Genomic DNA, 51,842 nt, shown 5'->3' with positions numbered 1-51,842 from the left:
ACGACAAGTTTGCCGCGACGGGGGTTGTTCTCTTCGGCGGCAATGGCGTGGCGCTGAACCTCGGACAGAAGGCCGAGGCAAAAGGGCTGACGGTAATGCGGGTCACTGATCCGGCGAAGAAGACCGCGGAGATGTAATTGATAGGGTCGCCTAAGGGCGGCCCTTTCTTCGTTTCTCAGAGGTGCGCGAACCTCAGGGGTATCGCAGTGAACTCCAGCAATGGGCATCGAAAGTCTTGGTGATTGCAATCTGGCCAATCTGGTTTTTGGGAATGACTGGATGGTATCTCGATGCAATCACAGCTTAATATGGTCGTGCGGCAGAAGACATTTGTTGCGCAGCTCAACACCCGCCCAGGTTTTTCCTCGATGCCTTTTTCTCCGGAACGCACCAAAGAGATTCAATCGCGCATTGATGCGCGTTTGCGGTCTGGGCAGGCAAACGATTGGGAAGTGTCTTTTCTCACAAACATGGCTGAACGGTTTCAGCGGTATGGGACGGAGACGCGTCTTAGCAAAGCTCAGTATGCCAGCCTGCACAAAGTCCTGAAACTGGAACGGGAAAAACCAGCCCAGACAAGGTCAGCTGCCGACGACGGCACTTTTCAACCAGCACCAAAGCGCAGCTCCAGAGCCGTACAGGCGAGACCCCGTCCGATCTCCGTGACCCGCGCGATCACCGCACCTCGGCGTGCCGTGCGCAAGGCTCAACGCCAAATCATGGTGCCGTTGGTTATTGCTGTCGCGTTTTTCGCGTTGGTTGGATCATTGTTTGAGTCATCAAATTCACGATCCACACCCTACAGTCCGTCAGCATTGCCCACATCGCAAACGGCAAACAGCGCTTACGTCTATGTGACAGGGACACGTGTCAACCAACGTGCTGGGCCGTCTACCTCGAACGCCGTGATGGGCGTCTTGAGCGAAGGGACCCGCGTCGAAAAGCTTCGCGATGAAGGGCAGTGGACCCAAATTCGGTCTAACTTGGGAACGGGCTGGATGTCTTCCGGTTTCCTGTCGTCGGCGGCGCCACCTGCAGAGCGACCCGCCTCCCAGGACCGGTCGCTTCGAGCCAGCGATATACGGATCATTGATGGTGACACGATCGATGTTCGAGGCATGACAGCGAACGTGCGACTCGTCGGGTTTAACGCGCCTGAGACATGGAGACCGTCCTGCACTGCGGAGCGGCAGGTCGGGGAACGCGCAACAGCGCGTCTTGGTCAACTGGTGCGGGGTGCGGCGTCAATTGAATTTGAGCGCGTGGCCTGTTCCTGTCGGCCCGGGACTGAAGGCACGGATCAGTGCAATTTCGGGCGGTTCTGTGGCTCGTTGTTCGTTGACGGTCGGGACGTGGGAAGTACGCTCATCGCTGAAGGTTTGGCCGTGCCATACCGATGTGGCCGCACCAGTTGTCCCTCACGCCCTCAACCCTGGTGCCGATAGCAGGGGCACTCACCCGACATAGACGACGGATCTTCGCTCGCGGCTGAACGCTGACCTGCCATGTCTTGAGCGTGACGGATCATTATCCACGTGCGTTAGATTAGAACGAACCAAGCCATCTCAGATCGGGATCAACGGGACCGATGGCGGGCTCAAAGTGGCGGCACAGATTTGGGTCCCTCCTTTTTGCTCATGGATGTGGATCGCACGGGGTCGGCCCGGCCGTGCCCTCCGCTTGCGCTTAGGCAAGCACAAATACGGCTTCCACGCCTTTGGCGCGGACCCTCCGCATTTGCGCTTGCGACCGGGCCTCTTGCCCCCGTGCTGTGAGATCCCCATCGCAAAAAGGAGATACCCAAATGACCAACCACTACGTCGCCACCGTCCCCGTCAAGTTCACCGACAATGACGGCCAGGAACGCACTCGCTTCCAACGCGTAGGTGCCATGTTCCGCAATACCCGCAACGGGGACGGCTCGGAGTTCTTCAGCCTCAAGCTCGACTTCCCGGTTGCGGTTTCGGAGCTGGTGATGTTCCCGCCGAGCTCGAGGGAACCTCAGGACTAAATCCTCTGACGAGGATGGGCCGCCATCAGGCGGCCCTTTCCCTGTTCCAGGGACGCAGTCACCGGCGGGGTTGATTGCCGGTGGCGACCCCCAGGTGTCGGTCGCTGCTCGTTCGTGGGTCGAACGCCGCCAAGATCAAAGGAATCGCGACAGAGCAGCCAGCCAGCCTCAAGGGGGCCATCCCCAAAAACAGCCAGGCCGGGCCTGGCGGTTTTTGCGGCAGAGATTTGGCCAAGCCAAATCTGGCCCTCCTTGACCCTGCCTGTCCGCCCTGTCGGTGGGGTTTGCGCCTGCCCGCGTTTCCGTCCGAACACATGCGTGTTCGGCCAGACCCTCGGGCGGGGCTGGAGAAGGGGACCCATTGGACAGGTGGGGTTCTTGATGGTGAGGGAGGCAGGGCCTCGCACCTTTGGTGCTCGGCGTGAAGCGGAATACAAGGCTGCGGAGACCAGAAGCAACATAAGTATATTATTGACAGACTGGTATAGTATCGTATGGTGGGGCAGCCTTGTATGAAGGTGGCAGGAAATAGGGGGTCTTTCTTCCGCATGTCCCGAACAAAACGCCTGACAGAGACCGAGAAGATGCAGATCGTCCGCGAGGCAGCGGAGGGTGTCTCGACGACTGATCTGGCAGAGCGTTTTGGGGTCACATCGCGCGCCATTCGCTACGTCGTGAAAGCCGATGTCGAGCGCCAGGCAGATGCCGCTATTCCGGTGGCAGCCATCAGCGTGAAGGTGACGGCAGAGGAGCTTGCGGCACTCGATGAAGTGCTGGCCGCCGCCGGGATCGAGAGCCGTGCCGAGGGGCTGCGGCGGCTCATCCAGGCGGCGGGTGGAGTGTTCGTTCCGGACGCGCAGATGGCAGCAGAGATGGCGCGCTACCGCACCTCTCTGCATGAGGTTGGCAACGGGGTCGTGCAGATCGCCAAGCAGATGACGCGGGCCAACCGGCAGGGGCAGGGGGCTGGCCCGGAGTTCACCGAATTGCGCCTCGCGCAGATGCGCGGGCTGGCGCGGTTCATTCTGGATTCCGCTGACGAGATCGATCTGCTCCTGCGCCGCCGCCGTGACGCCATGCAGCTCGAGGCCACGGCCGCGCTGAGGGAGTTTGCCCATGCGGCTGAATGATGCTGTCGACGCTGTTACCGGGGAGGTGTTCCGGGATGGCTGGAGCCGGATCCGGGGCTCGATGCAGGGCCTGCACGTGGCCAAGCAGAAGCAACTCGTGCGTGCTGCAGCAGGGCACCGGCCGGCGGTCTTCAAGGCGATCCGGGGCGGAGGCACGCATACCAAATCACAGCTCGCAAACCAGCTCGATTACCTCACCACCAAGTCCACGCATATCGTCGACTCGAGCGGGTTCTTGGATGGCAAGGCGAAACTTGAGGCGGGCGACATCAAGGACCTGACCGAACGCTTTGCCAAGCGGTGGGATGCGGGCTTCAAGCCGAAGCTGGGCCAGACGACCCATATGCTCATGTCCTTCCCCATCGGCACGCGCGGCGAGGATGTGCGCGACATCGCGACGGATGTGGCCGAGCGGTTCTTCCAGACCGACGCGGGGCATTTTGATTACATCATCGCGGTGCATGAGGACCGCGATCACCCGCATGCGCATCTGGTGTTGAACCGCCGCTCGCAAGAAGGCGAGTTCTTCTTTCTGGGGCGCAACCACCGCTTCAACTATGACGACTTCCGCCTCGCCATGGTCGAGGAGGCAGAAAAGTATGGCGTGCGGCTGGAAGCCACGCGCCGGGTGGATCGCGGGGTTGTGCATTACCCAGCCCGCACCAGCGAGGTCTATGCCGCGAAAGAAGAGGGTCGCGCGCCCCGCGAGCGCGAACGTGTTGGGCAGGACCTGACCCGGACGCTGGCGGAGATCGCCAACACCAGAACCGTCTACCATTCGCTTGCCGCGGAAGCCTCCCGCGAAACGAGGGAAGACATTGCCGCGGCGCTCTTCCGCGCAGGTGAAGTGCTGGCGCGCGGCGGGCAGGTGGACCGAACAGGAGATGTGTATATGGCCGAGGATCAAAGCTTCGAGGATCTGAGAAGCCTTTATGCGGAGAAGCTCGCGCGGGTGCAGGGCATGATCGCCGAGAAGTCCGACGCGGAACGTCCCGTGCTGGAAAAACGCCTCATCGAGATCCAGACGCAGGTCCAGCATATGCAGCCTCTCGGATTGCGTTCGAGCACGCTGTCTGAGGTGCCTTCGGAGGGCGGGGTCTACTCAGAGGCGAATATCGACACCAACCAGCTAGAACGTCTTGCCGAGCCAGGCCTGCGCTCACGGATCGACGCGGCCCTGCGCGGCACCGGGATCAGCACATCGGAAGTGGTGGCCCGGATCGAGACGGGCGCCTCAAATGCAGCGCTCGAGCATCAATGGATCGCCGATGATCTCTCCAAGGTGGCCGAGGCGCGCGATCTGAACCTCGAGCGCCGCGCTGATCTGGAACAGGCGCGGGACATCCTGAACGATGTGCACGTGGCACTTGGCACGCTGTTGGAACGGGAAAACGTGCTGCGCCGGGATGGGGTCGTGGAGGAGGAAGCAGTCAGCGAGCGGTTCCACTATCAGGAGGACGCAGTGCGGGCGATGGAAGGGACAATCCGTCAGGAGATGCGCGCCGAAGGTCTGACAGTGCAGCAGATCGAGGACCGGGAGCGGGAGGTCGTTTCGCGGGCAGAGCGCCGGATCGAGACCGAGCAGCGCGCGTATCTCGAGGCACACCCGGATCTGCTCGCACGCCCGGGCGATGTTATCGACCGGTCCGAGCCCTACAGGGAGGCCATCACCGATGCTTCCCGCGCCAGCGAGATGACCCGCGAGGTCGACCGGATCATGGAGGGACGCGACCTCCGCACGTCCGTTGCGGATGCTGTCGCAGATGACTTGCGCGCGCGCTATCCGGACATGCCGTCCCACCTCGCCCGTGGGCTCGGCGCGACCTACGCGGCCGTCGTCGAGATACGCGACACGGAGGTTATCAATCAGGTCCGCCGCGAAATCGAGATGCGCGACGGGCTCAGATCTGGCACGCGCGACGAATTCCTCGCAACCGGCGATGAAACGACGGCGCAGTTTGACCGTACCGACCGCCTGGCAGGCGAGATTGCGCGTGTCCTGGACCATGAGCGGGCCGGGGAATTGTCCGCGCCCTTCGAGACCGAGGCGGAGCGGGACGCTTTCCGCGGTGAGATCGCGCGGGTGATGGATGACCGCCAATTGGGCCGGCTCACATCCGGCGATGCCGATGCGCTGGAAAAGGTTCTCGAGGACCGCCTCGACCGGCTCTATGTGGCCAAGGTCTACCTTCAATCCGATGCCGCCACGGCCAATACCGAGGCCCTGCGCCAGGTGGTCGATGATCTCGCCGACGCCGAGTATGAAAAACACCGCGCCACAGACGTGGATGGCGAGACTGAGCGGGGACAGGTCCATTGAGCGCCGCGATGGGCAAAGCGCGGATCGCAACAGGGGTCTTGCTGGTAACGCTGGTGACCGGGGCCATGGGCTATACCATCGCCTCGGCGGTGCTGACCTACCAGGATATCGGCTTCGGGGCCGAGATCGACTTTGCCTATATCGCGCAGAACTATGCGGCGATCCTCGACCGTCGTCCGGAAGATGCCCAGCTTATTCACCTGATCATCGGCAGCTTTGCCGCCGCTGGCCTGATGCTGAGCCTCGCTCTTTCGGGATCGGCCCTCACACGCTTTGGCCAGACCCATTGGCAGAGCGCGCGCGAGATGAAGGCCAACGGGTTTTTTGGCGCACCCGGCACCGGATTCATTCTCGGCAAGCTCGGTACTCCAAAATCCAGCGCGAAGTACATCTGCTCGAAAGTCTTCCCGCACGCGCTGATCGTGGCCCCCACGGGCCGCGGCAAGACCACGGGCTTTGTCATTCCGAACCTGCTGACCTGGCAGGGCTCCGCCGTGACGCTCGATGTAAAGGGCGAGTGTTTCGAGGCAACGGCCCGGCACCGCGCAGCCCAAGGCGACCAAGTCTATCGCTTTGCCCCCACCGATTGGGAGGGCAAGCGCACGCATCGCTACAACCCGCTCCTGCGCATCTTCGAGCTGAAAGATCCCGCGCGCCAGCAGATGGAATTGCAGCTTCTCGCCACGCTCTTCCTACAGAGCGACAACGACCGGGTGCAGGGGCTTCTGAAAGGCGGGATCGATCTCTTCGTGGCGGCGGGGCTCTTGGCCTTCCAGCGCAAGCGCCCGACCTTGGGCGAGATCTATCGCATTGCCGCCTCGGGTGGAAACAAGCAGAAGGAATACTTCGCGCGGGGTCACGAGGTCGACAACCGTGCGGCCAAGCTGATCTTCACCCGGTTGGCTTCGACCAACAATGACACGCTGACCTCTTACGTTTCGCTCCTGATGACCTCGGGGCTCGATCAATGGCAGAACCCGGCCATCGATGAAGCTACGGCGGTCTCGGACTTTGATTTCCGGACGATCCGCAAGAAGCCCTTTTCGGTCTATCTCGTGGTCCAGCCGCTGATGGTGAAGCCGCTCGCGCCGCTGATCCGGCTGTTTTTCTCCGATCTCCTCTCTGCCATGCAGGAAAAGGACCCCGGGCCGGATGAGCCCTGGCCCGTGATGATCATGCTCGACGAGTTTAATCGCTTGGGCAAGATGCCCATCGTGGTCGAAAGCATCGAGACCCTGCGGACCTACCGTGGTCACCTGGCCGTGGTCACCCAAACCATTCCCGCCCTCGATGAAATCTACGGCGAGAACACCCGCCGCGCGCTGCAGGGCAACGCCGGCGTGAAGCTCTACCTTACACCGTCAGATGAAAAAACAGTCGAGGAGCTGAGCAAGGCGGTCGGAAAGACCACCAAGACTGTCGTCTCGCGTTCGCAGTCCATCGGCAAGAACCCCTTCGAGGGCCGTAGCCAATCCACACGGACCGAAGAAAGCTCCTTGCTTCCCGAAGATGAGGCGCGCCGCCTGCCGCTCGACGAGATCGTCATGGTCATCGATGCGCAAATGCCGGTCCGGGCCAAACGGATCCAGTATTTTGACGACCGGCTCTTCAAGGCGATCCACGCGGCACAGACGGGCGAGTTACCGTTTCCGGAGCCGGGGGGAGGGGGGTCGCAAGGCACGCTGCCGCTGAGTGTCCGCGCGATGCCGATGACACCGCCACCGGACGGGTCAGGCGGATCCGAGGCCGACGTTGAGGCCGCACTTCAGGCTGCTGATGGCCTATCATCAGGGCAAACCGATGTCGCCCCAAAGAAGACTGCGCCTGTCGTTCAAGCCGCTATCGCCGAGGAACAGCGACAGATGGAAATGGATTTTGGGGGCGAGGTTGCGGATGCCGAGACAGTGGGCGTGGATGATGAGGCGCAGATGCGCTCTGCCGTCGATGGTCTCGATATGTTGGAGGCAACTATGGAGCGAAGCAAGAACGGCGTACGAGAAGGGATTTAGTTACTCATATTGGCTCGTAGTCCGTTTTCGCGCGCTCAAGCCGTGCGCCTACGGTATCCAACCCCCATCGACGATCAAAAAAGAATTCCAGCGCTTTTCTGGTTTCGATACGAAGCCATTCGCCTTCAAAGCCGAATTCACGTCTGACGACCTTTGCTTGCTCTTCAGAAAGTCCTGTCTTTGGTCGCAGCCAGATGATTGCTCGAGTATTCCAATCCACGTCCACCGGCAGAGGCTTGTCTATGAGTTTCTCCTCGAAAGAGCTGTCAGGATCGATGCGGATCGGGAGGTAGTTCCGATATTCACCGTGCTTGAAACTGTGGGCACGCACGTGCACGCTTTCACCGTCGGACGTGAAGCGGGTCGGTGCGATCCACTGCCCTTCGTCGGCACCGGACGACATTGATGTGTATCGTACGTGGATGGCTTTACCCGATCTGATTGCCTGGTGAAGCAGCGCGATGGTCCTCCGATCTGCCTTGCGTTCCGGTCGTGGTAACGCGGAATGTGGCGTGCTTTCATCATCGCTCGTCAGGATAGCGAAGGCTTCGGTCAGGCCGGATGGTGCTAAAGCCTCGTGATCGCTCGCAGCTATGTAGGTCTTTCGCACCGGATCATAGGTCGGCGGTGAACTGTGCGCGAGACCGAGATAGACACGGAAGTCCAGCGCTGCCTGCGCGGTCGAAATACCGAAGCGGTCGATCAGATCCTTGCGGTTTGCCATACCCCGCCAAGTCAGGCAGCGGTCCAGAAAGATCAGGCGCTCTCTCTGCGCATGTTTGAGGTCGTCGAGCTTCATGTGCGCATCCCTACCTTGACTCTCGCCCACATGTCCATCTAGAAAATATACGATTAAAAAATATACGGACTATTGCCATGAGGATTCTTCACACCGCCGACCTCCATCTCGGGCGTCAGTTCAACGGGATTCCTCTCGATGCCGATCACGCAGCAATACTCGACCAGATCGTTTCGGCGATCACCTCCCGCGACGTTGACGTTCTTGTAATTGCAGGAGATATTTTTGACCGGGCTGCCCCGCCGACGTCAGCCGTGCGTCAGTTCAATGGGTTCTTGGCGCGCGTTGCCTCGGAGACCGACGCGGCCGTGGTGATGATCGCCGGCAATCACGACTCTGGTGATCGAATCGCATCCATGGCGATCATGACAGACACACGACGCGCTTTAATACGTGGGGCTATAAGTGCGGACGAGAAGCCGCTGTTCCTCACGGACGCCCACGGACGTGTGGCGTTCACAGGGTTGCCCTTCGCCTACGAGTATGCCGCCCGTGAATGCTTTTCCGACGAAGCTCTCCACACTCCCGAGGACGTTCTCGCGGCTCAGGTGGCTTGCGGTCGGCGTAACATTCCCGATGGCACGCGTTGGGTCGTCGTTTCGCATGCTTTTGTAGCCGGAGCATCGAGCAGCGAAAGTGAACGACCTCTCACTAGGGTCGGCGGCATCGAGACCGTCAGTTCGGCCGTGTTCGAGGGTGCCCACTATGTGGCTCTTGGCCATCTGCACCGGCCGCAATCGGTTGGTGCCTCTCATATCCGGTACTCGGGATCGCCATTAGCTTTCGGGTTTGATGAATCTGACTGCCAGAAGTCGATGAGCCTCGTCGAGATCGATGCGGTCGGGCAAGCGACGATTGAGAACATTCCTTTCGAACCCGTTCGTCGGGTGCGCGTCTTGAAGGGACGTCACGCAGAACTTCTCCTCGCAGACCGATCTGACGATTTTATCAAAGCTGTTCTTACCGATGATGCGCCTGTGATCGATGGAATGAAGCGCATCCGCGACGTGTTCCCGAACGCCTGTGAACTTGTCTACGATCGGGATGAAAAGGCGCCAGAAGTAAAGTCCCTAGCGGGACGTGCCTTAGCGGTCGCGAACCCAGTCGAAGTCATTGGCGACTTCCTCGAACACGTGCGGGACGAAGGGTTCTCAGAGAACGAACTGGAGGTCGTAGCGTCGGCACTCGGTCGTCTGCGTGAGACGGAGGATGTCCAATGAGACCGGTTCGGCTAACACTTCAGGCGTTCGGTCCTTATCCAGGTCGGGTGGTTATCGACTTTCGGGATGCCGTCGAGGCGGGTCTTTTCGGCATCTACGGACAAACAGGATCAGGTAAATCGACCATCTTCAGCGCGATGACCTTTGCGCTCTTTGGAGAAGCGGCGAAGGCAGAGCAAGACGCTCCTTCGTTGCGCTCGGATCACGCCGATCCGGATGTAGTGACCGAGGCGGAGTTCGTGTTCGACATTGGTGAGCGGCGATATGTTGTGCTTCGCCGACCCGACCAGATGCGACCCAAGGCACGCGGTGAAGGCGAGACACGGAGCGCACACGAAGCTTATCTGTTCGATGCGACCGGAATATCGTTAGACGACATCACAGACGCGGCGCGGGGCAAGATCGTGGCCGAGAAGAAGGTGCGCGACGTCGACGCGGCCGTCGTCGAGATGCTTGGATATGGCTCCGAGCAATTTCGCCAGATCGTCCTCCTGCCGCAAGGGCGCTTCGAGAAGTTCCTTTCGGCCAAGACGAAAGAGCGCCTCGAAATCCTGCGAGAACTCTTCGATGTCTCGCTATACGAGAAGCTCATGGCCGATCTCAAGTCAGCAGCCGATGAGGCTGAACGGCAGGTGCGGGAGGAACGTGCGCTCTGCATCAGGCAACTCGCGGCAGAAGGGTTCGAAAGCACTGATGCACTGATTTCGGGCATCGAAGCCGCAACAGAGAAATGTGCTGAGCTACGCGCGAACGAAGAAACCGGGAAGGCGACGGCGGAAGCTGCCGAGAAAGCAGTGCGTCAGGCGGAGGCCATCGAAGAAAAATTCGCGACGGCCGAAAAGATGAACGAACGGCTTCGCGCACTTGAGGCGCAGAAGGGCGATGTCGAGACGCTTTCTGAGCAGGTCCGACAAGCCGAGCGCGCGCTCGGTCTGATCGATGTCGAGGAACGTGTGAGGGATGCCGAACGCGAAGTTGCTGAAGCCGTGTCCAAGCGAGAAGAGGCACACGAGGCCGCCGAGGTTGCCGCGAACGGAGCAGAGAAGGCGGCACAGGCGCTCAGGCGTGAGGACGAACGTGCCGGTGAGGTCGAAAACCTGCGCCAGAGGAAGGACGAACTGGAGAGGTATGGTCGAATCCTCGAGGTAGCAGCCGATAGCAATCAGGCGGTCGAAATCGCGCTGAAAGAGCAACGGGACGCCGAATGCGCTCTTCAGAAGGCAAAGTCAGACCTGACCGAACTTCAGGAGAAGCGCACCTCGAAAAGCGCCGAGCTGAAAGCTGCGCGCGAAACGGAGGCGAAGCGCACCGAGATCGTGGGTCGGCGCGCAGAGCTCGACAAACGGCATCTGGCCGCCAAGTCCTACGAGGGCGCTTTGCAGGATGTTGCAACGGCTCAGGCCGCTGTCGAAGAACAACTGCGGAAGTCGGAAGCTGCGGCCGGAAAGGCCGAGAAGGCGCGAGATGATTTTGAGACGGCCGAACGGGATCTAGCGGCCGCACAGGCGCTGCACCTTGCGACGAGACTGGAAGCAGGGTCGCCATGTCCGGTCTGCGGCGCAACCGAGCATCCTGCGCCGGCGACTGGCGAGATTGGTAGTGCGGGCCTGGACAAGGCATTCCGAGAGTCACGAGAAGCATGGCTGGCTGCCGATCGCGAAGCCCGGCAAGCCGGCGAAGCACTGGTCGGGGTGCAAGCGACGCTTGAGGAGCGACAGAAACGCTTGTCCACCCTTGAGCCGCCAGAGGAGCGTGCTGCCGTCATCGCGGCGCAGATCGGTCGTGAAGACGACGCACTCGCAGCGCTTGGGCGCCGGGTCGACATTCTTGCCGCGGAGACCGGGATCGAGGAACTGGCACTGCAGATCGAGGAAAAGGAGCGAAAACGCGATGAGTTGCGGGCCTGCTTCGATGAGCGGCGGAACAAGGCAACTGAGGCCAAGGCGGCGCGCGATGGCAGGCTCGCAGAGGTGCCGGAGAACCTCCGCGATGTGCCGGCGCTCGCGGCCACACTTAAGAAAGTGACCGGGTCGCTAGAGTCGCTTCAGGCTGCGCGGACCGCGGCGGAAAAGGCGCTGAACTCCGCGCGCGAAAAGGCACTCGGCGCGGTTAAGGATCTAGAAAGCGCGGATAAGGCGCTCGTGGACTGTAAGGCGCGCCATCAAAAGGCGGTTGAGGTCTTCCGGACGAGACTGGCTGGAGCTGGCCTCACAGCAGAGGCGTTTCAGTCTCTCAAGCCAGCCATCGAAACTCTCGATGAAGATAGAGAAACGGTCGAGACCTACCGGCGTGAGCACAAGAGTGCGTCTGATGCAGTCACAGATTCTGCCTCTGCGATTGAAGGCATGTCCCGGCCTGACATCGAATCGCTGCGGAAAACGCACCAGACCCATGCTGAGACACTCGGCAGGGCTACCGAAGAACGCGTCGCCGCCCAGACCCGTGTCGATCAGTTGGATCGGCTTAGAAAGGGGATGGAAGAGACGCTGCGCAAGCTTGACGAAGCCGAAGCGGCATCAGGCCCGCTGCGCGGACTAGCTGCGCTGGTGAACGGGCAGAACTCGCAAAGACTGACCCTGGAGACATTCGCGATAGGCGCGATGTTCGACCAGATTCTGGAAGCGGCAAACTTACGCTTCGGCCCAATGACAAACTATCAGTATAATCTTGAGCGCGAGATGGAGAATGGAGGGCGAGGTAAACGAGGCCTTGGAACACAGGTGTTTGACGCGCACACCGGGAAATCACGCGCTACAACCACACTCTCAGGCGGCGAGACGTTCATTGCGGCACTCGCTCTCGCACTGGGTCTTGCCGACGTGGTCGAAGCGGCGAGCGGCAAGGTCCGGCTCGACACGATTTTCATCGACGAAGGGTTTGGAAGTCTCGACACCGAAAATGGGTCTGGCACCCTCGAACAGGTCCTACAGGTTCTCAACTCTATCGTCCGGCAGAACCGCGCCGTGGGTCTGATTTCGCATGTACCGCTTGTTCAAGAGGCGATCCCCAACGGCTTCTATGTCAGGAAAGGGATGTCTGGGAGTAGCATAGAGGAAAGGGGGGTGGTCTGATGGTACCTCGTTGGTTTCGACGGCGAGCTCATTCGCGGCGCTTGCCAAACGGTGGCACTACCGACGTTCGAGAAAGCTGGGTCTTACAGTCTTCTTCGAAGGCAAAGCGCCAGCGCAGTTTCCGGCATCAGTGCCCCATATGCGGTGCAGACGTGGTCACGGTCCGTATGCCCAATGGTGGAAGCGCTCATTTTGAGGGCGCGAAGGGATTGTATAGGATCAAGCACCCATGTTTGCATGTTGGCGAAGGTTTGAGCCGAGTGCGTGACACGAACACGCCTGACCTCTTCGAAAACTGCTGAAATGTGCACCCCACTCGGGATTCAATTGCTCTAGCAGAGAAAAATCGCCTAGAGGTTGAGATGCGGGCGGCGTTCTCTTGAGATCGAACTGGCCAGTTTGGAGATTTTATTGATGAGTTTTGTATGGAAGGTTTTTCGTGTAATTATTTCTTTGGCGATTTATTTCTTTGCTGCTTTGGTAGTTGTTGCACTTGCAATGCAGTCATGGTCGGACGGCAGCCAAGTTCTTTTTGCATTGGGTGCGCCCGTCGTTTTGGTTTGGTGGCAAGAAAGGCGGCGATCTAGAAAAATTGCCTCTGCGAATGGCGCCGCAAAGAGTTCGGAAATACCAAAATCGAATTCAGCGCCGGTAGTGCCTCCAAATGCCTATGAAAAACGTGTCGAGCGTGAACGCGAACGAACTCGCGATGCCAATGTTTCCAAAGCATCGGCTGCGACTCAAGCCTATTCCCCACCGAAGCAGGACTACGCCGAGATCGTTCGCGCTGGAAAGTCTGCGGCGCCAGCTCTTGCGGCAGCCGCTGAAAGAAAACAATCTGAGCGAGTTGCATCGAGCAGGTGGTCCCGAACAAAGAAGAGCGGATGGGTGCCGTCAAACGAAACGGCAAGCGTGGCAGGGCGTAACATCGGAGGGATGGTCTACGTTGGCACGCCGCCCTTGCTGAATACCTATGGGTATCGTGACAAATGCCGAGCTTATATCGATCCGTCGCTATCAGTCGCGCGTTCCGGCAATGATAAGGCTGGCGATGGCATGCCCTATTGGCCCGGGTACTCGGATATCTCAGCCCAGTGCCGGGCGACATACCTTGACTGGCTTGCCAGCGGGCGAAAAGATGCCTCCTACAACCCCGGCTACATGTTCCTGTATTTTTATGGGTTGGAGCGTCGCTTCTTCGTCGATCAGTCAAACGAAGATGCAAAGGATATCGTCCAGGAAGTTCGGCGGTTGCAGTCGCTTTACCCTGACAACCACTCCGTCAGGCGCTATTTGGGAGAGTTTCTCGACATCGCGATGCTCGCTGAAACCGATCTCGACGCTATCGAGCCGATATTCGAGAAGCAGGGCTGGGAACTTCCGTTCTCACTCAAATATGCAATCGGAGCTCGGATCGACAAAGGCGAGAACCTGACAGCTGACTGGTTGCTGAGTTGGTTCATCTGCCATCCGGAAACAAATCTGAGAACTCCTGCCACGCGGTGCCGTGACGAGTTCGTCGCTCTTTTCCGCATGCGGTGTAATCAGCGTTTTCCTGACGGACTTAAAGTTACCAAACCCCGAAAATCACTCACGGCATCTTATCGAGCCGCTTCCAGCGAGTTTCAGGGGTCCGCCAACCCGACCGTGGACGGCAAGCCGGTCCCGGATATTTCCGGCCTGCGCAAACCGGTCGAGATTGCCCGGGAGCTGGCTGATGAGGTAATGAACGATCTCGACAAGCTTAGTCGCTTCTTGGGCCGAAATCCTGACGGTCGCGGAAGCGTTGAAGCCCATGCCTTGCTGCCCTCGGAACTGTGGGAGGCCTTTCCATCCGAGGAAATGGACCGCTTGAAATCCTGGGCTGCCGATATCGTAGATCGGGGCGGATTGGTGCCGCTTAAGGAGGTTATCGGATACCTGGAGGGAGAAACGAACGAGAAGATCGGGAAACGGCAGATGACAGGAGCGGCCGACGCGCTCGCGCGCCTCGGTTTTGGTCTCGCGCCCGACCCTCGGTTTGCACTCCGATCACCCAAGGCGGAAGAGCCTGTTGTGCTGTTTAGCCTGGGCAAACCCATCGAAAAACTGGAGGAAGTCTCTGACAGCTATCGAAGCGCCTTGATCGAATTGGCACTTGGGTCGTTCGTCGCCCATGCGGATGGTCGCATCGCGGAGCCTGAACGCAGGGCGCTGGAAGATCAAGTTTCTGCCGCGGCCCTTAGCGATCAGGAATGCCGCAGGCTGCGAGCAAACCTTGATTGGTTCCTGGCCGTGCCGCCGGACATGACGCTTCTGCGGCGCAAATTGAAGGAGGTGGGCCAAGACAGCCAGGCCGCTATGCGGGCAGCACTGGTTGGTGCAGCACATGCCGATGGTATTATTCACTCCGACGAAGTCGCAAGTATCGAGAAAATCTACAAGGCTTTGGGCCTCGATCCTGCGCTTGCCTACTCGGACCTGCATGCTGGCGAAGTTGCGGATGGTCCTCGCACTGTTCGTGCCTCGCAACCGGGTCGCCCGGGCGAAGCGATACCCGATCTTGAAAAAGCCAGCGGACCCAAACTCGACGCGTCGCGGATCGCAGCAATCCGTTCGGACACTGAGCGCGTGTCGTCCGTCCTCGGTCAGATTTTCGATGTCGAAGAGAAAAAAAGCGGTGTCTCCGGACCTGCCTACCAAAGTCAGCTGGCAGGGCTGGACCCGAAACACGGCGCCCTTGTCCTCGAACTTGTCAATCGGGAGCATTGGTCTGAAACCGAGTTCGAGACGATCTGCGCCTCGCATGGCTTGATGGCGTCCGGGGCTTTGGAAGTCGTGAATGAATGGGCCTTTGAGACCTACGATGAAGCGCTTCTCGACGAGTATGATGGATATGACGTGTCTTCGGAGATTGCGGAGGCGGTAAAAGAAAAGATGAGTGCGGAGGGCAGGGATGTCTAAGTTGAAACCACGTGAACGCGATGCAATCGTACAGGCGCTTCGGGCCGGGGTCGTGCCCAAGCTCGGTTTGCGCCATATTCAGGTTGGCCGCGTCCGAGAGATTGAAGAGCTCGTCAAGGACATGGGCCGGATATCCGATGGCGGATCGGCGATCCGGTTCATCATCGGGGAATACGGATCGGGCAAAACATTCTTTATGAACCTGATCCGCCTCGTCGCCCTGGAGAAAGGCCTGGTCGTGATGTTCGCGGATCTGGCGCCAGATCGGCGCATTCACGCGACCGGCGGACAAGCTCGGGGGCTGTATGCCGAGATGGCCCGAAACCTCTCGACGCGGACAAAGCCCGACGGCGGGGCATTGGCCAGCGTGGTGGAGCGGTTTGTTAGCCAGGCTCACCGCGATGCAGAAGAACAGGATTTGCCCACAGGGTCTGTCATTCGTGAACGCCTTGGCCACTTTGAAGAACTTACCGGGGGGTTTGAGTTCGCTGAAGTCATCCGCCGATATTGGGAAGGCCATGAGACCGGCGACGAAGAGCTGAAATCCGCGGCCCTGAGGTGGCTGCGCGGCGAATTCGCGACACGTACCGACGCGCGCAAAGCCCTTGGTGTGCGAACGATCATCGACGACGCCAGTGTCTATGACCATCTGAAGCTGATGTCGGCATTCGTGTGCGAGGCCGGTTACAAAGGATTGCTGGTCGGCCTCGACGAGATGGTGAATCTCTACAAACTCACCTCGTCGCAGGCCCGCAATGCAAACTATGAGCAGATTCTCCGGATCCTCAACGACGTGCTGCAAGGCAGTGCCGAGAACCTGGGATTTCTCATGGGCGGGACCCCGGAGTTTCTGATGAACACCCGTCGAGGGCTATACAGTTACGAAGCCCTCCAATCGCGTTTGGCTGAGAACACCTTCGCGCGAGACGGATTGATCGACCTTTCAGGACCGGTTGTCCGGCTGGCCAGTCTGACCCCTGAAGACCTCTTCGTTCTTTTGGCCAATGTCCGGCGGATCATGCAGGAAGATGCCGGAGCTTTACCGGACGACGCGCTCGAGGCCTTCATGGCGCATTGCTCGGACCGGATCGGTGAAGCTTACTTCCGCACCCCGCGCAATACGGTGACCGCATTCGTGAACTTGCTTTCTGTGCTTGAGCAAAACCCCGGTGTCGAGTGGAGCGATTTGATCGAAAAGATCGAAGTCTCCGAAGACCTCGGTGAAGACATGACCGAGGTAGACGAGTCGACTGGCGCCCAAGACCCCGGTGACGATGACCTGATCAGCTTCAAGCTCTGACGCCGATGAGCAGTGCGTTCGACAAACTGGCGAGGCCTGTGCAGAAATGGATACGCCAGAAAGGATGGCGCGAACTTCGCGACATCCAGGCGCGATCCATCCGGACGATCTGCGAGACCAACGCCGATTTGATCGTTGCGGCTTCCACGGCGGGCGGAAAGACTGAGGCGGCGTTTCTGCCGTTGATTTCACAGGTGCTTGACGAGCCGTCCGACGGCACCGGCTTCGACCTGCTCTACATCGGCCCGCTGAAAGCCTTGATCACGGACCAGGCCATGCGGCTCGAGGGCATCTGCCAGGAAGCAGAGCTTCCGGTTGTTCCCTGGCACGGGGATGTCTCGCAATCGATCAAGACGCGCGCGTTGAAATCTCCAAAAGGGATCCTGCTGATAACCCCAGAGTCCCTTGAGGCACTTTTCATTCGTCGCGGTTTGGAAGTCGTGCGCCTGTTTGGGGCCACGCGGGCGGTCGTGATCGACGAACTACACACGGTTCTGGATAGCGAACGCGGTGTCCAGCTGCGTTCACTGCTCACACGGCTCGAGCTTGCGATAGAGCGCCCAATCCGTCGGATAGGTCTGTCAGCTACGCTGGGCGACATGGACCTCGCCAAGGCCTATCTTCGCCCTGACGCAGCGAGCTCTGTTCAGCTGATCGAAGCAGATGGCGGCGAGGCTGAATTGAGGCTTCAGCTTCGCGGCTACCTCTCAGGCGATGAAGATGAAAATAGCCCATCCGCAACGGACGCCATAGCAGCCCATCTATTCAAACACCTTCGAGGCAGCGACAACCTGGTCTTCGCCGGAGCGCGCCAACGGGTCGAGATTTACGCAGATCGGTTGCGGGAGCTTTGCGAACGGGAGCACCTGCCACAGGAATTCTATCCCCACCACGCGAGCCTCTCCCGAGAACACCGTGACTTCGTTGAGCGGCGCTTGAAGGACCCTGCGAATCCGACGACCGCCGTTTGCACGTCGACGCTCGAGCTTGGAATCGACATCGGTGACGTGACCTGTGTGGCTCAAATCGGCGCACCATTCAGCGTCGCGGCGTTGCGGCAACGGCTCGGGCGATCAGGCCGCCGTGACGGACAACCGGCCATTCTCAGGCAGTACGCTGTCGAAGCCAAGTTGACGCCGGAGAGTAGCTTCGTGGATCGCCTTCGCCTCGGCCTGATCAGGTCCATCGCGATGATAGACCTGCTGCTGGAAGGCTGGTGTGAACCACCAAAACCGCAAGCCCTTCACCTCTCGACGCTCGTCCATCAGATTCTATCAGTCATTGCGCAGCGCGGCGGTGCGTCTGCAGGTGTGGTCTACAACGTGCTCTGCCGCGAAGGTCCCTTTCGGAAGGTCACAACCGAAGTCTTCGCAGATGTATTGCGTGCGATCGGCCATCCAGAAACCGGCTTGATCGAACAGGCCGGCAGCGGGCTGTTACTCTTGGGGCCGACTGGCGAAAGGCTTGTTGAGCATTACAGCTTCTATGCGGTGTTCCAGACACCTGAGGAATTCCGTTTGGTTGCAGAGGGGCGGGATCTTGGAACCCTGCCGATCGACAATGTTCTTGCTCCCGGGATGCTGCTGATTTTTTCTGGGCGGCGTTGGGTAGTTCAAGAAATCCATGATCGTGAAAAGGTCATCGTCGTTAAACCCGCGATGGCTGGTGTGCCTCCCGTCTTCGGCGGCGATGCGGGGGATATTCATGACAAGGTAATTGACCGAATGTTTGCCGTACTCGAGGGGGATTTCAGCCCAGCTTACATGGACACAGTCTCCTTGACGATGCTCGAGGAAGCGCGTGCTCATTATGAACAGCTGGGATTTCGGGCCAATAACATACACAGCATTGGCGAGCATACATCAATCATTGCGACGCGGGTCGGGACGGTGAAGACATCAACCCTCGCGCTAGCACTCAGAAGCGAGGGGCTTTCGGTCGAACAGCATGACGGGTTTCTGCTGGTGGAGGCCGGGGACGAAACCCCCGATCTTCAAACAGTACTAACGCATATTCGATCTGGCGAACCTGTCGATCTGTTCGCGGGCGCAGGGAACTTCATGTCGGAGAAGTTTCATCCGTACCTGTCGAAGCCGCTCTTGGAGTTGGATGCAGCCAGTTCGAAGCTTGTTCCTCAAATTCTTCCAACGTTGGTTGAAAGGATCATTCAGGCATGAGCGGTGGGAAGCAGAGGTTGTTTCCTTGCATGCCCTGAACCGCTAGGGCCAAATGCAATGGCCTTTGGGGGCGCAGAGATCATTTGGAGAATGTCGTGGCCGATAAGCTGAACATAAATCTAAAATATTGCTATGGAATTGGAAAACTTGAGGCAGAGCTGGAGTTTAAGCACAAAGGCTACGCGATCTACGCTCCGAACGGTGTTATGAAAACATCGTTTGCGAAGACAATGATGGACCTTTCGGAAGGCAATGCGCCGAAGGACCTGCACTTCCCGAATCGAGAACCTACTTGTGAGATCACCCTGAATGGCGAAGCCATTAAGAAAGAGGAAATTTTCGTCGTTAAATCCTACGATGACAAATTCTCTTCAAGTCAGGTGTCCACTCTTCTTGCGAACGCCGAACTCAGAACGAAGTATGAAAGAATCCATCAGTCGATTGGCGAAGCAAAAAAGGCTTTGGACAAAGCTCTCAGGAACGCTGCCGGGTTTGGAGAAAGATCACGGGAGAACTTAGACCCGATTATCGAGGATGTGTTTGGCGGCAGCTATTATGAGGCACTTTCTGCGATTGAGGACGAGCTCAACGAACTTCATCAATCGGACCTCGGCAAAGCCGACTACAAAATCCTGTACGACCCAAAAGTTCAGCAATTCCTTGCCAGCGAAGATGTGGCGGCTGCGGTCGAAGACTTTGCGCAAAAGTATGACGAGATAACCGAACAATCGCCAATCCTTCGAAGGGATTTTCAGTATCACCATGTCGCCCAGGTTCAGCAGCAGCTCGAAGCGAACAACTTTTTTGACGCTGGACACAGCATCAGCTTGGCGGATGAAAACACGGATCAGAAGGAAGAGGTTTCATCGGACCAATCGCTTCGCGAGCGCATCGAAGAGGAGAAGTTTCGCGTCTTGAACGATGAGGCGGTGGCGAAGAAATTCGACACATTCAATTCAAAGCTCAAAAACAAGGAGCTGCAGGCTTTCCGAGACTATATCACAGATAATAAACACCTTCTGCCTATGCTAAACGAACCGGAGGGCCTGAAACGTGACCTTTGGATGCAATATCTTCGGGCTGCACTTGATGAGTACAAAGCGCTGGTATCCGAGTATCGAACTGGTCAAAGTGCTCTCGCTGAAATCATCGCAGACGCGGACAGCAGCAGAGGTGATTGGGATGCTGTAGTGGCAGATTTCAATCGTCGCTTTCTCTACCTGCCCTTTGAACTTTCCGTTGACAACAAGGCCGATGCGATCCTCAAAGGAAGTGCTCCTTCGATTGCTTTCATCATCAAAGATGCAGGTGAAGAGAGGCGTTACGCTTCATCCGAAAAGCAAGAGCTGCTCCGAGCGCTAAGCACAGGTGAAAGCCGCGCGCTGTACATCCTTGATATTATGTATGAGGTGTTCGTGCGATGGAAGAACCGCACCAAGACCCTCTTTGTCTTTGACGACATTTCTGACTCGTTTGACTACAAGAACAAGTTCGCGATCATCGACTTCTTGGAGGATGTAACCAAGGTCGAAGACACTAATTTCCTTGCCATCGTCCTGACTCACAACTTCGATTTCCTTCGAACAGTTTCAAGCAGAGATATCTGCCCAGCACATCAGTGTCGGCTGGCGTTTCGATCTGATGATGGGATCAAGCTTGAGCCATTCGAGCGGACGGATATCCAGAGTCCGTTTCGCAAGTGGCAGGGCAGGTTGGCGGAACCGTCCGTTCTAATTGCCTATATCCCGTTCTTACGTAATTTGATCGAGTACACGCTTGGCCCAAAAGATGCCGATGGGAATCCTAATGCTGACTACCTTCAGCTTACCAGGATGCTCCACTTCAAAGATGAAACTGAAGCCCTCACCATCGAGGACTACAAGGCCGTATTCGAACGTCATTTGAGCGGGTGTACCTTCCCTGATGTTGATCTGACGCAGCCAGTTATTGAGCATCTTTTCGCCACGGCCGATGAGTGTGAAAAAGTTGCCGATGGCATCAATCTTGAGCAAAAGATCGCTCTGTCAATCGCGGTCAGAATGCGAGCCGAGCGATACATGGTCGCGAAGATCCGTTCTGCGCAGGAAGAATTTGATGTTTCGAATAAGCAGACGGGGAAGATTTTTCAAAAATTCAAAGACTTGTTCAATAATGAAGCCGAAAAAATAGGCCTTCTACGCCGCGTTAATCTAATCACGCCAGCGAATATACATCTCAATTCCTTTATGTATGAGCCAATCTTAGACATGGGCATGGCCGAGTTGGTGACGTTGTACCAGAACGTAAAGTCAGATTTGAACTAGGCGTGATCGGAATGCGTTTTGCACTTTTAAATGGTCAACGAGTTGAGGCGACGCCTGGTGCCTTGGGCAACTGCCCAGGCTGCAATGCCGCCATGCTAGCTCGATGCGGGACCAAGAAGGTCTGGCATTGGGCGCACAAAGGCCGCCGTCATTGTGATCATTGGTGGGAAAACGAAACCGAGTGGCATCGCGACTGGAAGAACCGGTTTCTCACCGACTGGCAAGAGGTGCCAGCTCGCGATGAAACTGGCGAGCTTCATATTGCGGATATCAAGACACCCTATGGCCTTGTGATCGAGTTCCAGCACTCTGCTATCAAGTCGGATGAGGTAAGAAAGCGCACAGATTTCTACGGTCAAGTGATTTGGATTATCGATGGAACCCGCCGCCCAACTGATCTGATCCAATATGAACGGATGCTGTCAGAAAACTATCCGGAACGGTTCGACGGCGTAGATATCTACACCGTTTATTGCGAGGAAACACGGCTTCTCAAAGAATGGGGATCATTGGGCAAGATCGTCGGATTTGACTTTGGCGGCGAAAATCTATGCTTGCTGACAGCCGCACAAGGCAGAAGCCGTTATCTCTTCGACTTCCCAAAGGTGGAGTTCGCTAGGTTGATTAGTGAAGGGAGGCCGCTACCAGTGGTTCAGTTCGCAGAACCCACCCAGCGTGGCTATCGAAGGCGTAGAAGATTCTAATAAACTTCAGGTTGCAAACAGTCGTTCTTGGCGGCAATCCTGGTCTACTAAAATAAACCCTTTGGATATGAAAACCGCCCGTGGCAGATCACCAACAGTACCTTTGCGGTTTTGGAGGGTTTTTCTCATTTGCCCGTCATCGTCGCCCCAATCTACTCAACCTGGCCAGTTGCGCCAGCATCTGCGACCCGGCCCCCGGTGACCCTGAGCCAATTGCCTGACCGGTTTGTCCCATTCCCTGCCTGACCGGCATCTGTTGAACCCCGAAGAACTGCCGAGCCCTGAGGGCTGCATATTCCGCGCCACTGGCCCCACCGATCAGGTAGCGGTTATAGGCCTGCTGGCTGCCCATGGCGGCGCGGGCGAAGCTGTAGCCGCCACCCAGTCCGCCGGAGAGGGCGGGCATCATGATGTTGCCGGAGATCGCACGGACAATGAAGGGCGTGGCGATGATGAAGCCCTTGGCCATGAGGACCATCATGAAGAAGGGGATGAGCGCGCCGATGTTGGAGGCCCCTTCAGGGTCGCCAAGCTCACCGATCAGGGCGGATGATACCCCTGTGATTGTCGCGAACACGCCGGCCACGACGATGGGGTAGAGCGCGAAGGAGACCAGCGCCGACAGCCAGCGCGCGAAATAATCCTTGGTCACTTCAAAGAGGGTCAGGAAGATCATCACCGGCGCGATGCCGATGAGGAGCGCGATCATCAAGCGCGAAGCCACCAGGATGAAGGCGGCCAGCCCGCCGAGGATCGAGAGCAGGAGGACACCGACGATATCCAGCATGGCACCCGCCATCCAGTTCAGCTCTGACCCGGCGGCGTTCAGGTAGTCTCCGAGTTCCGAGATCAAGCGGTCGAACTCTTCAGCGAAGGTGCCGGACGGGCCGGGGCTGCCCCCACCGACCGAAGCGACGAGTGCGCCCGCGATACTGTCGATGCCGGCCAGGATGGCGGAGGAGAGCGCGTTGAATTGCACCCAGTTGGTCGCGAATATCCCGACCAACCCGACCTTGACCGCGAGCCAAAAGGCCGTGCGCCCGTCCATCGCCTTGTACTGGTAGATCATGTTCAAGAAGACGAGGATCACCACGAGCGTTGTTCCCAGAACCAGAAGCGTGCCCACGGTCGCCGCGACCGACCCAAACTGTGTTTCCGCGGCGGTGTCGAGATAACCCTGGGAGGTTTCAACGAAGTAAGTGACGACGCTCATCGGGGTTGTGCCTTACCAATTGCCCGCGGCGTCGCAGATCGCTTTGGCTGCAAGGCGAACCTCGTTTGCGCGCCGATTGTAGCGATCAGAGGCCTGCAGCATTTCCCATCGCTCGGCGCTGGCGTGGTGTTCACGGAAGGTGGCCTCGGCCTCATCCCATGAGGGGAAGCGGGTTTCGCAGGCGCAACTGGCGGTCTCGACGATGCGTTCGAGGTTCTGCGCGCGATAGATGTCCTGGACCAACACCCGCTGATAGGCATCGCGCAGGGCAATACTCTGCATCCACTCCGGTTCAGCCGGACGGTCCGGGCAGACATCAAAACTGCGCTCAAGGCTCGGGACCAGGTTGCGCTCCGCTGAAGCGGGTACTGCGGAAAATCCCAAGGCCAGTGCGATGAGAGCGACATTGACCCCGAGACGCATCATGAGGCCGCCCCACCATCTGTCGTCTCCCGTTTCAGGAAAACCGTGTAGCCGACATTGGCGAATTCCGAGGAGCTAAATGACACGACTTCCCAACCCTTTGCACCTCTGGCGTTCAGAATGTTCTTCATCTCTGCTTCGCCAGTCTTGCGACTCATAGGAAAAGACAGAACATCGTATTCAAAAGTTCTCATGGGGAGGCTCCGATCTGATTTGCGCCGGGGAGGTAGAATTCGGTGATGCCGCGCCGTCCGTCATGGCGACCGGCCTGAATGATCACATCGATGGAATTCTCGATGTATTGGATCATGTCCGCATAGGTCATCGGGATCTCGGTCTTGAGCGCGGCAATGGCCAGACGCTGCACGGCCAATTGCGGGGTTTCGGCATGGAGGGTTGTCATGGATCCGCCGTGGCCGGTGTTGATCGCCTCGAGGAAGGTCATGGCCTCCTTGCCGCGCACCTCGCCGAGGATGATCCGGTCGGGGCGCATCCGCAGCGTTGCGGTGAGCAGCACATCGGCGGTCTGGAACTCCGCATCCCGGTTGGCGATAAGGGTCACGGCATTCGGCTGGGTCGGTAGAAGCTCGGCGGCTTCTTCGATGGTGACGATGCGTTCCTCGGACGGCACATGGGAGAGGATCTTTCGCGCAGCGACGGTCTTGCCGGTCGAGGTGCCGCCCGAGACGATCATGTTGAGCTTGTTCTCCACGCAAAAGGCGAGGGCGTCGTCGATCAAACCGGAGGCCACGACCTCGCGCAGCTCGCGCGTTTTCTCGAGGCGCAGTTCTTCGAGCTTGCGTTCCTTACCGAAGAGAAAGTCGAGTTCGATGCCCTCGAGCGGCAGGCTGGAGAAGAACCGCAAGCTGATCGACATGGCCGAGAGCACGGCGGGCGGGGTGATGACCTGTGCCCGGATTGGGCGATCCCGATAGGTGATCGAGACCGAGACGATGGGGCGGTCCTTGCTCAGGGTGGTATTGGCGGAGGAGGCGATCTGGTTGCCGAGGTCCTTCACGTCCGTCGCTGTTAGCTTCTGGTCCAGCACTCGCATGAAATGATCGCCCTGGAACTCGCCCCAGCAGTTGCCGTCAGGGTTGATACAGATCTCGATGACATCGTCGCGGGCGGCGGCATCGATCCGGTCGAGCGAAGTCTGGAGATAGCTCAGCGACATCGGTTCAGAAAATCTCCAGATCGCGGTCGACCATCACCGTGACGCGCGCGCCCTGGTCGACATAGATGACGGGCCCGATCGAGAGGTAGTCGCCGATCACAGAGTCGGTGGCATCGGCCAGATCGTCGCCCACGTCCTCGAGAACGTCTGCGGTGGTCTCATCCTGCACATTTGCAGCGGCCGCGCTTGGGGCGGCTGAGATCAGCGAAATCAGCGCGGCCGAGCCGAAGCGTTCGTCAAAGCGGGTATCGACAAAGCCGGTGACGCCGGAGCGGCCCAGCTCGTCTCCCCCAAAGGAACTGATCTGAATGGTCTGGTTATCGGGCAGGATGATCCGGTCCCAGGCAATGGTGACACGGCGCTGCGCGATATCGACGCCGGAGCGATAGCGCCCGATGAGACGGGAGCCGCGCGGGATCAGGAGCCGGGTGCCATCGAAGCTGAAGACATCTTCCGAGACCACGGCACGGGTTTGACCGGGCAGGGAGCTGTCGAGGGCGGTTTCTATGACGGCCTGGATCATCGTGCCCTGGATGATGGTGTTGGAGGGGTTCGCAATGACCTCGGCCTGCGTCACCGAGGTGGGCAGCGCGCCGTTCAGCACGAAATCCGTCACCTCACCAAAGGTGCGCTCGGTCAATGCCGTCTCATTCGCTCCGGAGGTACCACCAAAGGCGATGGTCGGTGAGGCGATGCGGCGTTCCTGAAACGCGCGCTCCTCGGCCGCGCGGCGTTCGAGCTCGGCCATGCGCCGGGCCTCTTCCTCACGGCGCATTCGTTCGTCTTCCCGCGCGCGCAGCTCGTCCTCAGACGGCCCCAAGGGCGCGGGAGCAGGGCGGTTGGCTTCGAGCTGGGCCAGCTCGAGATCCATGCGGAGTTGTTCAAGTTCGCGGTCGCGCGCTGTGAGTTCATCCCGGAACTGCTGTTGCGCGGCCTCAGATGCGGCTTGCAAGGCGGCGATCTGTGCGGTCAGCGCGTCGATGGCCTCGGCCGCAGCCGTGTCTTCCTCGACCACGGGTTCCGGCGCATTGCGCAGCTCTTCGATTTGGGCCTGAAGTGCTGCGAGCTGCGCCAGAAGCTCGGTATTGGGCTCGACAGGCTCGGGCGCGACCAGAACCACCTCTGGCTCAGGCGGGGGCAGGGTTTCGATGGCGCCAAACCCGTCTCCTTCGTTCTGGAAGACATCCGGGGTGGCCGTCGGCAGGGCTTCCTCTTCCTCGGGCTGGGAGAGGAGATAGAGCAGCGCCCCGCCAGCGCCGATCAATAGAACAACAACCAAAGCCAGAAGCGGCGAGCGCCGTGGGGCAGGGGACTGACCTCTCCCTCGACCTTGCTCGAGTGCGGCGAGGCGTTTTTCCAACTCAGTATTACTTGTGTCACTCATGATGCAGCCCCTGCAGGCAGGGTCGCCTCGATGCAGACCACCTCGTCACCGATCCGCAGGACCCATTGCCGGTTCACGCCTGAGACCCGGATAACGCCGTCTTCGGTGGCTTGGGTGTTGACCGTCCGCTCACGCCCATTTGTGTAGCGGAAGATCGCGGGCACAGGCGCATTCCGTGGAAACGCGAAATACGTAAACGTTCCATCATCCCAGACGCGTGTCGGCGTGAACTCGGTGCGCGCGCTGGCCCCATAATTGTAGTTGGGGGCTTGGGCCGCGATGGCCCGGGTCGGGCGCGCATCGTCCTCTGGATAGCGGAATTGGACTACATAGAAGGTCGGGCTGCGGGCCTCCTGGACGTTGAAGTAGTAGCTGCGCCGGTTGGTGTAGACCGTCACATTGGTATGGACGCCGCGCGCGATGGGTTTGATCGCGAAGGCCTGACCGCCGGGGACGCCATCGATCTCAAAGCCTTCCGTGTCGCCCGCGATGATCGAGCGGATGCTTTCGCCCTCGCCGAACTCGATGGTGGTGACATGGGTGAGCGAGACGTTGAGGCGATAGACCTGACCCGCCTGGTAGGAGGCCAAGCGCACCCGGCTGTCATTTGGGCCACCACGCGGGATCGCTTCGGCAAAGGCAAGGCCGGGCGGCAAGGCAAGAATGGCGACAAGGAAGAACCTATTGATCAAACTAATTCTCCAATCTGTCGGAGCGGATGGAATACTCGAGCACGGTGAAGCCGAAGGGGTTGGTCCAGACCTCGTCGATGGAGCGGCGGGTCTCCGGGCGGAACTCGAAGAGAAGCGTGGCGGTGAAGAGCCCCGTCTGGACGCCATTGAGCGAGGTCAGCCGCTTGCGCAGGCGCACGGTGGCGCGGTTTGTGCCGATCCGGTTGATGCTGAGGATTTCGACGTCGAGCCGGGCGTTCGGCCCGTAGACTGTTGGCGGGTAATTCTCATTGGCGCTGTTCCAGATCTGGCGCAGGCCGCTTTCAGCGGCCCCGTCCGAACGGCGTAGCACGCTGCGAATGCGCAGATCATTGTCGAGCTGGTTATAGACCTCGCGGTCGGTCACGTAGCGAAACACCTCCGCCTCGATGATAGCCTGGTTCGCGGTAACGGATGTGGCGCCGACGGAAGCTTCGGGCAGGGCAAAGCCGGTGGCGGGATCATAAGGCACGACGACCGGCGGTGGATCGACATCGAGGATCGCAACCGCCGCCGCGCTCAGGCACCCGAGTATGCCGAAGATGAGGCCAATGAGGCCCAAGCGCTGCCAGAGCCGCTCCCGTCGGAGCGCCCCGTAAACCAGTTCCTCTTCAATGATCTCTTGTTCACTCGCCACGCGTCACACTCCGGGGGTCGTTCTGGCGTTTCGAAATAAGCAGAATCGGTTCTTCGCTGCCTCTCGCTTCGCTCGAACGCGAAGACCGATATTTGATATTGTGGAACAATTTCGAAACGCCTTAATCCGCACGCAACTCGGGCAGGGTGAAATCCATGAAGCGCTGCTCTTCGGCGATGGTGGCGGCATCGATCACGCCGCCCGTGCCATCGCCCACGGTCTGCACCGCTTCGAGCTGCCACATGGCGACCAGCGCGATGGCCAGTTCCGCCGTGACGCGGGTGTTGAGATCGACGCTTTCCTTCAGCTCATCCATGTCGTCGATGAGCGCGACGAGCCGGTCGACGCGTTCAAGGGATTGCCCGGCATCCTCATAGCTGTTCTGGGCCGCAGCCGAGACGAGCGCGCCGGTCGTGGCTTGGGTCGCTATGCGGTTGGCACCGGGATTGCCGCTGGTGGCCATTTCCGAGAGCGTGTCATCGTCAAAGCCAAGATCGGCCAGCACCCGGTCCATCTGGGTTTCGATCTCGCCGGCGCCAGAGCCGGTGAGGTGGGAGAAATCGCCCGTCTTGATGGCCTCGATGGTGGCGAGGATGTCGCCGAACTCCTGGTCGAGCAGGCCGTTCAACTCGTCTTCCATCTCGGTGCGGATGATTTCAGGCAGTTCGGCGAGGCGGGTGAGGGCCTCGTAGGTTCTTTGCAGCTCCGCGAGTTGGTCCGTGAGTGTGCCAAGCTGTTCGCGGAGCTGCGTCAGCTGCTCGTTTTGCAGGATCTCGTCTTCGATCATCTGCCGGAGCTGCTGGATGTTTTGCGCGATGTTCTGGGTGTCGACGACGGGCACGCCTTGCGCGAGGGCAGGGGGTAGGGTGCCAAGATGCAGACCGATCCCAAGTGTCGTGACCAAGGCCGTCCTCACGAGCAAATGTCCCATCATTCAATCTCCCTGATTGTGAAGTCCATAAATGCGCCCTCGGCCATGCGGGCGCTGGCCTGCGCCAATTCTTCTGCGCTCAGGACACGGGTCCGCGCCGCCTGAAGCCGGACGCGCGCGGCAACGAGGCGCACGAGTTCGGCCCGGGCATAGGTGTTGAGCGCGATGCTTTCCTGTACGTCTTCCGTTTCGGAAATCCGCTCGACGATATCGCGGATGCGGAGGGCGGTCTGCCGGATCGCGGCAGGTGAGTTGTTGCCGTAGACCGCGGCCCCATGCCCCGTGATCGAGAGGTTTGCATTGACCAAGAGTGCGGGATCGATCGTGCCCAAAGCTTCGATCCCGCCGATCCGGCTGAGATAGAGATTGTAGCGCTCGGGTATGACTTGCACGTAGTGCTGGGTCTCGGCAAAGGGTGGCACGCCCCCATATTCGAAGACCCTGCCGGGTCCGGCGTTATAGGCGGCGAGTGCGTTGATGATGTTTCCATCGAAGGTGTTGAGTTGGGTCGCGAGATAGCGCGCGCCGCCATGCACCTGAAGGTAGGGGCTGTCGTAGTATTCCGGGTTGATGCCGAGATCGCTGGCGGTGCCCGGCATGATCTGGGTGAGGCCGAAGGCGCCAACCGGGGACCGCGCGCCGATGGTGAAGCGGCTTTCTTGCCAGATGAGGGCTTGCATCAGCGCGCGCCACTGGACGGGTGAGAGGCCTGCGCGGCCCACACCCGCAAAGCCGCTGGTTTCCTGTGCGACGCGGATGATGAGTTGTTCTATGTTTTCCGCGGCGTCTCCGAACATCTGTGCGCCGCCGGGATTGGGATCGATATTTGCCGTACCGTAGACGGCTTCCACGGAGCGGTCCGCATCGCCGCTGCCGCTTTCGAGGCCCGAGACCATCGCGGGCAGGCCTTGCCCCCCGAAGCTGGTCTGGGCATCGAGGATGCGCTGCAAGGTGTCCAGCTGTTCGCGCTCGATCTCGGAGATGAGTTCGCGCACGGAAAACTTGTCCGCCTGGATCGCAAGATCGGCCTCGCGATCGCCGGTTTCGACGATGTCACGCGCGGTCAGCCCGCTGTCATTGGTGGGCACGCCTTGAGCAAGGGCAAGACCGGGCAGCAAGCAAAGCGCCAAAATATGGGGCAGGCTAGACGTCAATGCCGCCCTCCGGGGTGCCGAGAGGCGCAAAGGTACAATCGGGCGCGATGGGCGCCGTCGAGGCGAGGAAGGTAAAGCAGTTTGCCTGTGGCTCCTGGTATTGGGCACAGGAGGCCAGAACGCCGAGTGCGGCGAGGAGAATTAGAATACGGGTCATGAAAGCCTCCAGAAGTCCGGGCGGTCGCGGTAATCGGCTCCCACGAGCGCTTCGCCTTTTTCCATGCCGCCGAGGATGGTGAGATTGGGCCCGAGGGCGCTCAGATCGGCGTCAACGACGATCGAGCCCTGGTCGTCGCGAATAAGTGCCAAGCGGCTGTCGCTGCCGGTGTTGAGAAGCACGTCGAGTTCCTTCTCGTAAAGATTCAGCATCGCGTAGTCGGCGGCATGCGCGCGGATATTGGGCAGCAGGATCTGCGTGGGCACCGCCTCAACGATGGTCTTTCCGGTCCGGGTGCGTTCGAGCTGGCTTGCGTATTGCGTCATCATCACCGCGACCGTGTTCTGCTTGCGGGCGGTCACCAGCCAGTTCGAGAGCCGTTCCGCGAAATATGCGTTGTCGAGCGCCTTCCAGGCTTCGTCGATGATTATGATCGTGGGGCGGCGGTCCTCGATCTCGCGCTCGACCCGGCGGAAGAGGTAGGACAAGACCGCCATGCGCTCCTTCTCGGCTTCACTGTCGAGAATGCCGGTGAGATCGAAGCCAACCACATCGCCCTCCAGCGAGAACGTGTCTTCCAACGTCTGCCCGAAGATCCAGCCGTAGCGGCCCTCTTCGGTCCATTCGAGCAGGCGCTGGTGCAGATCGCCGCCATCATCGGTGGAGACAAAGAGTGATGCGAAATCCCGCCAGTTCCGCAGTGCCGGATTGGAAGCCTGCGCGTTCTGGCGCACGACTTCCTGGATGCGGTTGGTCTGGGCAGGCGTCAGCGGTTTGTCGGCACGGTGGAGCAAGGTGGCGAGCCAATCCGAAAGCCAGGCGGTGCCGCGCGCGTCGACCTCAGTCCAGAGGGGATTGAGCCCGGTGGCTTGCCCGGCTTTCAAGGACGCATAGCGCCCGCCATTGGCGCGGACCGCCATCTCCATACCGAGACGGTAGTCGAAGACGAAGACCCGTGCCCCCGCTCGACGGGCCTGCGTCATGAGAAAGGCGGAGAGAACTGACTTGCCAGAGCCCGGCCTGCCCATGATCAAGGTGTGCCCGCTGGTGGGTTCTTTGTCGGGGCTGCCCTGCTCGTGATAGGAAAACCGGTAGGCGCTCTGTTCCGGGGTGGGGAACAGGGTGATGACCTTGCCCCAAGGAACTCTACTGGCGGGCTTGCCGAGCTGCGTCCGGTGAAACGCCGCGAAATCCGCGAAATTGCGATTGGTGATGGCGCTGGCGCGCACGCGCTTGGGCTGGTTGCCGGGATGCTGGCTGAGGTAATGCGCCTTGGCGGCGACCCGTTCGCCGATCATCTTCACGCCCTCGGTGGCCGCGGCGTTGACGATCTCGGCGCTTAGGGTCTGCAGCTCGTCCAGCGTGTCGCAGAAGATCGTCACGACCAAATGGTGTTCACCAAAGCTCTGGCGTTTGGCCTCGAGATCATCGGCCGCGATATCGAGCGCTTCCATCAGCGAGAGGGCCGCATCCTGCGAGGCCTGCATCTGGCGTTTCTGCCGTTTGATCCGGCCCGCCATGAGGTTCGAATTGATCGGCGTGAAGGAGTGCGTGACGATCATGTCGACCGGCAGGTTCAGCATGTCGAAAATGGTGCAGGAGGTGGACTCTGAGTATTCCCCGATGGTGAAGCTCTTGCCGTAGCGATGCCCCACGACGCCTTCGGAAAGTTCGAAATGATCCTCGAGGAAGGTCACGCGGGTGTTAGCGACGTTGAAGGACAGGAAGCCGTATGTATTGGCGGGATAGAGCGGCAGTTCTGTCCCCGTGTTGAGCGCCCCGAGAAAGCCGATGAGCGCGCCGCTCTTCGCGGAAAGGACATGCGGGTTCAGCTCCGTCAGGCCCGAGAGGAAGACATTCACGGCCTCGCCCAGGCGGCGCAGGCGTTTCTGGGTTTCTTCCTTGAAGCGATCCGGCGCGCTGCGGCCCATGAACGGCAGGAAACTCTTCGGGGGAGGGCGGTGGATCACCGTGAGCGTCAAGGTCTTGTCGCGCAACCCGCTGGTCTCAAGCTTCTTGCGCCAAAGCCGGTCCACCTCGCCCGCGAAGCTGTCCTCGCGCACCGGTTCCAGTTCTGGCGCGATCGCCTTGGAGACCTTGTGAACGTAAAAACTGAACTCCGGTCCCAGCTGCGCGATAATCCGGGCAAAGAGCGCCGTCACCTTGTCGAGATAGGCATCGTCCGTCGTGTAGCTGTTGGCCCCGTCGAGGCGGATGCACTGGAAAAGCTCGTTCACCCGCGTCCGCACGGTCCGATCATCGACCAGGCTGACATAGGGAAGCATATGCGCGAGCCGGGTTTCTCGGGCATACCAGTCCGGCGTCAGGGTGCGGGGGTCGAGCGTTTCGTCACGGGGCATAACTGTCCCCACCATGGATGGACCGATTCCGTGTAGGCGGCGTCTCTTGCAGCGCACTCATCATCACGTCGATAAAACGTGGGTCCCAATCCGCAGCCTTCCAAAGCACCGGATAGAGTAGGGCGGCCACGCCCAGCACCGTGATGTGCTGGACCCAGACGAAGAGGAGCACCGAACCGAAGAGCCAGACCATCGCGTACATGATGGGCAGGCCCAGAAGCTTGGGCGGCCGCACGAGGCCCAGGAAGAGGGGTGAGCGCTCAGCCACCGGCAAAGACCGCGGCAACGATGGTGGGGGCGGCGGCAACACCGGCGATGCCGACGAGCACCCAGAGCGCCTGGCGCAGGTCGATGATGTTGAAGAACCAGCTGAGGAAGACGCCAAGAACAGCGAGTGTCGCAATGACCACGCCAAGTGGGCCGGTCAGTGCATCGACGATGCCCTGCAACAGGCTCTGGATCGGGGAGAGGTCGATGCTTTGCGCGAGCGCCGGTTCAGCAATGACCAGAAAGAGGGTCAAACTTGCGATGAATAGGTTTGATATGTGTCTCATGAATTCGATCCTTCCAATCGGGCCACGACGGCCATCACGCGGGCCACGTGGTTCTGGGTTTCTCGGTAGGGGGGAATGCCGCCGTATTGGCGCACGGCATCGGGTCCGGCGTTATAGGCAGCCAGCGCCAGGCGCGGATCGCTGAAACTCTCCAGCATCATCGCGAGGTAGCGGGCGGAGCCATCGAGGTTCTGAAGTGGATCACGAGGGTCAACGCCGAGATCGCTGGCCGTGGCTGGCATCAACTGGCCGAGACCGATGGCCCCGGCGCTGGAGATCGCATCCTGCCGGTAGGCACTTTCAACCTCGATATTGGCGCGGTAGAGGGTCAGCCAGTCTCTGACCGAGAGGTCCGCGCGGCGAAGACCGGGATGGGCAGCATAGCGCAGGGCGCTGGCTTCAATGGCCGAGAGGATATCGGCGCGGGGCAGTGGTGCTGGTCGGGCAAGGGCCGCAAATCGCAGCGCCTCAGGTTCTGCAGGTGTTTCGGCCTCACCGAGGATCGCCAGCCCATCAGCCGCAGACCCTTGACCAATCCCGTCATTGTAGTTGCGGGCAAAACTGCTTTGGGAGCGAGATGGGGTCAGCGAGCCGTCGCTCTCCATAACAAGCACCATCTGTGCCGATGCAGGCGCCGCCAGTGGGCCGAGAAGGAGAAGGCTAGTCGCTACCGCCTTTGTCGCTGGTCGTGAGCTTATGCGCGGTCCGCTGGCCTTCCTCGAGTGGCACATCGGCATGCGAAAACCCGATGCCAATGAGGAAAGAGACCACGCCGGTGATCGTCTTGAACTCGCGGATCTTGATGTCGTTGTAGGTCGTCCGTGTACGGGCAGTAACCAGGAGCTTCTCCACACCGTCGTCAGACACGGCACGCATGATCCAGACCCCGTAATAGCTCGGGCCCTTCTTGTGTGCCGACTCCTGGCACAGGATTTCAGCGCTATAGCCGCTTTCCACGAGTTCGCGGAAACGCGCTTCCGTAACCACATTTGGTGCTTCGATGTCCCAGTTCATGGCCCGGCCCACGCTTTCTCCAAAAACGCAACGCCCGGGCATTCCTACTTGAAGCCCAGAGTTACGATAGTATATTAGTGACCGCAAGATATATTGCGACAGATACGGCTGTATCTCGGTTACTCAAACTCTAGGCACGGCCATTGGCGTCTATCAAGGAAATAAGAGGTTCTAGAAACCTGCGGTTGCGGAGCTTGTTTGCACTGCAAGCCATAGCCGTGCTCATTCTCGTCCCTGGTGCAAGTACTGCGGAATCCTGTCTCGCACCGCCCCGACCTTTCCTGCCCAGCGATTCGCAGGCGGCCCGTGACTACGCCGACATCATCCGTGGCGATTTCGAAGACTACATCCAGGATATCCAGAGCTACTTCCGATGCCTCGACGGTGAGCGCGCCCGTGCGTTTGAGGAAGCGCGGGAGGTCAGCGAGGATTATGGCCGGTTTCTGCAATTGGTAGGGGATTGATGGGCTACCCGGGGTGCATCAGACTTGCAGCCCAAGGAAACCCGACGCCGATAACACCCTCAAATATCTACTTTTTAGATAACAGATTTCATCCGCTAGCGACGTCACAAAAGGTATGTGACGCGTGGCAAAAACAATCAGAAGCAAGGGACATCTGGCACTTTGCCAGGCTTTGGTCGACGCTCGCATCAAAGCGGGCCTCGGTCAGAAAGACTTGGCGGACAGGCTCAGATGCCACCAGTCACTCGTTGCCCGCGTTGAGAGCGGCCAGCGCCGTGTCGACGTTGTCGAGCTGGTCGCCCTGGCGCGCGCCATCGGCTTCGACCCGTTCGAGGTTTTGGCGATCGTTGAAGCCGCCACGGAGCCCGACCACAGGATTTGAACCAAATGAATTGTTGAGAAAACCGGAACCCATTTCACCTGTCTGATGATCATTCCCTCATCGAGGACCAGGTAGCCAGAATCAACGAAGTCCCGCGCGCGGTCGTAGTGAACGCTCTGCAACCCCACGCCGTATTTCGCAGCGCCACAGTGCAGGAAGTCAGTAAACAGTGAACGAAGATGAGGTCGAAGGCGTCGCGATTGCGAATTTGATCGGGACGGATGAGCGTAGTGTTGTCGGTTGGGTATATCGTTGGAATACGGGCGTGTTGGCGGTGATGTGGGATGTCAACGGCCCGCAACGGGTTGCACAATGTCAGCCTGATTTGAAGGACGCGGAGAAGCGCGAAATCGACTTCGATGGCTTGAAGAGAATTCGGCGGCCCGGCAGCGGGTAGGCAAATCCAGCATCAAGATAGAGACCCTCCAGCCGAACGCGCGTGTTGTTCTTCTGCTCTTCCTCGGTAAAAATACATTGAAGGATTAGAGGACGACGGCTTTGAGTGAACTTCCAGATCGTATTGAGATATTTCTGCGCCATGCGTTTGACAATGTGGAAAACTTGGAGTTCGACCAAGACTACCAACAAAGCTTTGCCAACGACGGAGATCGCAAGGCCCAATATATCATTGAGAGGCTGTCGAAGCTCGAAAGAGAAGGACAGGTCCACCTTCCGAGTATGGCTTACATCAGCATAGGAGGTGCAGATGGCTCTGAGCTGCATTCCATTCTCAGCAAAACAACCATTGGAATGGGAATTCTCATTGAAGTGAGCGATGCGGCAATCGCTGCTGCCAAAGAGAAGTTTGAGTTTCTTGAACTGGAAGATCGTCCCCTTCTCATTGTGCAAAACGACGCGGTATCGGCCATTGCTGAGACATTCAGAAAAATCAAGGATCTTGGCTTTAGCCAAATCTGTATATCCGCCCAAGCAATATTGCATGAACTGCCTGATAGAAGCTTTGCCCACAAATCCGACAATAGGTTCTTAGGTAGCCTTTTTGGTCACTTTGAACGAACGTTGTTCGTTTCGCGAGAACCATGCGACCCGGACAACTGGCCCACTGAGGTTGAGGTGTCTCTCCCAGGCGTCGATGCCGCTCGTTTGGCCGAGTTCGTGAAGTACATTGGCAAAGAGTTGAGGATGGACTTCACCGACGTTGCTACCATTGCAAACAGAAGCGTAATCGGTCCGCGTCGACTTATCGTCGAAGCACTTCACAAGCTACTGCGGAGTCGGTCGCCCGTCGAACTGCGGTACGAATTGGGGGAACAGCTCACGAGCTTTGACGCCAATAAGGTCAGAGACCTGCTTGCCGATTATTGCGGCTCTCAACGCGACGTGGAGCTCGAGTATACATCCACAGAAGGCTTTAGAGATACTTATCGTAGATTTGGTGTTCATGCTTGCGACACCGCAAAGAAAGCCCTGCCACTCCCCAACACGCATGCGAGACTTATCGCGTTTCAATCTTTGGCAGAGAGCCAAGGCACAACCCACTCCTCAAAAAAAAAAGAACCTACCCATGGACCACCTGAGGCTCCAGAAATAGTCAAGCGTCTTAGGGCAATTTCTCAAGACACGCTCCTCAGAACAGGACAGATACAGTCCGTTAGTGCAGGAGATCCGTCCACTGGTACAATCGTTCTCAATGACGATCTATACGTCGAGCGAGACATAGAGAACGTAATACTTGATCGATTGAAGCGCAGAGACTTCTTAACGCAGCCGCTTGCCGTTTTGGGTGAGCCAGGAGTTGGCAAATCAAGTCTGCTTTGGTCGATTACGCGCGCTATCATCTCAGATGAGGTCAGCCAATGCGATGCTTGGCTGCTCGACGCCCAAGATCTGTTGGATTTCTTTGGGGACAATGACAACCAATCTCAAAAAAGGTTCTTAGAGCTAAAGACGGCTCTCTCCTTCTTTGCAAATGCAGTTCCTCCCGTCATTCTAATCGACACCGCTGACGCGGTTTTGAACAGGCAGGAAACAAACCTCAACTTCAAGGACCTTCTGTCGCGGCTGCGAGATCTTCCGGTTCAAACCGTCATCACGTCGAGGCCTGGCGAGGCGCATGAACTGTCATTCCTAGAGCCTAACAAATACGACCTGGGAAATTACTCTGACACCGAGTTCCCAAAGGCTGTCAGGGCATACGCAGAGGCATTTGTCAAAGACACTGAAAGCACCAACGCAAGCACGCATGCAAGCAACCTCCAAGAGGCCGCATCTTCTGGCTACCCGATCGACGCCTTGGCACGGAACCCTTTGGCCCTGCAGATGATCTACGCAGTCTATGCACCCCATGAAATCAACTATGCCGAAATAGACGTTGTGTCATTGTACAGGGACTATTGGGAGCGGCGCATAAGTTCTGACTTTCGGCCTGGTGCTAGAAAAGCTAATTCGAAATCTGATCTTTCAGGGAGCGCCGAGCTTTTGGGGCTGGCGATGCTGGCGGAAGGTACCCCCGAACTGCACAAGGAAACAGCGAAGCGCATTCTCCAAAAGCACGCGCTTGACCCCAATTCCATGGACACTCTTGTTGATCGAGGCGTTTTCATTGAGTTTCGTGCAGAGTCTGGTTCAAAGATAACATTTTTTCACCAGACGTTCTTCGAGCATTCGGCAGCCAGAGCCTTTGTGGTTTTGACTGGAGCCGAAGGTTTAAGACAGCTTGCCCGACGGTATATGGAAAGCGGGCAAAACTACTTTCTAGGTTGCGTCCTTGAACGGGCCATCGTTCTCGCGGACTACGAAACCGCCGATGTTTCTCAGGCAGCGCAAGAAATCGCGATCAGTCTCTGTGAAGCCACTGGTGAAGCCGCGACTTGTGCCATCTATGTTTTTGCCCACAAACCCAGAATTAGCAAAAAGCTTCAAGAGCGCATTGTTGAGCTCATTCGCACTAAAGATCCAACGTCGATAGAGCGTTTTCTGGATCTTGCGCCTAACATGACTCCAAGTCGGCAACTTGACGCTCTGCCGGTTCTCGAAATGCTATTGTCTGATGAGGATTTTCGAAGGGCCGAACAAGTCATAAAGGCGCTGGTACGTTTTAGTTTTACGCACTGCCAAGAGGTTGCAAACCTTATTGAAGCTGCAAGTCCGCAGGACGGAATTCTCAAGGATATTACAGGTTCGGCGTTGGTTCGAAAAGCTTACTACTTGCTGCTGGCCCGAATTGCACCGATGGCGCCAACCTTGGTCTGGAAAGAGATGATCAGATTGTATGCGGATGGCCTGAGTAGAACCGCCGGTGAATCTGACGGTCTTTCTTGCGTGGCGATAGCACTCGGAAACTATGATGTTTGGTCATTCGAAAACGTTGCTGAGACCTTTGAGCGTGATGTGCAAACTGCAATTGGACAGAGAAGAGTATATCCCAGTAACGATCTATCGAGGGGCATCGCCAAGATCTACCTTAGGGATTGGGAAAGAGAGTCTGTAACGACGGAAGCCATACTGAACATGTTGCCGGAACAGACGGGGACAAAGAGAGCCTATTTCACGCTACTCTATGCTCTTTCGGGTCAGGTAATCGATCAGTCAAGCGAGTGTATCTGGGATTTCTTGCAGTCGACCGTCGACTATCCGGACCGAGAAATTCGACACTATCTGACTATTATTACGTGGAGCGATTTGTTTGCTCAGATCATGACATCGAACCACGACGAGCAACGAATCTCAGATATTGCAGCCAGAATTGCAGCCTTGGGAGAAGAAAGGCAAACGCAGTACCACGTAGCCCTGATAAAGATGGTCTCGTTCTCTGACCTCGACATCAAGATTGTTCAAAAAATGGGATTGGATAGCGCAAGAGACTCCTTCAAGACGTGGACCGATACAAGAGGTCTCGGTCGTCGATTGTTGGATGCCGCCGCTGCGGAAATTGTTGGGGCGAGGAAAACACTTGATACTTTGATCGCGGCTCCCAGGGACTTCCCAGATCGCCTAAATGCGATCGCCATTCAAGCTCGCAATCGTGAGAAGTCTGAAGTCAGTTTTCGCATATTGGCAAAAGTATCATTGGCTATGCGAGACCCTTTTGCCCTATTTCCGTCTCTGGAGACCCTTCGGGAGGAGGAATCAGAGTGGCTTGAACGATCAGGCGATCTGTTTCAGATCGCTCTCGATGTTGATCCTCAAGGAGACGTATCAATATCCAGATACAAGGCCAGATTCCTATGTGAGTACGAGCGACTTAAGATAGCGACTACACTTTCAATTTCAGACTTGATGAGAGTCGCACTTTCCCAGTCGGATGACATTGCGCGTTCCCACGTCCTACGTGCGCTAAACTATAGAATTCGCTTCTCGGGTTCGGAGATTTCTGTGTCTGTCGAATCCTTGGAAAAAATGAATGAAGCGGGCTTTCAAAAGAGTCGCGCCCAACTCATACAATGCATCGCCACATTGTTTGAAATCTATCCGGAAGTGGCCGAAGAGCGCTTTCTTGATCTCTTAGACCTAGTTTTCTCGGAACCGGCCAACTCAACTCACATCGCGCCGATTGCCCGTCCCATCTACGTGCTACTGGCTCAAAAATCGAATGCTGTGTTTGGAATATGTGAACGATTGTTGGTCGAGCTGTGTGGTGTTTCGAATGCCACTGCAAACGGCGAGTATACTAGGCTAGCCCGCGTATTCATCATTGCTTCCCAACGAGCACAACGTAGTTGGAGCCGACAACTTTTGCTTCAACTGAAATCAGTACCATCTGAGGTTGGGAGATTGCTGGTAGGCATGTTGGTCAGTGCTGACGAAGATCTGTTTGAGGAGATATTTGAGGACTTGGGTAAGTCTGATGGTGTGCCCGACGTTACTCTCAAGCGGGTTGCCGACCTACGGCGAAATCGTCATCGAATGCACGGGGTCGCTGCTTGGACTAGTTTGCTTGATCAGGTTTCAAAAGATAAACTGATTTGAGTAAAGTGGTCCTGCGTTTAAAGACAGCTTTAGAGAGTTCAGCGCAGTGCAGCAAACTCCTGAATGATGCCCAACCTGTAAACGCTGCGCGATGCAGAAAACCGGAAATCTACAGCATGAAAGTCTAACAGGTTACTGTTTTTGCCGTACTGTCACATGGGCCGCCACACCTCGTGGTAAGCAGAAGATGCGCCCGCAGAGCAGACCTTGGTGCTTCCATCAGCGAACGGAAGCTCCGTTGCGCACAGCCAACTATGGTACTCAAAGATATGAATGGCCGCTTGTTGCTCCAAGCCGAAATTTCCCCAGCCTAACGGCGGCGAGCGACTCGCACTGAACTAGTAATTTACCTGCTCGAACCCGTAGTTGCCTTCATAGTCGCGCCAGTCCACGAAGACGGACCTATGATAGATGCTCGGGCAATGATCTCCCCACCGTTCAAGCCCCGTATGGGCCGTGGGCAGAGCGGTTGTGGAAGATCCCTGCCAGGCGAAATCACCTTGAGTCCCGTAGGTGCCAAGGACGACCACCGCGCTGCGGTTGCAGTCGCCATCTCGCCCGGATTCGTGCTGCCGTGCATAGCGAACGTCAAAGACGCGGATGGATCGCACGAAATTGAACTCCGGTCCGCTGATGTCGATGTCTGCTCGATCCTGGACGAGGCGTAGGGCAAGATCTGCCGGGACGAGATCGTCTGAGGTTCCGCCAAAGCGCCAAACGGCCGGTTCTGTCATTGAGTTCGGTGCACGATTTGTCGCGGGAAGGGACTGGCTTGTTTGAAAGTCATCGACTTGGAACAGGACGTCAAAGATCCGGCCTGTTTCGTTCGGCTGCGGTTTGAACTCGTAGGAGGCGCCCATGGGACAGCGCCAAATTTGTAGCGGCGGTTCTACGGGCCAAGGTGTGATCCGCCGGATGAATTCGGAACGCGCACGAGAGCACGGGACAGAAGCAGGCCAGCCACCGGACAGGCACAGCAGAATCGCGCAATCAATGGGATACGTTTGCGCCCTTGAGCTAGAGGGCTGCGAAATGCCCGTCAATGCAAGGGCCAAGACCAAGGGCAAAAGTCGAATTCTAAGGAAGACACGCATGCTAGGGCTCCTTGGCAGGGGACTCCCAGCATACATACAATAATATACTATCGCAACACACAGTATAGATGACGCATAATCTATCTTATGTTAAATAAATATCTCCGTGCACTATGGATGGTCAGCATCTTGGAATCGCTGCACCATTGCGAACGCTACCTTCTGCACGATCTGAAATTGGGTCAGAGAAATCTCCTCACCCGCGCCGTATAGGCCTCAAACGCAGAACCGTACTGTTCTTTCAGCCAAGGCTCCTCCGAGAATGGCGCGGCTATTAGAACAAGGATAGCAGCGGCTCCCATCGCGAATGCCCAAGGTGCTGACGAAAGAACCATCCAACCTACGACAATCGCGATATCAGCCACATACTGAGGGTTGCGTGAGTAGCGATACATGCCATCGGTCCTCAGCGTGCCTTTCGCTCCGCCGGTTTGCGGCACCCCGAAATGGGCAACTTCAGACCAGACTACAACATTGCCGATCACAATGAGCGGTATCCCAATTCCGAAACGCAACCATCCTGGAACTGCCAGATCGCCCCACCCCCAGACGCCAAGCAAAATGAGGATGCCGAATAAGGAGAAGGTCGGCACCCAGACCAGAATGGGCGTGACCGCTGTGTAGTGCTGGGGTGGCCAGATGCGACGCTCTGGGAACGCGATTGACCAAAGGATCGAAGCCAGTGTCGCTGCTGCAAGCCCCAGACCGAGAAAGAGAAGCGTTGATTCCATCATGGTCCGGCCTCTTCATGCCCATAGAGTCGCGCGCCATTGTGCGCATTCTTAAGATCTTCCAATTCAAGCGTGGAATGCCGGATGCCGAACTCCTCGGCTAGGCGCGCCTTTACGGCAGCTTTGATCCCTTCACCGGATGCGCCATCAGCGGTCACGACATGGCAATCCAGCGCCGCTTCATTCTCCTGCATCTGCCAAAGATGAACGTGGTGAACGTCATGGACTCCGTCGACGTCCCTGATTGCAACGACAACCGCGTCATTGTCGACGTCGGGCGGGCTACCGAGCATCAGGATGCGGATTGGGCGGCCAATTTCAGTCAGAGCGAGATAGAGTATGTAAAGCGCGATACCGATGGTGATCGCAGGATCTACCCACCACATGTCATAGAGCAGGATGAGAGAGCCGCCAATAATCACAGCAACAGAGGCCAATGCGTCCGACAGGTTGTGCAGGAAAAGAGCGCGGATGTTTACGCTGCTTTTTTGCATCGAGTAGGTTAGCACGGCGGTCAATGTGTCGACGATCAGCGCCACTGAGCCCAGAATCACCACAGTCCAACCGGCGACCTCGGTCGGTTCAATGAGCCGCATCCCGCCTTCGTAGATCAGATAGACGCCGACGAGGATGAGGGTGGTGTAGTTGATCAATGCAGCGACGACTTCGATCCGGCCATAGCCGAAGGTCATGCGTTCGTCGGCGGGGCGTCTGGCGATCTTTCGCGCAGCAAAGGCGATCACCAAGGATGCCATGTCCGAGAAATTGTGCAGCGCATCCGCAATGAGTGCGAGGCTGCCGGACAAGATTCCTCCGACGATCTGCGCGACGGTCAGAAGTGCGTTGGCCCAGATCGCAATGGAGACACGGCGGTCCCCTGAAGCAGGATCAATATGCGCATGGCCGTTATCATGAGGCATGACGGGATTCTTCGTGTTTATGGTTGGGCAACGCCAAGCCAGGAATTTGCGGTACGCTACCGGACCGAATACGGCGCACGCGGGCATTCATCCAATGGCGGATGATATGACGATACAGCAATTCCTTTACCAAACTAAACGACTGCCGATGGTTGACGTAAAAATCGTCGGGCGCGTTGAAGGTACCGAAGTCCTGAACGATGCCTGTTTCCTGGATATAGGTGTCGCCACCTGTCCACTCCACTGGCGGGGCCTGCAGGGAATCGGTCCCTGCCCCGTATCCGCAAAGACTGAGTGTCCCGGAAAATGTGGATTGGAGAGATGACAGGAACGCAGCGTCGAGAATAAACCCCTCGAGGTTTACCCAACCTGTCTCAGTCTCCACCTCGACCCAGGAATGAATGATCTCTTCCGGTGCGAGGGGATAAACCGGTTCCGGAACGACACCGCGTTGCAGCGCCTTGTGAATAGTGAAGCCGTGAAGACGGCAGCGTACGCCGACCGCGCGCAACAAAGCCATGAGAAGCGTGCCCTTGGTGTTGCATTGACCTAAGCCATCAGCGAGCACCTCGGCGGCCGAGATGTCGTCCGCGCGGTTGTACCCGAAGGGGATATCGTTGCGCACGAAGTCGTACGTCGCCCCGATCCGGTCATGGGTCGGAAGGGAGCGCCATTCCCTATCTTCGACCAATCGCCTGATCGACGGATGGTCGAAATTCAAGATTGGTGTGGCTGCAATAAGTGGGTCACTGGCGGTCAATTTTCATCTCCTCGAATCGTCTCAGAAAAGATGTAATTGCTACAGCGACTGTAGGTTCAAGGCCTTTCTTTAGACGTTGCGTGGACCCAAGAGAATTATAGCGGCACCAAAGAGGCAGACAGCAGTGCCTAAGGTATCCCATCTGTCAGGCCGCTGGCCTTCAACCAACCACATCCACGCGACTGATGCCGCGATGTAAACCCCGCCATAAGCTGCAAATGCGCGACCCGCGACGGAAGTATCGACCTGTGCCAGCAACCAACCAAATGCCAACAAGGCGTATGCTCCTGGCAGGAGCCAAAGAGGGGTTGCCCCGAGACGCCACCAAGCCCAAATCGCAAAGCACCCGGCGATTTCGGCCAGGGCTGCGAGTGGGTAGGCGAAGAATGCCGGCATTGTTACGCGCCAATCTCATCGTGATCAGTCAGGCACTCCGAGTGATCGCGCAAAACCTCGAGAACCTTACAGTCGGCCGTATTGCCCCCGCTGCATTCGTGGATCATGCGCTTCAGCTCGGTGCGCAAGGCCTTCAAGCGGTCCATCCTTAATTCTACCTGCTTGAGTTGCCGGCGCGCGATGGAATCGGCCTCATGGCATGAGCGATCCGGATTGTCGCTGAGATCGAGAAGTTCGCGGATCGCTTCGAGGGGAAACCCCAACTGTCGCGCATGCCGAATAAAGGACAGGCGGTCGACTTCAGCATCGCCGTAGCGCCTCTGTCCCCCCTCTGTCCGACCAGGCTCAGGCATCAACCCGATTTGTTCATAGTACCGGATGGTCTGAACCTTCGTTCCGGTCTTCTTTCCCAGGTTTCCGATAGTCAGCATGCAACCTCCATATCTATAGTTTTGGTAGCTATAGCTATTGGTATGCGCAAGCCAGTCTTGCAATCACGGGTCCGTGACACACCGCCTCTGTGTAAAGAAACAGCTTGAACCTCTAGCTACTAGAACATTTACAAGGCTCAAAAGATGGGTGGAGTCAGGCGCAATTCTAGCAATGAGATTATCTGTATTTCAGAAAGTGCTATGGATCCTCGCCGCGATCGCGATCGTGGGGTTCGTCTGGCTGCAAATTTCTACCAGAAGCGAACAACGCGCCGATGATCCTGCGTTCCGGGCAGATTTCGAACTGACCGATCACCAAGGCATGGTGCAGACGGACGAGGACTTCGCGGGGCGCTGGATGCTCGTCTTCTTCGGGTTCGCCAATTGCCCCGACGTTTGCCCCACCACCCTGGCCGAAGTTGCCGCCGTTATGGATGCGCTCGGCTCCGATGCGGCACAAGTCCAGCCGCTTTTTATCTCGATTGATCCAGAACGTGACACGCCTCAACAACTGGCAGAGCTCGTCCCGCATTTCGATGCTGATATCATTGGGCTGACCGTCACTGCCGATCAGATCAAGCGAACTTCGGAAACCTTCCGCGTGTACTTTGAGAAGATCGAGGTAGCCGCTTCGCCCAACGGATACACGATGGGGCATTCGTCTCAGCTGTTCCTTTTTGATCCGCACGGCAGATATGTCGGAGCGTGGGTCTACGGCACACCGGCAGAGGAGATCCTTTCCGATCTGAAGGCGCGGATGTCGATATGAGCAGCATGATTTCGAAAGATACGGCATTGGCCGGGGCCTGGATCGTCGCTTTGGCAAGCTCATTGGCCGTTCTTTATATCGGGGAAGTTCTTGGGCAAGCTCCCTGCAATCTGTGCTGGTTCCAGCGCGCGTTCATGTTTCCATTGGCCGTCGTGTTGGGCCTCGGTCTTTGGTGGCAAGACTATGGGGTCGGACGCTACGGCGTTGCCCTCGCCCTTGGTGGGGCTGCCATCGCACTCTGGCATCTGGGCCTTTATACTGGAATTCTCCCGGAACGCATCCAACCCTGCACGGCGACCGGCCCGTCCTGCACAGACGACAATCAGGTCTTTCTCGGCCTCCCAATTCCGCTTTTGTCGCTGATCGCCTTCGGACTGATCGCGATCCTGTCAATTTTCTCCCTGAAGGCGCAGCGCACATGAAAAACAAATCTATCGTTCTATCGGTTCTTTTGGTTGGCCTTGCAGTCTTTGCCGCCGCCGCTTGGTATCAGTCACGCCCTGCCCCGGTTGCTCAGGTTGAACCGGTCCAGCCCGAAATCGCGGAAACGCTGATCCGGTCCTACTCTCCGGTCCTCGGCCCGGAAGAGGCCCCTGTCACCATCGTCGAGTTCCTCGATCCGGCTTGCGAAGCGTGCCGCGCCTTCCATCCGATCGTGAAGAGCATATTGGCCGAACATGACGGCGCAGTCCGTGTCGTGCTGAGATACACGCCATTTCACGGAGAGGGCTCGGAAGAAGCTATTCGCGTCCTAGAAGCTGCACGTATGCAGGGCGTTTTCGAACCTGTCCTTGAGGCGCTTCTCGAGTACCAGCCGCGTTGGGCATCCCATGGTGCGCCCGCTCCTGGCCTGATCCTCGGGATTGCAGGGCAGGCTGGCTTGGACGCGGAAGCCGCGAAAACCCAAATGATGGCGCCTCAGACCGTTGGCGTTCTCAATCAAGATCGCGCGGATGTGGAAGCGGTCGGCGTGCGGCAGACGCCCACCTTCTTCGTAAATGGCAAACCCCTCGATCCTTTTGGAGCTGACGAGCTGCGCGCCCTTGTTGCAGCGGAAGTTGCGGCGAGTGGGTCATGACCAGAATACTTTAGGAACAAACTCATGAAATTATCTTCCACCATTGCCATTGTAATCAGCATCTTGATTGGGCTGCCTACAGCTTCATTTGCGGGTTCGGAAGATGTTGTGGTCGAAGACGCATGGGCCCGCGCGTCGATCGGCACCAACCGTCCGGGTGCCGCCTACATGACCCTGCGCAACACAGGCTCCGACCCGGTGACACTGGTTGGGTTGGAAACCTCCCTCGCCATGATGCCGGACATCCATGAGACCAAGACCGACGCAAATGGTGTCAGTTCCATGGCACCAGCCGGCGAGATCACGATTCCTCCGGGCGAAAGTGTCTCGCTTGAGCCGGCTGGCCTGCATGCCATGCTGATGCGCTTGCAGACCAAGATGGTCGAGGGCGAGAGCTTTCCTATGACATTGAACTTTGCCGATGGCGGAACACTGACCATTGATGTGCCCATTCTTGGCATCGCGGCGCGTGGGCCGGAGGGCTGATGAACCGGCGATCGCTCCTTACTTATGGTTCTGCCGCTATTGGCGGACTTGCTGTCACGCTATTTATCGGCTGGTGGCGGGTGGACGGTCCTGGCGCGCCTGAACCTGTAGCTCAGCGACCCTTGCCGCTCACCCAGATGGAATTCCAGATGACCGATCAAGGCGGTGCAACCGTCGGACCCGCGTCGCTTCTGGGCAATCCATCGATGGTGTTTTTTGGCTTCACATACTGCCCGGATGTGTGTCCAACCACATTGTCAGATATCTCTGGCTGGCTTGACGATCTTGGGGACGACGTCGCGGACATGAATGTTGTGTTCATCACGGTCGATCCCGAGCGCGATACCGTGGTGGCCATGGCTGAATATGTCAGCTATTTTCACTCAGCGATCCAAGGGTGGAGCGGAACGCTGGATGAAACGGCACGCGCCGCAGCAGGCTTCCGTGCAATCTATGAGAAAGTCGCTGTTGAAGGTGGCAACTACACGATGAACCACACCGCAAGCGTCTTTGTCTTCGATGCCGAGGAAGAGTTTGCCAGCACCATAGACTATCATGAACAAAGGGAATTCGCGGTGCCAAAGATCCGCCGCGTTCTCGCAAGAACCGGAGAACAAACGTCATGAAGCTGTTCACGCTCGCAACCGTATTTTCACTCAGCCTCGCCGCTCAGGCGATCGCCGAAGCCACGCCGATCGACGTCAAAAAGACAAATGGCTGCGGGTGCTGTCTTGCATGGATGGAGCACCTTGAAGAGAACGGCTTTGCACCCAAGGGCGAGGACATGTTTGCCGGGCTTCTGGTCCGTTTCAAGCTCGACAACGGCGTTCCGCAACGCATGGTGTCCTGTCACACGGGCCTGGTCGAGGGCTACGTGATCGAGGGCCATGTGCCAGCTGATGATATTCGCAGACTGCTTAGCGAAAGACCGGACGCTGTAGGCCTCGCCGTGCCGGATATGCCTCTGGGCTCACCTGGTATGGACCAGAGTCGCTGGCGTGAAGCCTATGACGTGTTTCTCATCAACAACGATGGATCGACGGAAATCTTTTCCAGCTATCCAGGTGACTGACGGGCGGCATTAGCACGGCTTGATTCATCGCAATGGCGATCAACCCTGCCCATTAATATGTTTCTCGAATGCGGCGAGCGTTTCGTCGCTGACATGGTGTTCGATACCTTCGGCATCACGCTCGGCCGTTACTTCGTCAATCCCGAGGCTTTGCAGAAATGCGACCACGATCCTGTGGCGCCTGCGGCAGGCCTCAGCGAGAGCCTGGCCTCTTTCGGTCAGGAAAATCGAGCGATACTTTTCTCGACGCACCAGCCCCGCCACTTTCAAGCGCGAGATATTCTTGGTCACCGTTGGTGCTTTGACCCCCAGCCGTTCGGCAATGTCGACCGGTCGCGCCTCCCCATGGGCTTCAATCAACTCCGCGATCAGCTCCACATAATCTTCCGCCATCTCGCTTTCATGCGCATTGCGCACATGCGCGAACCCGTCGGCCTGGGCTTCGGGATCGCGGGAATCAGGCATGAAATCTTCACGCGACTGTGATGCACCGGACGACATGACGGGACTTTGCCTGAAGGTTGATGGATTGACAACAAGTTGGCTTTGGGTAGATAAGTTAGACACGTCTAACTTTTTGAGAGGAGCCATCTGTGATCCAGCACGTCCTGCGCGTGATCCTGTTCGTGATTGTCACCTCTTTGGCGGTGACGGGTCCGTCCTTTGCAACACCAGCCAAGGAAGCCCCCTGGCTCCCCGAAGCTGCGGCCTATCGCCTGACGCTGTTTCTGGGCAATCTCGCCCCTGTCCCGTGGGATAAGGTGGAGCAAGCCTGGTCCGAGCCCTATCATGGCTCGGAGTATCGCCTCGGAGCCCTTGCCTGGTTGGACCGAGAAAGCGCCGTTGATGTCGGTGACTTGACCGACGCTATCGGCTGGCAGGATCGACATGCCGTTCATGTGGCGGCCACCCGCCTCATTGCGCTGAGAATCGAAGAAGAGCTGGACGCGGCCATTGCTGCAGACAACCCGGCGGTATCGCAACGGGCAGTGGCAACTGCCAAGGAACTCTACCGCGCGTTCGCCGACCATATCAAAGCTGCGGACCCTGATGCGGCCCGGACACTGGGTCGGGGGTGGCTGGAACTCAACAATGCCACAGGCTCGGCCGGCGTGCTCGGTGCCGGAGCCAAGGAACAGGATAGCGACGCAATGACCACCGCGCGCGCAGTAATTTCAGCCTACCTGGCCGAAAATTACCTCGTTGCGGACCCTACCCCGCGCCAGACACTGACTGCCGTGCCAGAGATGATCGCCCGAACCGGGCAGCAGGTTGAATTGCCCGCCGCCCTGCCCCCCGGCTCAGACATCTTCGATCAGGACCCCCTGCCACTTCTCGTTCTCAATTTCGAAGAACAAGGGATCGACGAAACCGACCTGCCGCTGATCGCCTATGGTGACATGCTTTTCGACAGTGCCGAGATCTTCGGTGGCCCGGCCCGCGATCTGGGCATCGCCTGTTCGACTTGTCACAACCGCTCGGACATCAACCAACGCTTTTTCATTCCCGGTGCCAGTCACCAGCCCGGTGCGGTCGACGTGGACGGCGCTTTCTTCAACCCGATGTTCAACGACCGCCGCGACGATCCGATCGATATTCCAAGCCTGCGCGGGCTGCGGTTTACCGGGCCGTACGGCCGCGATGGCCGGTTTGCGTCGCTGCGGGATTTCTCGCGCAACGTGATCGTCAACGAATTCGCTGGCGCAGAGCCCACACCCTTCATGCTGGACGCGCTGGTCGCCTATATGACCGAGTTCGACTTTCTGCCCAATTCCATGCTGACCGGCGATGGCCAGTTGACGGACAAGGCGCCGGATGCGGCGCGGCGTGGTGAAGAGGTATTCAACCGCCCCTTTGCCGGGATGGCCAACCAATCCTGTGCCAGCTGCCATACGCCATCCGGCAACTTTCTTAATCGCAAATCGCACGACATCGGATCGGTGGCGGCGGCATACGAAGGGTCGCTCGCGGGTGCACTCGACACGCCGACCTTGCTTGGCAGCTTTTACACGGCACCGTATTTCCACGACGGCTCTCTGCCGACGCTGGCAAGTGTTGTTGATTGGTTCGACGAGACAAAGAACCTTGGACTGACCGATGCTGAGCGCTCGGATTTGACCGCCTATCTGGAAACGGTCGGCGCGGCAGATGCGCCCTATGAGGCATTCGATACCGCGAACACGCCCTTCCGATTGGCTTTCGCAGAACTCACCACCTTTGCCTCGACGCTCGACACGCTTCTGCCGAAACGGGATGCGCAACATATCCTGCTCCTGACCGATACGGTTGCCGCCGATCTGGCCGCCGATGCAGGTACGATGGCCAATCTTTCGGCGCGGCCCGAGATCTACGCACTGGCCGAGCGATTGGCAGAGGTCGGCGCAGCCGTTCGGGCAGAAGACTGGACGGCCGCGGAAGCAAGTTGGAGTCGGTTCAAGACGGATGCCGCCGCCATTGAAGAAAGGGCGTTTTGATGATGCCTCGCTTGAACCGCCGTCACCTTCTTATTCTCGCAGCGGCCGGTCTTGTCTCGCAGCCGATGCCTGTTCTGGCGCAGTCCGACCCGTTGCGCTTGGCCTTCATACCGCAGGAGAACCCCGACAAGCTTTTGGGCGATATCGAGGCGATCACCGCCTGGCTGTCGTCTGAAATCGGAATGCCGGTCGAGGGGTTCGTGACCATTGACCATGCGGCGGCCGTCGAGGCGTTGCGCAATGGCGATGCCGATATTTCTTTCATGGGCGCCCTGCCCTTCGTTCTGGCCGAAAGGGAAATCGGTGCCATCCCGCTCTTGTCAGAGGTCTACCGCGATGCGCCCAGTTACACGGGCCGCGTCTTTGTGCGCCGTGACAGCGGCTTCAAGACGCTGGCCGATCTGGAAGGTCGCGACATCGCCTTTGCCGACCCGATTTCGGAATCGGGATACATGTACCCCCTGGCCGAGTTTGAGCGTGCGGGTCTGATTTCCGGACCGGATGCGGCAGAGGACTACTTTGGCCGCATCTTCTTTGCCGGTGGCTACCAACAGGCGATGCAGGCGATGGCGGAAGGCCTGGTTGATGCCGCTGGGGCAAGCCAATACGCCGACCTTCTTTTGACGCCCCAACAACAGTCCCAAGTCACGTGGATCGCGGAAAGCGACGCCATTCCAAGTCACGTCGTCATCGCGCGGCCCGAACTGGACACGGAAATTCGCGAGAGCTTTGTCGCTGCCATGATGAAACTCAACATGCCAGAACACCGCGACAAACTCCGCTATCTCTATGGCCCGGATGGCTATGTCGAAGCTGACCCTTCGGTTTTCGACGGCGTGCGGACCATGGCTCAGCGCTTTGGATTACTATGATGCAGAACGCCATTCACATCGACGATCTGAGCTTCGGCCATTACGGCGCAGAACCGCGCGCCATCGATCAAGTATCCCTGAACATTGCGGCCGGCGAGTGCGTTGCCCTTCTTGGTCCTTCCGGAGCCGGCAAGACCACGCTCTTGACGTTGCTGGACGGACGGCTGCGCGATTGGCAGGGGCGGGTCTCGGTCCTTGGCACGCCATTCGAACCCAACCGTGCGCTGCCCCTGGCAAAGCGCGCTGATACCGGGTTCATTTTTCAGGAATTTGCGCTGGTCGAACGATCCACGGTCATGCGCAACGTATTGAACGGCAGGTTGGGCCGGATGCCTGGCTGGCGCGCGTTGCTCGGCAACGTGTCGGCGTCTGACATGGAATTCGCCCGATTGGCACTTTCCGATTGTGGCATCACGGACCTCGCCGACCGGCGCGTGGACTCACTCAGTGGCGGTCAGCGGCAGCGCGTGGCGATTGCGCGATGTCTGGCACAAGAGCCTCAGCTGATCCTAGCAGACGAGCCGGTCAGCAACCTTGATCCGTCCAGAGCAGCGGACATCCTGACGCTTCTGACCAGCGCCGCCCAGGCACGCGGGGCAACGACAGTGTTCTCATCGCATCAACCGGAGCTGGCACGGCGCTTTGCCGACCGTATCATCGGTATGCGCAACGGTCGGATCGTCTTTGATGTCGCGACGCGCGATTTGACGAATGACGCCACCGCAGCGCTCTATGATGACACAGACCCGGCATCCGGCGCACGGCTCAAGGTCGTAAGCTGATGCGGTCGCGCGATCTGGGCGGGTTCTGGGCCGGGATGCTGATTGCCGGCGCGGTGCTATGGTCGTTGATCACCACCGAAGTCGAACTGTCCCGACTGCTATCCGCGGGCCCCCGGATTGCGGGTTTCTTGGGCCGCATGTTCCCGCCGGATCCGACCGTTATGGACGAGATCTGGAAGGGGAGCGCCGAGACGCTGCGGATCGCGATCCTCGGCACTCTCGGTGCCGTGATCCTTTCCGTTCCGCTTGGCATTCTCGCCTCAGAGACGATGGTGTCGGCAGCGGTGCACCGACCTGTCCGCACCGCTCTGGCATTTATCCGCGCGATCCCGCTGATCCTGGTGGCGATGTTGATGGTGGGCGCGGTTGGGCTAGGGCCATTGCCCGGCATCATCGCGGTGGCGTTCCACGCGACAGGCATGCTGGCCAAATTCTACGCCGAAGCGATTGATGGTGTGTCCCGCGCCCCGATTGCCGCTTTGGAAAGTGCCGGAGCCGGGC

The 51,842-nt window shown here is 58.2% G+C and carries 49 protein-coding genes and 1 pseudogene (1 of these 50 cut by a window edge); 27 read left to right on the top strand and 23 right to left on the bottom strand.

Features of this window, described 5'->3' with window-relative positions; genetic code table 11:
* From AC2FLO_RS00520 to AC2FLO_RS00495, 6 genes and pseudogenes are all read left to right on the top strand, one after another.
* A pseudogene (locus tag AC2FLO_RS00520) lies at nucleotides 1-137 on the top strand (DUF2493 domain-containing protein); the annotation flags it as partial.
* A gap of 153 nt (nucleotides 138-290) precedes the next feature.
* Nucleotides 291-1,445, top strand: a complete 1,155-nt coding sequence (locus AC2FLO_RS00515; RefSeq protein WP_496811597.1) for an SH3 domain-containing protein — start codon at nucleotides 291-293, stop codon at nucleotides 1,443-1,445.
* A gap of 359 nt (nucleotides 1,446-1,804) precedes the next feature.
* Nucleotides 1,805-2,011 (top strand): hypothetical protein, encoded by a 207-nt coding sequence (locus AC2FLO_RS00510; protein WP_203240483.1) that lies wholly within the window; start codon nucleotides 1,805-1,807, stop codon nucleotides 2,009-2,011.
* A gap of 548 nt (nucleotides 2,012-2,559) precedes the next feature.
* Nucleotides 2,560-3,141, top strand: coding sequence for a transposase (locus AC2FLO_RS00505; protein WP_496811596.1), 582 nt, complete (start codon nucleotides 2,560-2,562; stop codon nucleotides 3,139-3,141).
* Nucleotides 3,128-5,461 carry a relaxase/mobilization nuclease domain-containing protein gene (locus AC2FLO_RS00500; RefSeq protein WP_496811595.1) on the top strand — a complete coding sequence of 778 codons (2,334 nt, stop codon included), beginning with the start codon at nucleotides 3,128-3,130 and terminating at the stop codon, nucleotides 5,459-5,461. Before AC2FLO_RS00505 ends, AC2FLO_RS00500 begins: the two co-directional genes overlap by 14 nt.
* 8 nt (nucleotides 5,462-5,469) lie before the next feature.
* Entirely contained in the window at nucleotides 5,470-7,470 is a 2,001-nt protein-coding gene (locus AC2FLO_RS00495; protein ID WP_496811606.1) for a type IV secretory system conjugative DNA transfer family protein, read from the top strand.
* A gap of 4 nt (nucleotides 7,471-7,474) precedes the next feature.
* Here AC2FLO_RS00495 and AC2FLO_RS00490 read toward each other — a convergent pair whose 3' ends face one another.
* Nucleotides 7,475-8,269 (bottom strand): BrxR family transcriptional regulator, encoded by a 795-nt coding sequence (locus AC2FLO_RS00490; RefSeq protein ID WP_462661319.1) that lies wholly within the window; start codon nucleotides 8,267-8,269, stop codon nucleotides 7,475-7,477.
* A gap of 77 nt (nucleotides 8,270-8,346) precedes the next feature.
* On the opposite strand from AC2FLO_RS00490, the gene AC2FLO_RS00485 reads away from it, so the two are divergent.
* From AC2FLO_RS00485 to AC2FLO_RS00455, 7 genes are all read left to right on the top strand, one after another.
* Nucleotides 8,347-9,489, top strand: coding sequence for an exonuclease SbcCD subunit D (locus tag AC2FLO_RS00485; RefSeq protein WP_462661320.1), 1,143 nt, complete (start codon nucleotides 8,347-8,349; stop codon nucleotides 9,487-9,489).
* Entirely contained in the window at nucleotides 9,486-12,560 is a 3,075-nt protein-coding gene (locus tag AC2FLO_RS00480) for an AAA family ATPase (RefSeq protein WP_496811594.1), read from the top strand. The genes AC2FLO_RS00485 and AC2FLO_RS00480 overlap by 4 nt, the downstream gene beginning before the upstream one ends.
* A 399-nt stretch (nucleotides 12,561-12,959) precedes the next feature.
* A complete protein-coding gene (locus AC2FLO_RS00475) occupies nucleotides 12,960-15,503 on the top strand; it encodes a TerB N-terminal domain-containing protein (RefSeq protein ID WP_496811593.1) in 2,544 nt (847 codons plus the stop codon).
* Nucleotides 15,496-16,803: an ATP-binding protein gene (locus tag AC2FLO_RS00470; protein ID WP_462661323.1), complete on the top strand. Its 1,308-nt coding sequence runs from the start codon at nucleotides 15,496-15,498 to the stop codon at nucleotides 16,801-16,803. Before AC2FLO_RS00475 ends, AC2FLO_RS00470 begins: the two co-directional genes overlap by 8 nt.
* A 5-nt stretch (nucleotides 16,804-16,808) precedes the next feature.
* The gene (locus AC2FLO_RS00465) at nucleotides 16,809-18,980 is read left to right on the top strand and encodes a DEAD/DEAH box helicase (protein ID WP_496811592.1); all 2,172 of its coding nucleotides are present in this window, start codon (nucleotides 16,809-16,811) and stop codon (nucleotides 18,978-18,980) included.
* Between the two features lie 95 nt (nucleotides 18,981-19,075).
* Entirely contained in the window at nucleotides 19,076-21,283 is a 2,208-nt protein-coding gene (locus AC2FLO_RS00460) for a hypothetical protein (RefSeq protein ID WP_496811591.1), read from the top strand.
* 11 nt (nucleotides 21,284-21,294) lie between these two features.
* Nucleotides 21,295-21,987, top strand: coding sequence for a competence protein CoiA (locus AC2FLO_RS00455; RefSeq protein ID WP_496811590.1), 693 nt, complete (start codon nucleotides 21,295-21,297; stop codon nucleotides 21,985-21,987).
* Nucleotides 21,988-22,123: 136 nt separating this feature from the next.
* Here AC2FLO_RS00455 and AC2FLO_RS00450 read toward each other — a convergent pair whose 3' ends face one another.
* From AC2FLO_RS00450 to AC2FLO_RS00380, 15 genes are all read right to left on the bottom strand, one after another.
* A complete protein-coding gene (locus AC2FLO_RS00450; protein WP_496811589.1) occupies nucleotides 22,124-23,200 on the bottom strand; it encodes a TrbL/VirB6 family protein in 1,077 nt (358 codons plus the stop codon).
* A gap of 12 nt (nucleotides 23,201-23,212) precedes the next feature.
* Nucleotides 23,213-23,626, bottom strand: coding sequence for a hypothetical protein (locus tag AC2FLO_RS00445; RefSeq protein WP_496811588.1), 414 nt, complete (start codon nucleotides 23,624-23,626; stop codon nucleotides 23,213-23,215).
* Nucleotides 23,623-23,817 carry a DUF4177 domain-containing protein gene (locus tag AC2FLO_RS00440; protein WP_496811587.1) on the bottom strand — a complete coding sequence of 65 codons (195 nt, stop codon included), beginning with the start codon at nucleotides 23,815-23,817 and terminating at the stop codon, nucleotides 23,623-23,625. Before AC2FLO_RS00440 ends, AC2FLO_RS00445 begins: the two co-directional genes overlap by 4 nt.
* Complete coding sequence (locus AC2FLO_RS00435; RefSeq protein ID WP_496811586.1) at nucleotides 23,814-24,800, bottom strand: ATPase, T2SS/T4P/T4SS family; 987 nt, start codon at nucleotides 24,798-24,800, stop codon at nucleotides 23,814-23,816. Before AC2FLO_RS00435 ends, AC2FLO_RS00440 begins: the two co-directional genes overlap by 4 nt.
* A 4-nt stretch (nucleotides 24,801-24,804) precedes the next feature.
* Nucleotides 24,805-26,184 (bottom strand): TraB/TrbI/VirB10 family type IV secretion system protein, encoded by a 1,380-nt coding sequence (locus AC2FLO_RS00430; protein ID WP_496811585.1) that lies wholly within the window; start codon nucleotides 26,182-26,184, stop codon nucleotides 24,805-24,807.
* Nucleotides 26,181-26,876: a TrbG/VirB9 family P-type conjugative transfer protein gene (locus AC2FLO_RS00425; protein ID WP_496811584.1), complete on the bottom strand. Its 696-nt coding sequence runs from the start codon at nucleotides 26,874-26,876 to the stop codon at nucleotides 26,181-26,183. The genes AC2FLO_RS00430 and AC2FLO_RS00425 overlap by 4 nt, the downstream gene beginning before the upstream one ends.
* Nucleotide 26,877: 1 nt before the next feature.
* Nucleotides 26,878-27,531 carry a VirB8 family type IV secretion system protein gene (locus AC2FLO_RS00420; protein ID WP_496811583.1) on the bottom strand — a complete coding sequence of 218 codons (654 nt, stop codon included), beginning with the start codon at nucleotides 27,529-27,531 and terminating at the stop codon, nucleotides 26,878-26,880.
* Between the two features lie 121 nt (nucleotides 27,532-27,652).
* Complete coding sequence (locus tag AC2FLO_RS00415; protein WP_496811605.1) at nucleotides 27,653-28,462, bottom strand: type IV secretion system protein; 810 nt, start codon at nucleotides 28,460-28,462, stop codon at nucleotides 27,653-27,655.
* The gene (locus AC2FLO_RS00410) at nucleotides 28,462-29,550 is read right to left on the bottom strand and encodes a lytic transglycosylase domain-containing protein (protein ID WP_496811604.1); all 1,089 of its coding nucleotides are present in this window, start codon (nucleotides 29,548-29,550) and stop codon (nucleotides 28,462-28,464) included. Before AC2FLO_RS00410 ends, AC2FLO_RS00415 begins: the two co-directional genes overlap by 1 nt.
* A 55-nt stretch (nucleotides 29,551-29,605) precedes the next feature.
* Nucleotides 29,606-29,773, bottom strand: coding sequence for a hypothetical protein (locus AC2FLO_RS00405; protein WP_496811582.1), 168 nt, complete (start codon nucleotides 29,771-29,773; stop codon nucleotides 29,606-29,608).
* On the bottom strand, nucleotides 29,770-32,133 hold the full coding sequence (locus AC2FLO_RS00400) for a VirB4 family type IV secretion/conjugal transfer ATPase (RefSeq protein ID WP_496811581.1): 2,364 nt from the start codon (nucleotides 32,131-32,133) through the stop codon (nucleotides 29,770-29,772). The genes AC2FLO_RS00405 and AC2FLO_RS00400 overlap by 4 nt, the downstream gene beginning before the upstream one ends.
* Nucleotides 32,123-32,401, bottom strand: a complete 279-nt coding sequence (locus AC2FLO_RS00395; RefSeq protein ID WP_496811580.1) for a VirB3 family type IV secretion system protein — start codon at nucleotides 32,399-32,401, stop codon at nucleotides 32,123-32,125. The genes AC2FLO_RS00400 and AC2FLO_RS00395 overlap by 11 nt, the downstream gene beginning before the upstream one ends.
* Nucleotides 32,394-32,687, bottom strand: coding sequence for a TrbC/VirB2 family protein (locus AC2FLO_RS00390; protein WP_496811579.1), 294 nt, complete (start codon nucleotides 32,685-32,687; stop codon nucleotides 32,394-32,396). The genes AC2FLO_RS00395 and AC2FLO_RS00390 overlap by 8 nt, the downstream gene beginning before the upstream one ends.
* On the bottom strand, nucleotides 32,684-33,304 hold the full coding sequence (locus tag AC2FLO_RS00385; protein WP_496811578.1) for a lytic transglycosylase domain-containing protein: 621 nt from the start codon (nucleotides 33,302-33,304) through the stop codon (nucleotides 32,684-32,686). The genes AC2FLO_RS00390 and AC2FLO_RS00385 overlap by 4 nt, the downstream gene beginning before the upstream one ends.
* A 43-nt stretch (nucleotides 33,305-33,347) precedes the next feature.
* Complete coding sequence (locus AC2FLO_RS00380; protein ID WP_496811577.1) at nucleotides 33,348-33,701, bottom strand: hypothetical protein; 354 nt, start codon at nucleotides 33,699-33,701, stop codon at nucleotides 33,348-33,350.
* A 212-nt stretch (nucleotides 33,702-33,913) separates the two neighbouring features.
* Here AC2FLO_RS00380 and AC2FLO_RS00375 point away from each other — a divergent pair, with 212 nt between their 5' ends.
* The 4 genes from AC2FLO_RS00375 to AC2FLO_RS00360 all read left to right on the top strand — a co-directional run bounded on the left by AC2FLO_RS00375 (nucleotide 33,914) and on the right by AC2FLO_RS00360 (nucleotide 39,476).
* Entirely contained in the window at nucleotides 33,914-34,165 is a 252-nt protein-coding gene (locus AC2FLO_RS00375; protein WP_496811603.1) for a hypothetical protein, read from the top strand.
* Nucleotides 34,166-34,289: 124 nt separating this feature from the next.
* Nucleotides 34,290-34,547, top strand: coding sequence for a helix-turn-helix domain-containing protein (locus AC2FLO_RS00370; protein ID WP_496811576.1), 258 nt, complete (start codon nucleotides 34,290-34,292; stop codon nucleotides 34,545-34,547).
* A gap of 169 nt (nucleotides 34,548-34,716) precedes the next feature.
* Nucleotides 34,717-34,944: a hypothetical protein gene (locus AC2FLO_RS00365; protein ID WP_496811575.1), complete on the top strand. Its 228-nt coding sequence runs from the start codon at nucleotides 34,717-34,719 to the stop codon at nucleotides 34,942-34,944.
* 101 nt (nucleotides 34,945-35,045) lie between these two features.
* Nucleotides 35,046-39,476 (top strand): NACHT domain-containing protein, encoded by a 4,431-nt coding sequence (locus AC2FLO_RS00360; protein ID WP_496811574.1) that lies wholly within the window; start codon nucleotides 35,046-35,048, stop codon nucleotides 39,474-39,476.
* A 338-nt stretch (nucleotides 39,477-39,814) separates the two neighbouring features.
* On the opposite strand, the gene AC2FLO_RS00355 is transcribed toward AC2FLO_RS00360, so the two are convergent.
* From AC2FLO_RS00355 to AC2FLO_RS00330, 6 genes are all read right to left on the bottom strand, one after another.
* Complete coding sequence (locus tag AC2FLO_RS00355) at nucleotides 39,815-40,336, bottom strand: hypothetical protein (protein ID WP_496811573.1); 522 nt, start codon at nucleotides 40,334-40,336, stop codon at nucleotides 39,815-39,817.
* A 416-nt stretch (nucleotides 40,337-40,752) separates the two neighbouring features.
* On the bottom strand, nucleotides 40,753-41,304 hold the full coding sequence (locus tag AC2FLO_RS00350) for a methyltransferase family protein (RefSeq protein ID WP_496811572.1): 552 nt from the start codon (nucleotides 41,302-41,304) through the stop codon (nucleotides 40,753-40,755).
* Nucleotides 41,301-42,221 carry a cation diffusion facilitator family transporter gene (locus AC2FLO_RS00345; RefSeq protein ID WP_496811571.1) on the bottom strand — a complete coding sequence of 307 codons (921 nt, stop codon included), beginning with the start codon at nucleotides 42,219-42,221 and terminating at the stop codon, nucleotides 41,301-41,303. Before AC2FLO_RS00345 ends, AC2FLO_RS00350 begins: the two co-directional genes overlap by 4 nt.
* Nucleotides 42,211-42,981: a transglutaminase-like domain-containing protein gene (locus tag AC2FLO_RS00340; protein ID WP_496811570.1), complete on the bottom strand. Its 771-nt coding sequence runs from the start codon at nucleotides 42,979-42,981 to the stop codon at nucleotides 42,211-42,213. The genes AC2FLO_RS00345 and AC2FLO_RS00340 overlap by 11 nt, the downstream gene beginning before the upstream one ends.
* 69 nt (nucleotides 42,982-43,050) lie before the next feature.
* Nucleotides 43,051-43,377 (bottom strand): YnfA family protein, encoded by a 327-nt coding sequence (locus AC2FLO_RS00335; RefSeq protein WP_496811569.1) that lies wholly within the window; start codon nucleotides 43,375-43,377, stop codon nucleotides 43,051-43,053.
* Nucleotides 43,378-43,379: 2 nt separating this feature from the next.
* Nucleotides 43,380-43,808, bottom strand: a complete 429-nt coding sequence (locus AC2FLO_RS00330) for a MerR family transcriptional regulator (protein ID WP_323804412.1) — start codon at nucleotides 43,806-43,808, stop codon at nucleotides 43,380-43,382.
* A gap of 172 nt (nucleotides 43,809-43,980) precedes the next feature.
* Here AC2FLO_RS00330 and AC2FLO_RS00325 point away from each other — a divergent pair, with 172 nt between their 5' ends.
* Genes AC2FLO_RS00325 through AC2FLO_RS00300 form a run of 6 tightly spaced genes read left to right on the top strand, consistent with a single transcriptional unit; the run spans nucleotide 43,981 to nucleotide 47,213 of the window.
* Nucleotides 43,981-44,577: an SCO family protein gene (locus tag AC2FLO_RS00325; protein WP_496811602.1), complete on the top strand. Its 597-nt coding sequence runs from the start codon at nucleotides 43,981-43,983 to the stop codon at nucleotides 44,575-44,577.
* Complete coding sequence (locus AC2FLO_RS00320; RefSeq protein ID WP_323804414.1) at nucleotides 44,574-44,999, top strand: disulfide bond formation protein B; 426 nt, start codon at nucleotides 44,574-44,576, stop codon at nucleotides 44,997-44,999. Before AC2FLO_RS00325 ends, AC2FLO_RS00320 begins: the two co-directional genes overlap by 4 nt.
* Nucleotides 44,996-45,655 carry a DsbA family protein gene (locus AC2FLO_RS00315; protein WP_496811568.1) on the top strand — a complete coding sequence of 220 codons (660 nt, stop codon included), beginning with the start codon at nucleotides 44,996-44,998 and terminating at the stop codon, nucleotides 45,653-45,655. Before AC2FLO_RS00320 ends, AC2FLO_RS00315 begins: the two co-directional genes overlap by 4 nt.
* A gap of 24 nt (nucleotides 45,656-45,679) precedes the next feature.
* Nucleotides 45,680-46,141 carry a copper chaperone PCu(A)C gene (locus tag AC2FLO_RS00310; protein WP_496811567.1) on the top strand — a complete coding sequence of 154 codons (462 nt, stop codon included), beginning with the start codon at nucleotides 45,680-45,682 and terminating at the stop codon, nucleotides 46,139-46,141.
* The gene (locus AC2FLO_RS00305; RefSeq protein WP_496811566.1) at nucleotides 46,141-46,767 is read left to right on the top strand and encodes an SCO family protein; all 627 of its coding nucleotides are present in this window, start codon (nucleotides 46,141-46,143) and stop codon (nucleotides 46,765-46,767) included. Before AC2FLO_RS00310 ends, AC2FLO_RS00305 begins: the two co-directional genes overlap by 1 nt.
* Nucleotides 46,764-47,213, top strand: coding sequence for a DUF411 domain-containing protein (locus AC2FLO_RS00300; protein WP_496811565.1), 450 nt, complete (start codon nucleotides 46,764-46,766; stop codon nucleotides 47,211-47,213). Before AC2FLO_RS00305 ends, AC2FLO_RS00300 begins: the two co-directional genes overlap by 4 nt.
* Before the next feature lie 39 nt (nucleotides 47,214-47,252).
* Here AC2FLO_RS00300 and mntR read toward each other — a convergent pair whose 3' ends face one another.
* Nucleotides 47,253-47,714, bottom strand: coding sequence for a manganese-binding transcriptional regulator MntR (gene mntR / locus AC2FLO_RS00295; protein ID WP_496811601.1), 462 nt, complete (start codon nucleotides 47,712-47,714; stop codon nucleotides 47,253-47,255).
* Nucleotides 47,715-47,806: 92 nt separating this feature from the next.
* Here mntR and AC2FLO_RS00290 point away from each other — a divergent pair, with 92 nt between their 5' ends.
* The 4 genes in view from AC2FLO_RS00290 to phnE are tightly spaced (each overlapping or abutting the next) and all read left to right on the top strand, a layout consistent with a single transcriptional unit that may run on beyond the window.
* The gene (locus AC2FLO_RS00290; protein ID WP_496811564.1) at nucleotides 47,807-49,687 is read left to right on the top strand and encodes a cytochrome c peroxidase; all 1,881 of its coding nucleotides are present in this window, start codon (nucleotides 47,807-47,809) and stop codon (nucleotides 49,685-49,687) included.
* Nucleotides 49,687-50,559 carry a phosphate/phosphite/phosphonate ABC transporter substrate-binding protein gene (locus AC2FLO_RS00285; RefSeq protein WP_496811563.1) on the top strand — a complete coding sequence of 291 codons (873 nt, stop codon included), beginning with the start codon at nucleotides 49,687-49,689 and terminating at the stop codon, nucleotides 50,557-50,559. Before AC2FLO_RS00290 ends, AC2FLO_RS00285 begins: the two co-directional genes overlap by 1 nt.
* Nucleotides 50,559-51,341 (top strand): phosphonate ABC transporter ATP-binding protein, encoded by a 783-nt coding sequence (locus AC2FLO_RS00280; RefSeq protein ID WP_496811562.1) that lies wholly within the window; start codon nucleotides 50,559-50,561, stop codon nucleotides 51,339-51,341. The genes AC2FLO_RS00285 and AC2FLO_RS00280 overlap by 1 nt, the downstream gene beginning before the upstream one ends.
* Nucleotides 51,341-51,842, top strand: partial view of a phosphonate ABC transporter, permease protein PhnE gene (gene phnE, locus AC2FLO_RS00275; protein WP_496811561.1) — the 5' portion only. It continues 257 nt past the right edge of the window; the window shows 502 of its 759 coding nt (coding positions 1-502); it begins with the start codon at nucleotides 51,341-51,343; its stop codon lies off the right edge, out of view. The genes AC2FLO_RS00280 and phnE overlap by 1 nt, the downstream gene beginning before the upstream one ends.

The sequence above is a fragment of the Ruegeria sp. TASC047 genome, from assembly GCF_059612445.1.
The sequence above is the reverse complement of the archived record's forward strand: the minus strand, read 5'-3'. Positions and strand labels throughout refer to the sequence as shown.

Coding starts and splice junctions, on each gene's coding strand:
- AC2FLO_RS00465 (WP_496811592.1), top strand. CDS start 16,809: ATGAGCAGTGCGTTCGACAAACTGGCGAGGCCTGTGCAGAAATGGATA.
- AC2FLO_RS00455 (WP_496811590.1), top strand. CDS start 21,295: ATGCGTTTTGCACTTTTAAATGGTCAACGAGTTGAGGCGACGCCTGGT.
- AC2FLO_RS00400 (WP_496811581.1), bottom strand. CDS start 32,133: ATGCCCCGTGACGAAACGCTCGACCCCCGCACCCTGACGCCGGACTGG.
- AC2FLO_RS00280 (WP_496811562.1), top strand. CDS start 50,559: ATGCAGAACGCCATTCACATCGACGATCTGAGCTTCGGCCATTACGGC.
- AC2FLO_RS00380 (WP_496811577.1), bottom strand. CDS start 33,701: ATGAACTGGGACATCGAAGCACCAAATGTGGTTACGGAAGCGCGTTTC.
- AC2FLO_RS00500 (WP_496811595.1), top strand. CDS start 3,128: ATGCGGCTGAATGATGCTGTCGACGCTGTTACCGGGGAGGTGTTCCGG.
- mntR (WP_496811601.1), bottom strand. CDS start 47,714: ATGTCGTCCGGTGCATCACAGTCGCGTGAAGATTTCATGCCTGATTCC.
- AC2FLO_RS00490 (WP_462661319.1), bottom strand. CDS start 8,269: ATGAAGCTCGACGACCTCAAACATGCGCAGAGAGAGCGCCTGATCTTT.
- AC2FLO_RS00430 (WP_496811585.1), bottom strand. CDS start 26,184: ATGAGTGACACAAGTAATACTGAGTTGGAAAAACGCCTCGCCGCACTC.
- AC2FLO_RS00495 (WP_496811606.1), top strand. CDS start 5,470: ATGGGCAAAGCGCGGATCGCAACAGGGGTCTTGCTGGTAACGCTGGTG.
- AC2FLO_RS00405 (WP_496811582.1), bottom strand. CDS start 29,773: ATGACCCGTATTCTAATTCTCCTCGCCGCACTCGGCGTTCTGGCCTCC.
- AC2FLO_RS00385 (WP_496811578.1), bottom strand. CDS start 33,304: ATGGTGCTTGTTATGGAGAGCGACGGCTCGCTGACCCCATCTCGCTCC.
- AC2FLO_RS00330 (WP_323804412.1), bottom strand. CDS start 43,808: ATGCTGACTATCGGAAACCTGGGAAAGAAGACCGGAACGAAGGTTCAG.
- AC2FLO_RS00485 (WP_462661320.1), top strand. CDS start 8,347: ATGAGGATTCTTCACACCGCCGACCTCCATCTCGGGCGTCAGTTCAAC.
- AC2FLO_RS00305 (WP_496811566.1), top strand. CDS start 46,141: ATGAACCGGCGATCGCTCCTTACTTATGGTTCTGCCGCTATTGGCGGA.
- AC2FLO_RS00320 (WP_323804414.1), top strand. CDS start 44,574: ATGAGCAGCATGATTTCGAAAGATACGGCATTGGCCGGGGCCTGGATC.
- AC2FLO_RS00450 (WP_496811589.1), bottom strand. CDS start 23,200: ATGAGCGTCGTCACTTACTTCGTTGAAACCTCCCAGGGTTATCTCGAC.
- AC2FLO_RS00285 (WP_496811563.1), top strand. CDS start 49,687: ATGATGCCTCGCTTGAACCGCCGTCACCTTCTTATTCTCGCAGCGGCC.
- AC2FLO_RS00300 (WP_496811565.1), top strand. CDS start 46,764: ATGAAGCTGTTCACGCTCGCAACCGTATTTTCACTCAGCCTCGCCGCT.
- AC2FLO_RS00335 (WP_496811569.1), bottom strand. CDS start 43,377: ATGCCGGCATTCTTCGCCTACCCACTCGCAGCCCTGGCCGAAATCGCC.
- AC2FLO_RS00445 (WP_496811588.1), bottom strand. CDS start 23,626: ATGATGCGTCTCGGGGTCAATGTCGCTCTCATCGCACTGGCCTTGGGA.
- AC2FLO_RS00310 (WP_496811567.1), top strand. CDS start 45,680: ATGAAATTATCTTCCACCATTGCCATTGTAATCAGCATCTTGATTGGG.
- AC2FLO_RS00470 (WP_462661323.1), top strand. CDS start 15,496: ATGTCTAAGTTGAAACCACGTGAACGCGATGCAATCGTACAGGCGCTT.
- AC2FLO_RS00415 (WP_496811605.1), bottom strand. CDS start 28,462: ATGGGACATTTGCTCGTGAGGACGGCCTTGGTCACGACACTTGGGATC.
- AC2FLO_RS00510 (WP_203240483.1), top strand. CDS start 1,805: ATGACCAACCACTACGTCGCCACCGTCCCCGTCAAGTTCACCGACAAT.
- AC2FLO_RS00515 (WP_496811597.1), top strand. CDS start 291: ATGCAATCACAGCTTAATATGGTCGTGCGGCAGAAGACATTTGTTGCG.
- AC2FLO_RS00505 (WP_496811596.1), top strand. CDS start 2,560: ATGTCCCGAACAAAACGCCTGACAGAGACCGAGAAGATGCAGATCGTC.
- AC2FLO_RS00440 (WP_496811587.1), bottom strand. CDS start 23,817: ATGAGAACTTTTGAATACGATGTTCTGTCTTTTCCTATGAGTCGCAAG.
- AC2FLO_RS00390 (WP_496811579.1), bottom strand. CDS start 32,687: ATGAGACACATATCAAACCTATTCATCGCAAGTTTGACCCTCTTTCTG.
- AC2FLO_RS00325 (WP_496811602.1), top strand. CDS start 43,981: ATGAGATTATCTGTATTTCAGAAAGTGCTATGGATCCTCGCCGCGATC.
- AC2FLO_RS00315 (WP_496811568.1), top strand. CDS start 44,996: ATGAAAAACAAATCTATCGTTCTATCGGTTCTTTTGGTTGGCCTTGCA.
- AC2FLO_RS00345 (WP_496811571.1), bottom strand. CDS start 42,221: ATGCCTCATGATAACGGCCATGCGCATATTGATCCTGCTTCAGGGGAC.
- AC2FLO_RS00350 (WP_496811572.1), bottom strand. CDS start 41,304: ATGATGGAATCAACGCTTCTCTTTCTCGGTCTGGGGCTTGCAGCAGCG.
- AC2FLO_RS00355 (WP_496811573.1), bottom strand. CDS start 40,336: ATGGGCGCCTCCTACGAGTTCAAACCGCAGCCGAACGAAACAGGCCGG.
- AC2FLO_RS00480 (WP_496811594.1), top strand. CDS start 9,486: ATGAGACCGGTTCGGCTAACACTTCAGGCGTTCGGTCCTTATCCAGGT.
- AC2FLO_RS00435 (WP_496811586.1), bottom strand. CDS start 24,800: ATGTCGCTGAGCTATCTCCAGACTTCGCTCGACCGGATCGATGCCGCC.